Raw genomic sequence first — 57,671 nt, forward strand, 5'->3', positions numbered from 1 at the left:
CCGGGACTTCTTTCGCTTCGCTGCCCGGAAATCGCGACAGGCCCATCAGCAGGTTTTCCTCTACCGTCAGCCGACCGAAAATCTCCCGGCCCTGAGGCACGTAAGCGATCCCTGCATGCACCCGCTGGTGCGGTTTGAACGTGGTGATCGGTTTGCCTTCCCAGTTCACCGCGCCTTCTTTGGCCGGCAGCAAACCCATCAGGCATTTGAGCAGCGTGGTCTTGCCCACACCGTTGCGCCCGAGCAGGCAGGTGACTTCACCGACCTTCACGTCAAACGTCAGGCCGCGCAGGATGTGGCTACCGCCGTAGTACTGGTGCAGCTTGTCGACTTGCAGCATTTCTGAAATCTCCTCAATCCCTGTAGGAGCGAGGCTTGCCCGCGAAAAACGATGACGCGGTCTTCCAGTTGCACCGCGGCGCTCCCTTCGCGGGCAAGCCTCGCTCCTACAAAAGCAACATCATCTTCCGAGATAAACCTCGATCACCCGCTCGTTATCCTGCACCTGCTCCAGCGACCCTTCGGCCAGCACGCTGCCCTGGTGCAACACGGTGACGTGGTCGGCAATCGAGCCGACAAACCCCATGTCGTGTTCCACCACCATCAGCGAATGCTTGCCCGCCAGGCTTTTGAACAGCTCGGCGGTGAATTCGGTTTCGGCGTCCGTCATGCCTGCCACGGGTTCGTCGAGCAGCAGCAATTGCGGGTCTTGCATCAACAACATGCCGATCTCCAGGAACTGCTTCTGCCCGTGGGACAACAAGCCTGCCGGGCGATTGACCGAGGTGGTCAGGCGAATGGTTTCCAGCACTTCGCTGATGCGATCTTTCTGTTCGCCACTCAGGCGAGCCCGCAGGCTGGCCCACACCGACTTGTCGGTTTTCTGCGCCAGTTCGAGGTTTTCAAACACGCTCAACGCTTCAAACACCGTCGGCTTCTGAAACTTGCGACCGATGCCGGCCTGAGCAATTTGTACTTCACTCATCTGCGTCAGATCGAGGGTTTCACCGAACCAGGCTTTGCCATGGCTGGGGCGCGTCTTGCCGGTGATCACGTCCATCAGCGTGGTTTTGCCCGCGCCGTTGGGACCGATGATGCAGCGCAATTCGCCGACGCCGATGTACAGGTTCAAATCGTTCAGAGCCTTGAAACCATCGAAGCTGACGCTGATGTCTTCCAGGGTCAGGATGGTGCCGTGGCGGGTATTCAGGCCGGGGCCGACGCGTTGCCCGAGGCCGATGGCATCGCGGCTGGTGCCGGCGTCCTTGTTCGGCTGCGGTGGGTAGAAAGCCGGTTCAAGCATGAATTCAGCCGTCGCAGTCACTCTCATTGGTCACCCCTTTTCTTCAGCAGGCCGATCACGCCTTTGGGCAGGTACAAGGTCACGACGATGAACAGCGCGCCGAGGAAGAACAGCCAGTACTCGGGGAAGGCTACGGTGAACCAGCTTTTCATGCCGTTGACCACGCCGGCACCGAGCAACGGGCCGATCAGCGTGCCGCGACCGCCGAGTGCGACCCAGACGGCGGCCTCGATGGAGTTGGTTGGCGACATTTCGCTCGGGTTGATGATGCCGACTTGCGGCACGTACAACGCGCCCGCCAGACCGCACAGCACTGCGCTCAAGACCCAGACAAACAGCTTGAAACCCCGTGGATCGTAACCGCAGAACATCAGGCGGTTTTCGGCGTCGCGCAGCGCGGTCAGCACTCGACCGAATTTGCTTTGCGCCAGTCGCCAGCCGATAAACAGGCTCGCCACCAGCAACACCACCGTGGCGAAAAACAACACCGCGCGCGTCCCCGGTTCGGTAATGCCAAAGCCAAGAATGGTGCGGAAGTTGGTGAAGCCGTTATTGCCGCCAAACCCGGTTTCGTTGCGGAAGAACAGCAGCATCCCGGCGAAGGTCAGGGCCTGGGTCATGATCGAGAAATACACACCTTTGATCCGCGAGCGGAAGGCAAAGAAGCCGAACACCAACGCCAGCAATCCGGGCGCCAACACCACCAGACACATCGACCAGAGGAAGCTGCTGGTGCCGGTCCAGTACCACGGCAATTCGGTCCACGACAGGAAAGTCATGAACGCCGGCAAGGCATCGCCCGAGGCCTGGCGCATCAGGTACATGCCCATCGCGTAACCGCCGAGGGCGAAGAACAGACCGTGACCGAGGGACAGCAGGCCGGCGTAACCCCAGACCAGATCGAGGGCGAGGGCGACGATGGCGTAGCAAAGAATCTTGCCCACCAGGGTCAGCGTGTAGGCCGAGACATGGAAGGCGCTGTCTGGCGACAACAGCGACAGCAGCGGCAACGTCAACAGCAAAACAAGGATCACCGCACCGACGGCAATCGTGACTTTGGGGCCGGCCTTTTGGCTGGCCGTGAGCATCAGGGGCTGGTTCATCAGTCGATCACCCGTCCTTTCAGTGCGAAGAGGCCTTGCGGACGTTTCTGGATGAACAGAATGATCAGCGCGAGGATCAGGATCTTGCCGAGTACGGCGCCGATCTGCGGTTCGAGAATCTTGTTGGCGATGCCCAGCCCGAACGCGGCGAGCACGCTGCCGGCCAGTTGACCGACGCCGCCGAGCACCACCACCAGGAACGAGTCGATGATGTAGCTCTGACCGAGGTCCGGGCCGACGTTGCCGATCTGACTCAGCGCCACGCCGCCAAGGCCGGCGATGCCGGAGCCGAGGCCGAAGGCGAGCATGTCCACACGTCCGGTGGGCACCCCGCAGCAGGCGGCCATGTTGCGGTTCTGAGTGACGGCGCGCACGTTCAGACCCAGGCGTGTCTTGTTCAACAGCAGCCAGGTCAGCACCACCACGAACAGAGCGAAGGCGATGATCACGATGCGGTTGTACGGCAGCACCAGGTTCGGCAACACCTGAATCCCGCCCGACAACCACGCCGGGTTGGCCACTTCGACGTTCTGCGCGCCGAACACCAATCGGACAAGCTGGATCAGCATCAGGCTGATACCCCACGTGGCGAGCAGGGTCTCCAGTGGGCGGCCGTAGAGGTGACGAATCACCGTGCGTTCCAGCGCCATGCCAATCGCCGCCGTGACGAAAAACGCCACCGGCAACGCGATCAATGGATAGAACTCGATGGCTTGCGGGGCAAAGCGCTGGAACAGCAACTGCACAACGTAAGTCGAGTAGGCGCCGAGCATCAGCATCTCACCGTGGGCCATGTTGATCACGCCGAGCAGGCCGAACGTGATCGCCAGCCCGAGCGCCGCGAGCAGCAGGATCGAACCGAGGGACATGCCACTGAAGGCCTGGCCGAGCATCTCGCCGATCAGCAGTTTGCGTTTGACTTGGGCCAGACTGGTTTCGGCAGCCGTGCGCACATTGGCGTCGGCTTCGACACCCGGCTCCAGCAAACTCTCCAGTCGAGTGCGAGCCAGTGGATCGCCTGTTTCACCGAGCAGGCGCACAGCGGCAAGGCGTACGGCCGGGTCGGTGTCCACCAGTTGCAGGTTGGCCAGCGCGAGGCTGAGCGCGGCGTGAACGTTTTCGTCGTGTTCGCCAGCCAGTTGCTGGTCGAGGAATTTCAGCTGCGCCGGTTTTGCGCTTTTCTGCAATTGCTGCGCGGCGGCCAGACGGGTTTTGGCGTCGGTGGCGAGCAATTGATGGCTGGCCAGTGCGGTGTCGATCAGACCCCGCAGGCGATTGTTCAGGCGCAAGGTTTTAGGTTGGCCGTCGACCGTCAACTCGCCTTGTTGCAGGGCGTTGATCAGTTCGACACGAACCGGATCGGGCTGCGCGGCCCAGGCTTCCAGCAGTTTTGCTTGCTGCACAGGGTTGGCGGCGACGAAGTCTTCGGCGTCGCCGGCATGCGTGGCCATCGGCAACAACAGAGCGAGAGCGAAGATGAAACGGTAAAGGGCAGTGGGCATATCAAATGTCCTGGTGATACGCGGACCCTGTAGGAGCCGGCTTGCCGGCGATGGCGGTGCATCAGGCAAACCGTGTGATGCTGATCGCCAGCAAGCTGGCTCCTACAGGTGTTGTGTCGGGGGCGAACCCGACATCCAGTGGCTTAGTTGCTCTTCACCGCATACTCCGGCTTCTTGTCGTTGCCAGGAATGAACGGGCTCCACGGCTGGGCACGGATCGGCCCTTCGGTCTGCCACACAACGTTGAACTGACCGTCCGCCTGGATCTCGCCGATCATCACCGGCTTGTGCAGGTGGTGGTTGGTCTTGTCCATGGTCAAGGTGTAGCCGGACGGCGCGGCAAAGGTCTGGCCGGCGAGGGCTTCGCGGACTTTGTCGACGTCCGTGGACTTGGCTTTTTCCGCTGCTTGCGCCCACATGTGGATGCCGACGTAGGTGGCTTCCATCGGGTCGTTGGTCACCGCTTTGTCGGCGCCCGGCAGGTTGTGTTTCTTGGCGTAGGCTTTCCAGTCGGCGACGAATTTCTTGTTCGCAGGGTTCTCCACCGACTCAAAGTAGTTCCACGCCGCGAGGTTGCCCACCAGCGGTTTGGTGTCGATGCCGCGCAGTTCTTCTTCACCGACCGAGAACGCCACGACCGGAACATCGGTGGCTTTCAGGCCCTGGTTGGCCAGCTCTTTATAGAACGGCACGTTGGAGTCGCCGTTGACGGTGGAGATGACCGCAGTCTTGCCACCGGCCGAGAATTTTTTGATATTGGCGACGATGGTTTGATAGTCGCTGTGACCGAACGGGGTGTAGACCTCTTCGATGTCCTTGTCGGCCACACCTTTGGAGTGCAGGAACGAACGCAGGATCTTGTTGGTGGTGCGCGGGTAGACGTAGTCAGTGCCGAGCAGGAAGTAGCGCTTGGCGGCGCCGCCTTCTTCGCTCATCAAGTATTCCACGGCCGGGATCGCCTGTTGGTTCGGCGCGGCGCCGGTGTAGAACACGTTCGGCGACATCTCTTCGCCTTCGTACTGCACCGGGTAGAACAGCAGGCCATTGAGCTCTTCAAACACCGGCAATACTGATTTACGCGATACCGAAGTCCAGCAACCGAACACCACGGCGACCTTGTCCTGAGTTAGCAACTGACGACCCTTTTCTGCGAACAGCGGCCAGTTCGACGCCGGGTCGACCACCACCGGTTCCAGCATCTTGCCGTTCACGCCGCCCTTGGCGTTGATCTCGTCGATGGTCATCAACGCCATGTCTTTGAGGGACGTTTCGGAGATCGCCATGGTGCCGGACAACGAATGCAGAATACCGACCTTGATGGTCTCGGCGGCCTGGACAGTCCAGGTCATGCCCATCGCGGCAATGCTTGCCGTGAGTGTAAAAGCCTTGATCAAGCTGCGACGCTTCATTGTGCGATCTCCATGAACTTATGAGTTTTCTTGGTTGGCAGATGCGGACTACTGAAGGGTCTTTAGCAAGGGGTGTGCCTGTTCGGTAAAGGCCGGTAAATCTCGTGATAGAGCCATTGGCGGGCTGGAGCGCGCACCAGACTGGGGCCTGTTTGCAAGGCGGGTGCGCCTGAGTGCGCAGCATTGGTGCCGAGGGAGTTCAGTGCCAAAACCCGGCAGGCGATAACTATGTACCACCTGCTGTGCTGCGAAATCTTGATCATCGTGGTTTCGAAATCAAGTGAGTAGCGCATGGATAGCACCTCTGGCAACACACCTTCAATCCCCCAGGAACCGGCGAAATTTCCCGCACTGGGACCGACGTTCATAAGCGCCGATGATGCAGCCTATTGGGCACACCGACAGATCGGCGCGCGTCGTGACAGAGCCTACGGCGGCGTGATCGTGCAGCGTGGCGATGGAAAATTTCAGCCCACGTTGCCTGTGGCCGGGAGGATGGGGCATTTCGATTTTGACACCTTGCTGTCTACCGGCCGCGTCGGAGAGCTATTTGCCCCACCGGGCTACAGTGGTGCGGCGTATTACCTGTCCCATTCGGCCAGCCACGCTGAAGTTCTGCGTGCTCATCCGCAGTGGACAGCCGAGCAGATCAAGTTAGACCTCGGTTTTTTTTCGAGAGGGCATATCCTGACCCACATGCAGGACCCGGGCGCCTATGGCCAGCGCCACTATCTGTCGGGGCCGGATGACTCGTTGATCAAGTACGAGTCCACTCAGCCGGCAGAGGAGAAAAAACTCTTTGAACAGGGGTTCAAGTCTTTCGGGCCGTTCACCGATGTTGAACTTTTGATTCAGAAACTGGCCTCGATCGGCACGCTGAGCGTACTGGTGCCCAATGATCAGTGGGGTGGCGTACGAGGAAACGTGCCGGCGAACTGGACCCTTGGTACCGCCCTGGGACACAACCGGCCCGTCTCACAGCCTTTTTTTTGTGCCGTCTCCGATCAAGTGGACAAGGCTATCGAAGCCGCGGCAACGAGCGTATCCACAGTCTCCGGTAGTGTGTATCTGGGTTTTGTCGTCACGTCTGCCGGAAGTTCGGAATGCATGGCGACCTATCCGGTTCTCTCCAGCCAACTGAATGTGGCCATCGAGTTGTTCAATACCTTTCCGAGGAGACCCGATCACAAGCTGGAGAGGTTGCTCGATTTCGACCTGCATGGCGTTTACTTCCTGTCGCACAGTGATGGCGCGCAGAGTGCCAGCGACCCTTGGCTTTATGAGCACTTTATTTCACCGGATGAGTTGGCTGCGGGAATCAAATTTTCGCTTTGGGATGTTTATCGGCAGGAATACCCTGACTACCTGAATGTGTACACCAGAACCCGGGATGGTGCCGTGTTGCAATACCGCCCCTCGGGGCACATCCGTGAAGCTCCGTTGGATGACAGCGCGGATATCAACGCTCGACTGAAGGCGGGCACGCTCAAGCCTGCGGATTACGTGAAGCAGGTAGCAGCAGCCGGCGAGCTGACGGTGCTGAAGGACAGCGCGTTATGGGATGTTGTCGGGAACGTTGGTGCCGACTGGCAGCCCTATGCCAGGTCGAGGCGTTTGAGTCCCGCTTTTCTCATGGCGGACGATGCCGCACGTTTTGCGCACGAGTACATCGGCAGCCGGCGTGAACAAGGCTTCGCCGGGATGATTTTGCAGGATCAAAACAAACGTTTCGTTGCCACAGAACCGGTTTTTTCCGCAAAACCACGGTTTGTGTTGGACAGGCTGTGCCCCCTCGATGCCACCGGCGCACCGATCATGTTGCTCGAGGGGTACTCGTTTCATGGGCTGTACGCTTCGCGTTGGCAAGCTGACTCAAGCGCCATTGTGCGTGCCGACGAACAAGAGCAATTGACGCAGGCGCAGATGTTCACCACCGAAGACATTCGCTCGGTGCTCGACAAGAGCGCGCATGTTGTCGACTTTTACCTCTCCGGTTCGCCAGACAGCCTGCTGGTTTACAGTCCCGATCTATCGAAAGTGGCCGCCCGCAACAAAGTGCACGAGCGAGTTGCCCTGCTCGCCGATGGCTCCACCCTGATCGACCGGGCGCTGGCGTCTGGCACACTTGCACCCGATACCGTTGTCGACGAACTGGCCGAAACCGGCCGATTGCGTGTGGTAGCCGGCAATGATGTGTGGGGGCCGCGAGCAACGGTGCTGGGTAATGAGTCAACTCCCGCAGGCGTTTCCCCTCCGTTGCTCGGGGCGATTTTTACCAGCGCCGAAGAAGCCGTACTGAACGCCCGTCATCGCGCAAGGCTCGATTACCGCACGGCTGCGGCGGGTTGGGGATTCATTCTCAAACACAAGGATCGCGATGAGTATGTGGCGACCGAAACAGTGCCAGCCGGGCGCCTGGGGGCATTGAACCAGGCGAGTGACTTTGGTGCTCCCGTATTGGTCGACGAGTTTCGCACTCTCGCGCTTTATTACTCGGCAAGCTGGATTCTTGACGGGCTATCGACAGCGGATGCCTGGTTTGCCCGGCATTTTGCTTCCCTGACCGAACTGGCTGCAGCGATCTATGACGACGAGGGCACGCTACGTCTTACGCATTTTCAGGACCTGAGCGTTTTCGTCGCGACCCTGGATGGGGCCTTGTTGCGGTATCAATACCCGGCCACCTCAACACAGTTTGACGCTAAAGGTTTGCAGCAACTGAAGTCGCTATTGCTCAACGACACGCCGCCCTATGCCAACGTCATTCAATTGATCGCCAAGGCCGCAGAGCTGAAGGTGTTGCGCACCAGTGAACTGTGGGACGAGGCGGGCATTGTCGGTGCAGATTGGAAACCCTACGCGCAGATCCAGCGGCGAGCGCTCAGCCCGGTCTTTGTGTCGCAGGATGATGCAGTGCGCTATGCGCTGACGCAGTTGGACTCGCGGCGTGAGCGGATCTACGGTGGCCTGGTGCTGCGTCGGCTCGATGGTTTATTTGTTGCAACGTTACCAGTGGCCGTCGAGGTCGAAAACTTCCCTGCCAGCTGGGTTCGCCTGGACGAATTGACCGGACAGGGGTTGTTTCTGGCTGGAAGCACAGTCGTCGCTCGCTACCATTCGCGAATGCAGGTCGAACCGATTTTCGCGCTGTCGAACCGCGAACGGGACGTGTATCTCGGTATGTTTTCCACCGATTTTATGGCAGGCATCCTGCCCGTTTCAGGGCTTTCCCCATCGCTGTCGCCTGGCAAGGAATACCTGTTGGGGCTCGATGGCAGCCTGATCAGCTACACCCTCAGCGCCAGTGCTGCCGAAAAACAACTCGCGCGATCATTGGCACCCCCCAGTCAATTGCAGCGCAGGCACACCCCGATAGAACTGCAAATGCGCAATGGCACGCTGACCCCGAGTGACTACGTCAATCAGGTTGCAAGCGCCGGCAGATTGCAAGTAATCAAGGGTAGCCGGCTGTGGGGCAAGGTCAGGCAGTTGTCAGCATGGAGCGCTTATTTCGAGGGTGGTCCATCGCAAGTGCATCGGTCGGCCATCGCTGATCCGGCGCTCAGTCCGGTCTTCACGCAATTGAACGACGCCGTACGGCATGTCCACCGTGCGGTGGGCGCTCGAACCGGATTGAGGTTCGGGTTCGTGCTCAAGTCGCTGAACGCCGAGCGGTATATGACTACGATGCCGATTGACGGGCGGCAAGGAAGTCTCTCCGTCGAGAAGGTATTTCCCGATGGGCTATTACCTCTGGGATACAGCGTTGAGGGAATCTATCTGTGCCCGTCGACCGGGCCGGGGCGACTGCCGCACGACGTGAATCAGAGTTTCATATCGCCTCGGGATCTGATGTACGGGCTGGACGCTGTCCGTGTACGCACGGGGGCTGTGACTACTTTCCTCAACGTCTTTGTGTCCTGTGCCGATGGTGCCTTGTTGCGATACAAACCCAAGGCCGCTGCACCGGAGTGGACCCGGTTACAGGTCGCGCTCGCCTACGAAAAAGTACTGCAATCAGGGCACGAAACACTGTTCGAGTATCTGCGCAAGGTGATCGCGAACGGTGAGTTGCAGGCAGTGGTGCGCAGCACCTTCTGGTCGCCGTTCAGGGTGGATGCCAAGGGTGTCAAAACCGGCATCGGGCTGGTGAGATGGGCGCCGGATAACCGCTTTGCCCTCGGGCCGGTATTTGCGCATGCCGATGATGCGGCTCGTTCGGCCCAAAGACTGATTGGCGAGTACGTCGGCCAGCAATATCTTGGAGGCGTCCTGATACACCAGGCATCGTCTTCGTTCGTTGCGGTCGAGCCGCTTGAGGACGGCCTCGACAGTGGCGCTGACAGCGCACTGTTTTACTCAGGGCCGGGAGGGCCGATTGCCCCGGTCGCGGTACCAGGCGAGCAGCCGTTGCCATTGCCGGTTTTTCCGCGGGATTTCAAATGGGTGGCTGTTCATCAGTTCTACAAACGCTTCAACCTGTTCGTGAAGGACCCCAGTGCGTCTGATCAACTGCTACTGGACAACCTGGCCCTGGCGGACCTGTGGTTCAGCAGGGACGTGGTGAAAAAGAGCGGGGTCTCCGGCGGCAGCTGCTATTTCACCGGGCGAGGCGGGGCTCTGTTCAAATTCACCCCCAGCTTCTCGTCGCAGGAACGCGAATTTTTCAGCGAGGAGGCTAAGGACGGGGTCGCTGCATACCTCGCCAGACTCGCCAGCGTGGGACGGCTGGAAGTAGTGGACACCGATGGTTACTGGCGCCGTCGCGGGCTTGTGAGCGCCAACTGGAAACCTGCGTTGCCTGGTCATGACGAACTGTAGAGGATCGTATTTTCACTGATGGAAGCCTGAGAAACTGACGTCCTCAAGTGCTCAGCGACGTCGCATCAGGCCGATGAAAAACAACCCGCCAATCGCCGCCGTGGCCACGCCAATCGGTAAATCCTCGGGGGCGATCAGCGTGCGCGCAGCGACATCGACCCACACCAGAAATACGCTGCCCAACAATACGCACACCGGCAGCAATCGCCGGTGTTCGGCCCCGACCAGTCGCCGCGCAATGTGCGGCACCATCAGCCCGACAAAACCGATTGAGCCACTGATCGACACCAGCACGCCCGTCATCAGCGACGCAATCAAAAACACCCGCAACCGCACGGTGCGGGCATTGAGCCCAAGGGTCACGGCCGTTTGTTCGCCGGCCATCAACGCATTCAACGGCCGCGCCATGCCAAGCAACAAAACCAACCCGAGCAACACACTGGCGGCCGGCACCGCGAGCAATTCCCAGCGTGCCAACCCGAGCCCACCGAGCATCCAGAACATCACCGCCGAACTGGCGCGATGATCGCCGAGAAACAGCAGCAGATTGGCGATGGCCATCATCACGAACGATACCGCCACACCGCACAGCAGCAGCCGATCACTGTCCAGGCGACCGTTGCGGTTGGCGATCATCAGCACGATCAGCATGCTCAGCAGCGCGCCGATAAATGCAGCGATGGGCAAGGTCAGCAGGCCGACGATTTCACCGACATGCAGCACCACGATCACCGCACCGAGGGTGGCGCCGGAGGTCACGCCGAGCAGGTGCGGATCGGCCAGCGGATTGCGCGTCACCGCTTGCAGCACCGCACCGATCAGCGCCAGGCCGGCACCGACCAAGGCGCCAAGCAACATGCGCGGCACGCGGATCAGCCACACGATGTGTTCCTGCCCGGCCGTCCAGCTCACCCCGTCAAAACCGAACACCTTGTGCAGCAAAATGCGCCACACCACGTCCACCGGCACCCGCGCCGGGCCGAAGCCCAGCGACACCACGCACGACACCAGCAACAACGCGCCGAGGGCAATCAGCAACAGGGCGTAGCGACGATTGATCATTCGCCGTGGAAGCCTTTGGCCAGGGTTTCAACGGCCAGCACGTTGTCGATCCCCGGCGTGGCCTGCACATACGGAATGACGATGAAGCGCTGGTTCTTGATCGCGTCAACCGATTGCAGCGCCTTGTTATCGAGCAGGAATTGCGTCTTCTGCTCGGCAGTCACTTCACCGTAATCGACGATCACGATCACCTGCGGATTGCGCTCGACCACGTTCTCCCAATTCACGCGGGTCCAGCTCGCTTCGACGTCATCCAGAATGTTGCGCCCTCCCGCGGCGTCGATCAGCGCTTGCGGCATGCCCAGGCGACCTGAAGTCATGGCGCGATCTTCGCCACTGTCGTAGAGGAACACCCGGGGTTTGTCCGCCGGCAGATCCTTGCGCACCTCGGCGACTTGCGCCTGCATGTCGGCGATCAATGCATTGGCGCGATCCTGCACGTCGAAGATTTTGCCGAGGTTACGCAGGTCGTTGTAGGTGTCCTCCAGGCTGGCCGGTGGACGCTTCATCACGAAGGCGCAGGACTCGGTCAGCTCATAGACGTTGATGCCCAGCGGCTGCAAGGTTTGCGGCGTGAGATCACCGCCCACGCGCATGCCGTAATCCCAACCGGCGAAGAAGAAATCGACATTGGCGTTGAGCAGGGTTTCCACTGAAGGGTACTTGGCCGCCAGCTCAGGCAGGCCGTCGAGGATGGTCTGCATCTGGGGCGTGACCGACTTCCAGCCACTGACACCGCTGTAGCCGGCCATGCTCGGTTTGAGGCCGAGTGCGAGCATCATTTGCGTCATGTTGATGTCGTGGCTGACCGCGTGTTTCGGCGCTTGTGTGAAGGTCACATCGCGGTTGCAGCTCTGGATCGTCAGCGGATATTTCGTTGCTTCGGCAAACGCTTGGGCACTGCCCAGCAGCAGAGCGACGCACAGCAGGGAACGCAAAGTCATGGTTGGGTTATCCAGGTGATTCGTGGGTAGCCGTGCAAAGGGTGTTCATCGATCAGCGCTTCGACGCCGAACACATCACGCAGCAGCGGGGCGGTCAGGACTTCTTTTGGTGTGCCGCTGGCGACGATGCGGCCGTGATTGAGCACGTACAGCCGATCACAGAACGCGGCGGCGAGATTGAGGTCGTGGATGCTCGCCAGAGTGCCGATCTGCAGGCGTTTGACCAGTTGCAACAGTTCCAGCTGATAGCGCGGGTCGAGGTGGTTGGTCGGCTCGTCGAGGATCAGCACTTGCGGTTGCTGGGCCAGGGCGCGGGCGAGGATCACGCGTTGTTTTTCGCCGCCGGAGAGCGTGGCGAAAGCGTGGTCTTCGAAACCGTTGAGGCCGACGGATTCCAGTGCTTGCGTTGCGAGATTGCGGTCTTCGAGGGTGTCACCGTCGAACAGGCCTTTGTGCGGTGTGCGGCCCATGGCGACTACCTCATCGACGGTCAGGCCGAAGGCGTCGGGGAACTCCTGCAGCACCACGGCGATGCGTTGCGCGCACCAGCGCGAGGATTGTTTCCAGACGTTGTGGTGGTCGAGCCGGACCTCACCGTTTTCCGGTTTGCTGAAGCGATAGGCGCACCGCAGCAGGCTGGTCTTGCCGCTGCCGTTGGGGCCGATCAACCCGACAAACTCACCGGCGGCCACGTGCAACGAGGCATCACGCAGTTGGAACTGGTGATGACAGTGGCCGTGGCCCAGGGGTGTCCAGGCGAGGTTGGTGAGGTTCAGCGAGGTCATGCATTTACTCAGAGATATTTGGTGATGCTGATGACGCCTTCGCGGGCAAGCCTCGCTCCTACAGTTTATGTGTCGAACAAAAATTTTGTGATCGACGCGAATTCTGTAGGAGCGAGGCTTGCCCGCGAAGGGGCCCTGAGTCAAAAGGTGTAGTCAGCTGTGACGAAGAACGAACGCGGCTCCCCCAGGATCCACTGCTGCCCCTCATTGTATTGGCTTTGCGCATACTGGCGGTCAAACAGATTGTTCACCTGCAACCCCAGCGTCGTATTGCGCAGCGCTTTCCATGACAACGTGGCATCGACGACGGTGTAGCTCGGCAGCTCGTTCTGGTTGGCCATGTCGGCATAACGCGCGTCAACGTAACGCACGCCAGCCCCGGCCTTCAGGTCTTCGTTGAGCGCTTTGCTCAGCCACAGATTCGCCGTACGCCTAGGCACGTCCACCGGGCGATTACCGTTGCGCGACACTGGCACGCCACTGACCACTTCTTCGAAATCGTCGTACTTCGCTTTGACGATGGCCGCGTTGGCCTGCAGTTGCCAGGCGTATGGCAGTTGCACATCGAGGCTGGCTTCCAGGCCATTGGACGATTGTTGGCCGACCTGTTGTTTTAGCGTCGGGTTGCCCGGATCGTCGGTCAGCAGTTTCTTTTTGACGATGCGATAAGCCGCCAGCGTCCACTCGCCGCGTTGATCCCAGAACATCTGCTTCACGCCGATCTCGGTCTGTTTCGCCGTGGCCAGGTCATATTGCTGCTGGCTCGGGCTCAGGGAAATCAGGCCGCCGACACCGTCGGTGCTGGTGGCGTACTGACCGTAGAACGAAGTGTCCGGGGTCACGGCGAACACCAGCCCGGCCTTCCAGTTGTTGCCGGTCAGGGTCTTGTCGCTCTGGCTGCCATCGACCAGGTTGTCGCGATCGACGTGCACGTAGTCGCGACGCACACCGGTCACCAGCGACCAGCGCTCGCTCAACTGCGTGCGGTTTTCGGCAAAGGCCGACATCTGTTTGGTGGTGCTCTGGAACTGATCGCGATACGGATTGGCACTTTCAAAACTGCCACGTTGTGGATGATACAAATCGATCGGCTGGCCATCGGGCAACACGTCATTGAACGGCGAGTTGCTGTCGAGCTGGAAGCGGATGCGGTTGTAATCGACACCGGTCACGGTCTGGCTGTCGAGACCGAACAGTGAGTGCTTGAAGGTGAAGGTCTGACGGTCGCCGACCTGTTCCTGCCGGTGGCCGATGCCGAAATAGCCACTGCGGCTGAGCTGCTGTGCGTTGCGGTCGAAGTTGTAGTTTTCGGCGTTCTGCCAGCGGCGTTGGGCCTTGAGGTAATACAGCTCGTTGCTCGCGCTGACGTTATCGGAAATTTGCCAGTCGCTGGTCAGGCGCGTCCATTGATCGTTGTAGTGCTGCTTGTCGTTGCTGACGTTGTAGTTCTTGTCGCGCAGACCTTCGTGGAAGCGGCCGTTGATCAATGGCGTGCCGAAGTAGTTCATCGGGTTCTGGTCGCCGTAGTCGTGGGCGAGGGTGAATGCCAGATCGTCCGTGGCCTGCCAGCGCAGGGCCGCGCTGACGAAGTCGCTGGAGGAATCGCCGCGATCGACCCAACCGTTGCTGCGCAGGCGATTGAGGTTCAAGCGATAACTCAGGGTATCGCTCAGCGAACCGCCGCTGTCGAACGCTTGTTGCTGACTGTCGTAAGAGCCGTAACCGAGACGCACGTGGTTTTCGATCTCGCCTTCGAAGGGTTTTTTCGGGATCACATTGACCACCGCACCCGTCGCGCCTTCGCCGTACAACACCGAAGCCGGGCCGCGCAGCACATCGACACGCTCCACCGACCAGGTGTCGACCGGGAAGGTCACGGTGCCCATGCCGGTGTACATCCGGTTGCCGTCATACAACTGCATCACCGAGTTCTGCCCGGTAAAGCCTCGTGCAGACAACGAGGTCCCGCCGTCGCCCGGCGTGCCGGTGCGGCTGATCCCGGTGCTGCGCGAGGCTGCGTCCTGCACGCTGCGGTCACCGCGCGCGCGGATCTGTTCGCCAGTCAGGCTTTCCACACTGGCGGGTGTTTCCAGTGCCGTGAGGTTCAGGCGCGAACCGGCGGTGGTCGGCGTGTTGAGGTTGACGGTTTCGTCGTCAACGGCCGGTGCGGTGATGGTGCCGGCGGGCAGCGTCAAGGATTGTGCGTGGGTGCTGTTGTTCAGGGCGAGCAGGCAGAGGCCGGACAAGAGGTACTTGTTCATCGGGTGGGTGACACTTCTTCCAAAAGAAAACCCGCAGCAATGGCTGCGGGTTGGGCGGTGCATTTGCGTTATACAGTAACACTAAAAATGACCGTGCGATAAGCGCCCGAAGTCTACAGATCCCTCTAATACGCGCATCTCGCCTGTTTCATGATGAAGATGAGGCTGATTCAGTTTGTCGGGTGAATCGCGACAACAGCACTCGATCCAGCAACCAGACCACCACCAGCGAAACGCCCACCAACGGAAACGCCACTGCCAGCACCAGCATGATCGCTACCCCTGTTTTCCATTTCGGCAGGTCGTGGCGCAGCGGTGGAACACCGAACTTGCCTTGTGGCCGACGCTTCCACCAGATCACCACGCCGCTGACGGCACTGAGCAGAATCATCAGGCAGATCAGCAGCACGATGATCTGGTTGAGCACACCGAACATCTTGCCTTCGTGCAACATCACGCCGGTTTCCGTGGCGCGGGCCACGGGGCCGTAATGTTCCCAGCGCACGTCGGCGAGGACGTTGCCGGTGTACTGATCGACGTGCAGAGTGGCATCGTTGCGCGGGTCATCGGCAAACACGGCGATGGTGAATACGCCGGTGGCTGTGGTCGGGAAAGTAATGCTGTAACCCGGCTCGACCTTGCGTTGCACGGCGATGTTCTGCACGTCTTGCAGGCTGATGGTCGGGGCGGCGGGGCCGGGTTGCGCACTGTCGTGGGCCATGTGTTCGGCGTGGTCGCCGGACATCGGCATCGGCGTGTTTTCCATCGCCCATGGCACGGTCTGGCGCGTGGCGGTGTTGAGGCTGCGGGCCTCGACGTCGGACTTGGGCATGTCATTCCACATGGCATCCGGGAACACGTTCCAGACTCCGGCGTATTGCTTGCCCCAGAACCCGGTCCAGGTCATGCCGCTGAGCAGCATCACCAGCAGAAACGCGGCGCCCCAGAACCCGGTGACGGCATGCAGGTCGCGCCAAAGCACGCGACCGCGACTGCTCAGGCGCGGCCATAAAATGCCGGCCGCCTGACCTCGTGGCCACCACAGGAAGACCCCGGAAACCACCAGCACGATGCCCCAGCCAGCGGCCAGTTCGATCAGCCGGTCACCGACCGTGCCGATCATCAACTCGCCATGAATCGCTCGCGCTATCGCTTGCAGATTCTTCTTGGCGTCTTGCTCGCCGAGGATGTCGCCGTGGTACGGGTCGACGAAAACGTTCAGCTCATTGCCGCCATTGAGTACGACAAATTGCGCGCTGCGTTCGGCGTTGACCGGTGGCAGGTATTGCTTGATCGTCGCTTGTGGATACGCGTCTTTCACCCGCTTGAGCAAGTCGTCGGCCGGGACGCTGTGATGGCCGGCCGGGACGTTCATCAGGCTGTCGTACATCAACGAGTCGAGTTGCGGCTTGAACAGGTAAATGACACCGGTCAGGGCCAGCATCACCATGAATGGCGCGACGAACAGACCGGCATAGAAATGCCAGCGCCAGGCCAGGTTATAGAAATTCGGTTTGGGCTGTTTCATCGGTTGTGCTCCGCTTGGCTTGGTACTTTTGTTGTTGTCTGGTGACTGCTGCGCAGTCATTCGCGGGCGAGCCTCGCTCCTACAGGTCCAGTGGCGTTCGCACCGATTGTGATCGACGCGAATTTTGTAGGAGCGAGGCTTGCCCGCGAAGCTTTTAGAAGCTCATATCCACCTTGGTCCAGAGCGTTCGCCCCGGTTCTTTAATGGCCTGCGGGTCATTGGCCGGGTAGCCAAAACCGGCGTTGCCGGCCAGGTTCAAATGCTCGGCGTACGCCTTGCCGAACAGGTTGTCGACGCCGCTGCTGACCTTCCAGTTCTTGTTGATCCGATAGGCACCATTGAGCGAGAACACGCCGAACCCGGAGGACTTGTCGAAGTCCTTGCCGACCACGTTGCCCTTGTTCTGATCAATGCGGTTTTGCGCCGCGACCACTCGCCACAAGGCGCCGGCGCTCCAGTTGTCTTCGCTGTAGGTCAGGCCGAATCGCGCGTCCAGCGGCGGCATTTGCGGCAATGCCTTGCCGTCGCTGCTGTTCTTGCCCCAGGCGTAGGCCAGGGTTGCGTCGGCCTTCCAGTTCGACGTCAGCCTGTAGGCCGCCCCGAGTTCACCGCCCATGATCCGCGCGTCGATGTTCTCGGCTTGCGAGGTCGTGCCCATCATTCCCGGCTTGTAATTGAACAGGATGTAATCGCGCACCTGTCCGACGTAACCCGAGGCCCAGGCTTCGAGGTCTTCGGTCTTGTATTGCAGGCCGAAGTCGAGCTGGGTGGTTTTTTCGGGCTTGATCGAGTCGAAGGCGTTTACCGAGCCGGCAGGTCCCGAGTTGGGCGAAAACAGCTCCCAGTAATCCGGGAAACGCTGGGTGTGACCGAGGCCTGCGTACAGCGTGGTCGGGCTGTCTGCCAGATCATGCTCGTAACGGACGAAGCCGCTTGGCAGGGTATCGGCGCGGGTGTCGTCGGCGGTCGGGTTGGCGCGGGTCATCATCCCCGAGCCAGTGGTCTGCCGAAAATCCTTGGCCGAAGCACGGTCCAGTCGCGCGCCGGTAATCAGTCGATCACGGTCGGCGGCGTACCAGGTCAGTTCGCCGAACACGCCGTAGTTATGGAAATCGGCGTCCTTGTTGCGCGGCAGATCCTTGTAGGTGTCGATGCCCATGGCGGCGCGCTTGCGGTGTTCGCTGGTCTGCGCGTCGATACCGCTGATCAATTGCACATCGGCCCAGCGCCACGTGGCTTTGATCCGTGCGCCGAGGGTTCGGCGATCGACACTGGAAGCCATCGGGCCGGCCATCATCCCGGTGCCGGACGGCGTGCGCAGGGTGTAGTTGTCCATCACGTGGTCGGCGTAGTTGTAGTAGATCTGTGCTTCGACCTTGTCGAGCACGTCGCCGATATTGGACTTCTCGAAACGCAGTCCGAGGCTTTCGCGCTTGAACTGCGCGCCGTCCATGCCGCGTCCGGCGTAGCGGGCTTCGCCATCGCCCTTGCCGGCGGTCAGCTCCAGCAGGGTGTCGGCGTCCGGGGTCCAGCCGAGTGCCACGTCGCCATTCCACTTGTCGTAACGCGAGGCCACGGTGTCGTTGTTGCCGTCCCGATAGTCGTCGGAATGCGCGGTGTTGCCGATCACTCGCACGTAACCCAATGACCCGCCGGCAGCGGCGTCCACTACTTTGTCGAAACGGCCGTTGGAGCCGGCCAATATGCTGGCATTCACTCGGGTGCCGAGTTCGCCAAAGCTTTCCGGGTCACGGTCGAACAAGATGGTGCCGGCGGATGCGCCCGGCCCCCAAAGCACCGTTTGCGGGCCTTTGATGACGGTGAGTTTGTCGTAGGTTTCCGGTGAGATGTAGGAGGTCGGTGCGTCCATCCGGCCGGGGCAGGCGCCGAGCATCTGGCCGCCGTTGGTGAGGATGTTCAGGCGCGAGCCGAACATACCGCGCAGCACCGGGTCACCGTTGGTGCCGCCATTGCGCACCAGGGCGAAGCCGGGGATGGTCTTCAAGTAGTCACCACCGTCGCTGGCCGGTACCGGTTGGCGTGGGTCTTTGGGGTTGGTGACGATGGTCAGCGGTGAACTCGGTGCGATGGCGGTGATCACCGTCGGGCTCAGTTCTTCACTGTGGCCGGCATGATCATCGGCCAGCACCATCGGTGTCAGCAGTACGCCGCAAAGAACGGCGGTGGCGTGCCTGAAACGAACGCGCGTTTCGTTCAGGGCAAAAGAAGCTTGGGCGGCGCTCAAGCGTGTGTCAGCAGAAAACCTGGACATGACAATTTCCATCGAACAGTCGTAAACGACACGGCCGGCAGCCTGCGCAATGCCTGTGGGGGCGGGCGTGCTCGCGATGTGGGTGGGTCAGCCCCACCGCTTTCGCGAGCAAGCCCGCTCCCACAGGTTGCTTTGCTGTCTTCTAACCGTGTGAGATTGGGGAGATGTTTACGTGACGATGGGTGGTGCGCGGGTGCGGGCGCCGGGGAAGAAGGTTTGCCGGGCGTGGCCCAGGCGGGTGGCGGGTGTACTGAAGGTACTGGTTTTTGGGGCGTCGAATGCAACGAAAGACTGGCCGCCCGTCAGCGCCGGGCAGTTGAACAGCAGGCTGCAATAGCCGCACTTTTCCCAGATCGCATGATGGGAGGTTTTGGGTGGACAGTGCTCGGCGGCGGGTGTCGCGCCGTGCTCGCCGTGCGCCATCGCTGACATGTCCATGCTCATGTCCATCGACATGTCCATGCTCATGTCCATCGACATGTTCATGGACATCGAAGAGGCGCGCTGATCCATCGGCATCGACTGAGAAATCAGCGGGCCGATGAAGATCATCAACATGGCGAACAGGCTGATCCAGCTGCCGCGTGTCAGGCTCAATGGCTGACGACGGGGCGCGGATGGCCTGGCGCTAAGCGGGCGCATGGGCGTATTCAGCTCTGGCAGTTACGGATTGTGTGCGTGCACTTGCACGCCGCCCGGTGCGGTTTTCTGCACCGAGACTTCGACCGTCACATCACCGGACTTTTCGAAATGCATCGTCAGCGGGAACCGCTTGCCGTCGCTCAGCAGGCTGCGGTCTTTCAGTTCCAGCAGCATCACGTGGTACGCCATCGGTGCAAACGTGACGTCGCCGCCAGCCGGGATTTCGACGGTTGGCACCTGCTGCATTTTCATCAGATCGTTCTGCATCACGTGCTCGTGCAACTGGGCGATGCCCGCAATCGGCGAGTCGACGCTGAGCAGTTTGTCGGCGGTTTTGCCGGGGTTTTGAATCACGAAGTAAGCCGCAACGGTCGGCGCGTTCGGTGGCAATTCCTGTGACCACGGATGAGCGATTTGCAGTTCGCCAGCCTTGTATTCATGGGCATTGGCAAAGCAGGCAGGCAGCAGCAATGCAGCCAGAACGATGAGTTTGTTCAACATGGCAGTTCTCCAGAACGATTCAAAACGCAGGTCAATTGCGAGAAGGAATCACACCAGAGGGGATGCGCGGGGGTTGAGATTCGGCCATTGCTGGCGCGGAGTGGGAGTGTCGAGAGCGGTGGCGGGCAGGCTTCGATGGGACTCGAAACGCGCGAAATACAACTGCGGCACATGCCCGGGCAACGCCACCAACGGCGCAGAACCGGAACAGCACCAGCAATGCTGCATGTTGGAATGATCGTCGTTCTGCGGAGCTTTCTGATCAAGCGTCCCCAGAGAAATCGCCACCATCTTCGTGCCGGTGGACGAGCAGAAACTGCCCCACAACACCTGTTCGGCCGGCGATTTCGCCGTCTGCGCCATCGCTCCGGTCATCGGCATGGCGAGCATGTTGAACAGCACTGCGAAGCAGGCTATCCAGGCAATTGCGAGCCGTTGTCGGGACATGGGACAGATCCGGTTGGGTGGGAGATCAGGCGCGGCTATTTAGCCTGATCAGTGCCGATAAGTAAAAACGCGGCCTGCGGTTTGGTGTCGCAGCGCAATCAGATCGCAGAGGCATGCAGGCGCAGGCCCAAGGCTTTCATAACCTTCATGATAGTCGCGAATTCCGGATTGCCAGTGCCGCTCAATGCTTTGTACAAGCTTTCACGACCCAAACCTGCATCACGCGCAACCTGTGTCATGCCCTGTGCTCTGGCTATGTCGTTGAGTGCCGCGCGTATCAGAACGCCGTCGCCAGCATCTTCTTCAAAGCATGCATCCAGATAAGCCGCCATTTCTTCCGGCGACTTGAGGAATTCCGCGGCATCGAAACGAGTGAATTGTTCGGTCATGATTTACTCCTCATTACCGATGTTTTGCGCCATTTGGATAGCACGTTTGATATCTCGTTTTTGAGTCGACTTGTCGCCCCCCACCAAAAGCAAATAAACCACTTCGCCTCGGCGAGTGAAGTACATCCTGTAGCCGGGGCCGTGATGAACACGCATTTCATAGACAGATTCGCCTACAGGTTCGCAATCGCCAAAATTTCCATGTTCGGCAGCTCGGAGTCTGGCGATGATCCGAACCTTTCCAATGGTGTCTTTCAGTGAGTAGAGCCAATCTGCAAATGCTCTGGATTGTTCGAAGTCGATCATGGCTGATCGTATTCCTTGGGATACACATTGGCAAGCAACGCTTTCCTCTACTTGTGGTTGGTCGTTCCCCAAGAATCGAGTCGTTGTGCTTGATAGGATTTAAGGAATGCGAATATAGGATTAGGGCTATAGGAGGTACAGTCGGCTCTTTCCTAGAGTGTTGCGGGCAAAATGACAAGGCTATGCAGGTGTTAGGAAAGGTCTGACACAGATAAGGCACTTAGCACATCACCCACACTCCCAAACTCCCGCTCCACCCCAACCAACACCGGCCGCTTCAACACCAGCACCGGCACTCCACGCTCCCGCGCCACTTCGAGTTTCGGCTCGGTGGCGGTGCTGCCGCTGTTTTTGCTGATCAGCACATCGATCTGCCGGCGCTCGAACAACTCACGCTCATCCTCGATCAGAAACGGCCCGCGTGCGCCGATCACTTCGCAGCGCTCGTTGCCCGGATAAACGTCCAGGGCGCGCAACGTCCAGAATTGCTGCGCAGGGATTTCATGCAGGTGTTGCAAGGGTTCGCGGCCGAGGGTGAACAGTGGTCGGCGGAACGGTTTGAGTGCTTCGATCAGTTCGGCCCAGTCACTGACTTCGCGCCAGTCATCTCCGGCTTGTGGTTGCCAGGCCGGGCGGCGCAGTGCCCAGCAGGGAACGCCGGACATCCGCGCAGCGGTCGCGGCATTCTGGCTGATTTGCGCGGCGTAGGGATGAGTCGCGTCCAGCAGCAGATCGATCCCTTCGTCGCGGATGAATTGCGCCAGGCCGTCCGCGCCGCCATAACCGCCAACGCGAACCCGACAGGTCAGATCGGTCGGCACACGACCGACGCCGGCCAGGCTGTAGATGTGTTCCGGCCCCAACGTGCGGGCGATGGCCAGCGCTTCCGTCACACCGCCGAGCAGCAATAGGCGTTTCATTGAAAAGCTCCTGCGTGGCCGACAATCCCGCCTTGTCGATCGATGGCAAACACTTCGACCTGAACCTGTGCCGGCACCACACTGCGGGCAAAATCCAGTGCGTGCCGGCATACCGCGTCGCCGAGCGCGATGCCGGCGGCGCTGGCCATGGCCAAGGCCTGTTGACTGGTGTTGGCTTCACGTATTGCCTGCTGCAGCGCTTCGTCCGCGCCGACCGCCGCAGCCCATTCGGCCAGTTGCGGCAGGTCGATGCTCGAGTGCCGACTGTGCAGATCCATGTGCCCGGCCGCCAGTTTGCTGATCTTGCCGAAACCACCACAAATGCTGAGTCTGGCCACCGGCACTTTGCGCAGGTGTTTGAGCACCGCACCGACGAAGTCGCCCATTTCGATCAGGGCGATTTCCGGCAGGTCGTAGACTCGGCGCATGGTGTCTTCGCTGGCGTTGCCGGTGCACGCGGCGATGTGCAGGTAACCGTTGGTTTTCGCCACGTCGATGCCCTGATGGATCGAGGCAATGTACGCCGCACAGGAAAACGGCCGGACGATGCCGCTGGTGCCGAGAATCGACAGGCCGCCGAGAATGCCCAGCCGTGGGTTCATGGTTTTCAACGCCAGCGCCTCGCCGCCCTCGACATTCACCGTGACCTCAAAGCCGCCGGGGTAATCGAGCTCTTGCGCGAGTGAGGTCAAATGATCGCTGATCATCTTGCGCGGCACCGGGTTGATCGCCGGCTCGCCGACACCCAGCACCAGGCCCGGTCGGGTGACGGTGCCGACACCACGACCGGCACAGAAACGAATGCCCGGTTCTGCGCTCAGTCGCACTCGGGAATAGAGCAGCGCGCCGTGGGTCACGTCCGGATCGTCCCCCGCATCCTTGATCGTTCCTGCTTCGGCGCCGTCATCCAGCAACCGGCAGAATTCCAGGCGCATCTGCACGCGCTTGCCTTTGGGCAGGACGATGTCCACGGCGTCTGCACTCGTTCCGCCGAGCAGCAATCGAGCGGCCGCCAGGCTGGTGGCGGTGGCGCAGCTGCCGGTGGTCAGGCCGCTACGCAGCGGTGCGGGTTGTTCGGCGGTTTCGTCACGCATCGAAAGGTTTGACCACGTCCAGCAAAGTAATCGGCAAGGCCTGGCGCCAGGTATCGAAGTCGCCCAGCGGTTGCGCCTGGGCGATATGAATACGCGTCAGCTCGCCGCCGTGTTGCTCGCGCCAGGCCATCAGGGTCATTTCACTTTGTAGCGTGACCGCGTTGGCGATCAGTCGGCCACCGGGTTTGAGCCCTGCCCAGCAAGTGTCCAGCACGCCTTCGCGGGTGACGCCGCCACCGATGAAGATCGCGTCCGGGCGTTCAAGACCTGTGAGGGCTTGCGGCGCACTGCCGCGAACCAATTGCAGGCCGGGCACGCCGAGCGCGTCACGGTTGTGCTCGATCAACAGTTGCCGACCTTCATCGGCCTCGATCGCCAGCGCCCGGCAACCCGGATGGGCGCGCATCCATTCGATGCCGATCGAACCGCTGCCGGCGCCGACGTCCCACAACAGTTCACCGGGAACCGGGGCCAGGCGCGCGAGGGTGATTGCACGCACATCGCGCTTGGTCAGTTGACCGTCGTGCCTGAACGCCGAATCCGGCAGGCCGGCCAGTCGCGAAAGGCGCGGCGTGTCGGGGTCGGCGATGCACTCGATGGCGATCAGGTTGAGGTCGGCGATTGCCGGGTCGGCCCAGTCGTTGGCGACACCGTCGATGCGTCGCTCAGCCTCGCCACCCAAATGTTCCAGCACGCTCAGGCGGCTCGGCCCGAAACCACGTTCGCGCAACAACGCCGCTATTGCGGCGGGGCTTTGCCCGTCGTTGCTGAGCACCAACAAGCGAACACCGCTGAACAACTGCGCGTTAAGCGCCGCGACCGGGCGAGCGACCACCGACAGCGTGACCACATCCTGCAACGGCCAGCCCATTCGCGCGGCCGCCAGAGAGCAGGAAGAGGGTGCAGGCAGGATCAGCATTTCCGCGCTGGGCAATTGCCGGGCGAGGCTGGCGCCGACACCGAAGAACATCGGATCGCCGCTGGCCAGCACGCACACCGGCTCACCCCGCAAGGCCAACAACGCATCGAGGGAGAACGGCGTCGGCCAGAGTTTGCGTTCGCCACGGATGCAGGGCGGCAGCAGGTCCAGTTGCCGCTGACTGCCGAAGATCTTCGAGGCAGCCAGCAACGCATGCCGGGCATTCCTGCCCAAACCCTTGAAGCCGTCTTCACCAATGCCTGTCACGGTCAGCCAGCGTGCCATGTGTGATCTCTATTCATCTGCATAAAGCGGCACATGATAACGCGGCAGACGCGGAGGCGAGTAATAGAATGTTTTAAGTTGGTTTGATTAGTCTGTAGCTGGTCGTAGTTAAGTTATGTAGTTTGAATATTCATGCACTCATTTGATAATGGTTGAAAGGAATTGACTATGGTTATTGATAAAACAGGGAGCCTGGACTTGATGGCTTATTCCGATGCGTTCAACCGAGACTTCGCGCCACGGCAAACAAAGAACTCTCGACTTTACGCCTCTCAGGATCAGCAAGGCGCTGCCGGGTCGCTATTGGGCGGCAACCTGGTCAGCACGGCCAGAGGCGTGTCGCGTCAGGACAAGCGTGACGTCAACTCCAGCGTGCGTTATGCGCAGTGGTATGCGAGTCAGCAGCGCAATAGGGACACAGATCCGCAAGGCTGGTTTTCCTTGTTTGCCGTGGTGTTATGGGACTTGGGTTGGGAAATTGACGAACGCAGGGTTGTCGAGAAAAGTTACAGTCACTTTGCTGGAAAAGTAACTCAGATTTATTTGAACAGAATTGCCGCTGTTAATAGTCAGATGGCGATAGTTGCAAAAGACATGTTTGATTCATTGTTGGCTAATTCGTCGGCGCTTTGGTCATTGGCCACCGAAAGTCTGCGTGGCAGGGAGTTTTCCATTGCCCCCGCTGAATACGACAAACAAGGGAAATTATCACTGGACCTGAATGACTTTTCGCTTCGGGCGCTGGCGCAGCGGGAAGATTTCCTGTTTTGGGACTGGAAGGAGGGCAACGTGACGCTCACGCATCGAGCCGCCCCTTTCACCCTGAACAGGGCACGCTTCGATAAAGTCCGCCCGGAGTTGAACGATCGGCTCGACCGGATCGCTGACGCCATTTTCGAGTTTTATTCAGAGCGCCTGTGAGGGAGACCGCCTGATGGATTCAAGGTCGGAGCAAATGCGACACGTGGTCTTATGATGCTGCGCGGCAAAGCAGGCATAATACCGCTCGCCTCCGACGGGGGGCGCTCCCACTTCAGATCCGGTCATCCCTTTGAACGAACTCCCTATGTCCCGCGCTTTACGCCCCTCGGCCTGTCCGGGGCTGCTGCGTATCGTCCAGGCCAGAGACGGCGGTATCTGCCGGATAAAACTGGCGGGCGGCACCCTCACTTCCGAGCAGGCCAATGCTGTCGCCGAAGGTGCGCAGCGTTATGCCGGCTCAGTGATCGAGGCCACTAACCGGGCCAACCTGCAGATTCGCGGCATCGTCAAAGAGCAGGAAGCGTTGATCGAAAGTCTGCTCGCCGCAGGCCTTGGCCCTTCGCATGCGGCGGGCGACGATGTACGTAATCTGATGCTGAGCCCGAGCGCGGGTATCGATCGGCAGATGCTGTTCGACACGCGTGAATTGGCCGCACAGATCCTCGCCACCCTGCAAGGGCAAGAACGCTTTCACGACCTCAGCGCCAAATTCGCCGTGCAACTGGATGGCGGTGAACGCCTGGCGATGCTCGAACACCCCCACGATCTGTGGTTGTCCGCGGTCGAGCGAGAGGGCGAGCGATGGCTGGCTTTCGGTCTGGCGGGATGCCCCACCGATCAACCGGCCGGTCGTGTTCCACTGGAAGATGGCCACGCGCTGGTGGTCGCCGTGCTGGAGCTTTTCCTGGAACTGGCGGGACCTGAACACACGCGGATGCGCCACTTGCTGGTCGACGTCCCTCAAGCCGAATTTCTCGCTCGCCTCGCCGAGCGACTGCCTTTCCAGCCCGTTAGCATCTGGCAACGTTCAGTCAGTAACGAGGTGCTGCACATTGGCGCGCACCCGCAGGCGCAAGCCGGTCATGTCTATGTCGGGGGCGTGCCGCCTCTCGGACGACTCGATAGCACCATGCTTCGGGGCGCCGCTCGACTGGCGCAGGAATACGGCGATGCAACGCTGCGGTTCACGCCATGGCAAAGCCTGTTGTTGCCGAACATTCACCACGACAACGCCGATGAAGTCATCCGCCGCCTGCACGAGTTGGGCCTGGTCTGCGATGCCGGTCAGGCCTTGTCGCGGTTGATTGCCTGCACTGGCTCGACGGGCTGCGCCAAGGGCCTGGCCGATACCAAGCAGGACGCTCTGCAACTGGCCGCATTGCTGCAACGCCATGGTCAGCTGCTGAGCGTGCATCTGAGCGGTTGCCCGCGTTCCTGTGCCGCCGCGCACAGTGCGCCGGTCACTTTGCTGGCCGTCACCCCCGGTCATTACGACCTCTATTTTCGCGAAGCGGGGCAGCCGGGTTTCGGCGCCCTGCACGCACGCAACCTTACTATTGAAGCGGTCGACGCCTTGCTCGACGCCCGCTCACGGAGCCCCCTTGATGCTTGATTACATCCGCGACGGTCAGGAGATCTATCGCAACTCCTTCGCGATCATTCGTGCCGAGGCCAACCTCGAGCGAATCCCGGCCGATCTGGAAAAACTCGCGGTGCGGGTGATACACGCCTGCGGCATGGTCGATGCGATTGACGGCCTGCAATTTTCGGAAGGCGCGGGCAAGGCCGGGCGCGATGCTTTGGCCGCCGGTGCACCGATCCTGTGTGATGCGCGGATGGTCTCCGAAGGCGTGACCCGCACGCGTTTGCCGGCGAACAATGAAGTCATCTGCACCCTGCGCGATGAAAGCGTTCCGGAGCTTGCCCGTGAACTGGGCAACACCCGTTCCGCCGCCGCGCTGGAACTGTGGCGCCCGCACCTGGAAGGCAGCGTGGTGGTGATCGGCAACGCGCCGACCGCACTGTTTTATCTGCTGGAAATGCTCGACGCCGGCGCGCCGAAACCGGCGCTGATCCTTGGCTTCCCGGTAGGCTTCGTCGGTGCCGCCGAATCCAAGGCCGCACTCGCCGCCGACAGTCGCGGTGTGCCGTTTGTCATCATGCAAGGCCGGCTGGGCGGTAGCGCCATGGCAGCCGCCGCCGTCAATGCCCTCGCCACGGAGATCGAATGATGCAGCAACCTGGACGTTTGATCGGCCTCGGCGTCGGCCCCGGTGATCCGGAACTGATTACAGTCAAGGCCCTGCGCCTGCTGCGCGAATCGCCGGTGGTGGCGTACTTCGTTGCCAAGGGCAAAAAGGGCAACGCCTTCGGCATCATCGAAGCGCATTTGCAGGACGCTCAGACCCTGCTGCCGCTGGTGTATCCGGTGACCACCGAAGCCTTGCCGGCACCGCTTTCCTATGAACAGGTGATCAGCGATTTCTACGATGCGGCCGGCGAAGAACTCGCCGCGCACATGGATGCAGGCCGAGACGTGGCGGTGATCTGCGAAGGCGACCCGTTCTTCTACGGTTCCTACATGTACCTGCACGATCGCCTGGCCGAGCGATATGAGGCCGAAGTCGTGCCCGGTGTCTGTTCGATGCTCGGCGGCGCTTCGGTACTTGGCGCGCCGTTGGTGTATCGCAATCAAAGCCTGTCGGTGCTGTCCGGCGTGTTGCCGCACGACGACCTCAAGCGGCGTCTCGCCGATGCTGATGCGGCGGTGATTATGAAGCTGGGGCGCAACTTTCCCAAAGTCCGTCAGGTGCTGGAAGAACTCGGGTTGGCAGAACGTGCGTTGTACGTAGAGCGCGCGACCATGGTCAATCAGAAAATCGTGCCGCTGGATCAGGTCGAGCCAATGTCCTCGCCGTACTTCTCGCTGATCATCGTTCCGGGTGAAAGGTGGCAAGGCTGATGACTCGTCCAGTTCCGGCGATTGTCATTCTCGGCAATGGCAGCCTCGCGACCGCACGTAAAATTCAGCAGGTGTACCCGGGCGCCTTGATCCACGGTCTGGCCGAGCGGGTCGAGGGCGCGGACCGCATCTATCACGAGTTCGGCGCGACCCTGCGTGAGCTCTATCAGCAGGACACGCCGATCATTGCCCTGTGCGCCGCTGGCATTGTGATTCGCACTCTGGCGCCGTTGCTGCTGGAAAAGGGCGCCGAACCACCGGTGCTGGCCGTTGCTGAAGACGGCAGCGCAGTGGTGCCGTTGCTGGGCGGTCTGGGCGGCGTGAACGTGTTGGCGCGAGAAATTGCGGCTGCACTGGACGTGGCGGCGGCGATCACCACCAGTGGCGAATTGCGCTTCGGCACCTGCCTGCTCAATCCTCCCAGCGGTTATGCCCTGGGCGATCTCGAACTGGGCAAGCGCTTCGTTTCCGATTTGCTGGCCGGTGAAACGGTGCGCATCGAAGGCGCGGCCCCGTGGTTGGCGCAGGCGCAGTTGCCCGAGGACCCGCAGGCGCGGCTGGCCGTTCACGTCGGTCATACCGAGCGTACGCCGGCGGCCAACGAGCTGTTGATCTATCCGCGCAACGTGTTGGTGGCCGTCGGTACCGGCGTGGCCGATTTGCCGAGTGCGATTCGCGAGGCGTTGCATCAGGCAAAAATCGCCCTGCAATCGGTGGCCTGTCTGCTGGCCGCCGATAGCGAAATGTCGAGTGCGGCGCTGCGTGAAGCGGCGCTTGAGCTGGGTGTGCCGCTGCGTTTTGGCAACGATGTCGGCGCAGTCAGTGAGCTGGCACGCAACGCCCTCGGTCAGTCTGTGAAGATCTTCGGCGACGACACCCTTGCTATCGCAGTGGCCGAGCAACCTCTGGACCCATTGTCGATCGGGCGTCCTCGCGGTCGTCTGGCGGTGATCGGTCTTGGCCCTGGCGCTGCCGAGCTGATGGTGCCGGCGGTCAAGGCCGAACTGGCGCGCGCCAATGATGTGCTCGGTTATGAAACCTATGTGCGCATGGCCGGCCCGTTCCGTGCCGATCAAGTCATGCATTGCACCGACAACCGCGAAGAGATGCAGCGCGCACGTCATGCATTCGAACTGGCGGCACAAGGACGGTCTGTGGTGGTGGTTTCTTCTGGTGATCCGGGAGTGTTCGCCATGGCGGCTGCGGTGCTCGAAGCCCTTCACGAGTCCAGCGATGCCACGTGGCACAACGTCGATCTGGAAATTCTGCCGGGGGTTTCTGCTTCACTAGCGACGGCTGCTCAGGCCGGTGCGCCGCTGGGACATGACTTCTGTGTGTTGTCGCTGTCGGACAACCTCAAGCCCTGGGAGATCATCGAGAAGCGTCTGGACCTTGCATCACAGGCCGACCTCGCCCTGGCGTTCTACAACCCGATTTCACGGTCCCGTCCATGGCAACTTGGCCGGGCGCTGGAGATCGTCGCGCGATACCGCACACCTGCGACGCCGGTGGTGTTGGGGCGTGACATCGGTCGCCCAGGACAGACACTGCGAGTGACGACGCTTGGCCAGTTGACCCCGGACCAGGTGGATATGCGCACCATGGTCCTGGTGGGTTCGTCTACGACCTGCGTGTTTTCGCGTATGGGTGGTGGTGACTGGGTGTACACGCCGCGTTGGTATGGAGAAAAGCCTGCCACCTGAAGCGTTGCGCTTCGCTAAAAAAAGCCACGGCCGGGTTTGCACTCGATTTGCCGTGGCTTTTTCTTTGCGCTGTCGTAAAAAACATTCGCCGTAGGGTGTAGGTTAATTCCTGAATGAATAGAGGGTATTTATCTTCTAGCGCTTTTGGTGAGTCGGATTATTTACCTTTCTGTGTAAGTTTGGTTCTTGTTTTTTAATGGGGCGTGCAGGCGTGTGCGGATCTATTGGGGTTTGCCGTTGTTTGGTTTTTATTGATTTGTTGTAATTAATCATGGGTTGTTACATCTCGGTATTTATAGATTGTTTTGTGGCTTTTTTATAAGTTCTGGTGCTGTTGAATCTATTCGGTGGGTGCGATAGTTTTTCGACGGAGCCAGTTCGGCTTTTATATATATTTGAATTTAAGGTTTATAAGATGAATAAAATGAATGAAGCAGAAGCCAGTCTTTATTTCGATCAATGTCTTGAGCAGTGTCGAGCCAAGCTTGAACTTGCCGGTCCGAAAATCCAGGCGCGCTCTGCAGTAAAGTTGCCGATTGATCGGGATGAATTGAATGCCGCCATCATGGGCAGTGGCATCGTTGGTTTTCTGGAGGGGATGTCGAGGCGTAACAAACGCATTGTAAAAAACACCTACGCCTATGCCGATATTGCCTCAAAACTTCTATTTCCGGGGAAGGCAGAGAAGGTTGCTCGCTACGAGTGCTTTAAAAAATTGCTGTTTGCCACGGGCTGGACTGAGTATCACAGTGCGTTCACTCAGTACAAGTCAAGTACTGCCAAGTTGACGATGGATAATGTTGCGCTGGATATTGTTTATTCTGTCGCCGGTGGCGTTGCGGGTTCTGCTGGGGGCGCGTTGAAAGTTGTAGCGGAAAAAACCATTGAGGCGCTGAAAAAGCAACCTGATGCGGTCAAGCTATTTGAACGTCATGCTGTCGAATCCAGTGGTGCGAACTTCGGTGTGTCTGTGTGCAAACAAGACGAAGACGCTGAAGTTACGATGGCCGTAGGCACAGTGCGTTACGACTTATCGGTCAACAATACCAAAGTTATTTTTGTCGAATGGAACAGCTCTGACGTTGAGATGTATCAAGGTAAAGCGCTCTTTACCATTCATGAGGAGGACTTGCGCAAAGAGGCTGAGTGTATCAAATACCTCGACGATCTTCGCGAGGCTGTGTTCATGGAGTTTTCGCCTGTTTAAAAGAACCGGGTTGCCAGAGGCATCAAGCCTCTGGCATTCCATCGTCCTACGGCACCAGATACCCTTTCACACCGGTGAAAATGATCTGCGCCGCCAGTGCACACACAAACAACCCCATCAGGCGACTGACAATCTGCAAGCCCTGGTCGCCGAGAATGCGTTCGATGCGGTTCGACAGGTAAAGCACCACACCAACGGTAAAGCTGGCCAGGGCAATGCTGAGGATGGCGGTGAGCTTGTCATCCCAGTGGGGCTGGCTCACGCCCATCACCAGCAAGGCGCCGATGGTGCCGGGGCCTACGGTCAGCGGGATGGTCAGCGGGACGATGGTGACGTCCTGCTGCACGTTATCGGTCTGGACCGCCGACTTGCCTTGGGCCATGCCCAGTGCCGAGATAAACAGCACGCTGCCGGCACCGATGCGGAACGCATCCACGGTAATGCCGAAAACACTGAAAATGTACCGTCCGAACAAGTACAGCAAGACACTGGAAATCAGTGTGGCCGTTGCCACTTTCCAGGCCAGCCGCCGTTGTTCCTTGCGCGAATAACCGCGGGTCAGGCTGATGAAACAGGACAACACGAAGAACGGGCTGTAGAGCACCAGCATCTTCAGGTAAACGCTGAACAACACGTGGAGCATGATGCAGGCTCACTGGCGAGAGAAGTCGTGAGGGAGTCTATCAGGCGTTGCAGGGTCTGTCGGCTCAGGACGGTTGTGTTGCCGTCCGTTGCTGCTGATCGCGCTGGGCAACCCAATGTTCGATCAGCTCGCGCAACTGCGACAGCTCGACCGGTTTGGCCATGTGGCCGTCCATGCCGGCCTGACGTGCGCGCTCTTTATGCTCGGCGAGGATGTGTGCGGTCAATGCCACCACGGGGGTGCGAATCCGCTGGTTGCCAACTTCCCAGGCACGCAATTGCTGGGTGGCCGAGAAACCGTCGAGGATCGGCATTTCACAATCCATCAGCACCAGGTCGTAACGTTGGGCTTTCATTGCTTGCAAGGCTTCTTCGCCATTGCTGGCGGTGTCCGGTTGCAGGTTGAGTTTGCCCAGCATGCCGCGAATCACCTTGGTCGAGATGCTGTTGTCTTCGGCCACCAGAATGCGGAAGTCGCTGGGAACCTTGACCGGCAGGGTCGGGCCGGTGGATGGGAACTGTGATACCGCGAGGCCCTTGTTGCGCTGATTCAGCTCATCCGCCAGCGTGGTCTTCAGGGTGTAGCCGGCCACCGGTTTGGCGAGGATGCGTTTGATCCCGGAGTTGCGCGCGATGATCTTGCTCGGCGCATTGCTGATGCCCGTGAGCATGATCAGCAGGATGTCGTGGTTCAGGCTCGGGTCTTCCTTGATCTTGGCCGCCAGTTGCATGCCGGTCATGCCGGGCATGTTCTGGTCCAGCAGGACCACGTCGAAGTAATCGCGCAGGTGAGCCTTGGTGCGCAGCAGCGCCAGGGCTTCCTTGCCGGACGGCACCGCACTGACATTCAGGCCCCAGGCACTGCACTGCTGCACCAGCACCTTGCGGCAAGTGTCGTTGTCGTCCACCACCAATACCCGTGCGCCTTGCAGCGGGCCATCGAGGTCGGACGTCGGGTGTTCGAGGCGGTCGGGGTCCAGCGGCAAGGTCAGCCATAAGGTGCTGCCCTGGCTGGCGCCGCTCTTGATGCCGAATTCCCCTTGCATCAGGCGAATCAACTGACGGGCGATCACCAGCCCCAGGTTGCCGCCCAGGCGGGTGGTCGAGAGGAAGTTCTTGCTGTGCAGTTCGGCGTGCATCAACGCGTCGCGTTCTTCGGCATCCATCGGCTCGCCGCTGTCTTGTACGGCAATGCGCAAACGCGGTTTGGCCGTGCGCTCGTCGAGGGCGACGACAATCAGGATCTCGCCTTCGTCGGTTTTCTTCAGGGCGTTTTCCAGCAGGCTCAGCAGCGTCTGGCGCAGGCGTGTCGGGTCACCGCTGATGACCCGCGGCACCTGTGGCTGGATAAAGCTGATCAGCTCGACGTTCTGCTGTTCGGCCTTGGCGCGGAAGATGCTCAGGCAGTCTTCAATCAGTGCATTGAGATCGAACTGCACATCGTCGAGCTCGATCTGCCCGGATTCGAGCTTGGAGATGTCGAGAATCTCGTTGATCAGGGTCAGCAGTTCGTTGCCGGCGCTGTGAATGGTTTGCACGTAATCGCGCTGCTTGACCGAGAGTGGCGTGCCCAACAACAGTTCGGTCATGCCCAGCACGCCATTCATCGGGGTACGGATTTCATGACTGATCTTCGCCAGGAATTCGGCCTTGGCATTGATCTCGGCGTTGCTGGCGGCCAGATCGCGGCTGACGCTGAAACGGTCTTCGGTGATGCTGCGCTGGCGTTCGCTCAGGGCAATGCTCATCAACAGGCCGCTGATGCAAATGAACACCAGCAGGGCAATGATCAGGCCTTGCGGTTCTACCAGCGTCAGGCCCAGCAGCGCCGGCAGGATAATCAGCGTGCCGACGTTGAACACCACCATGGCGGCCACGAACAGTCGGGCCGGGCGATAGCCTTTTTGCCAGTGCCAGGCGCTGACGAACAACATCGTGAGGCCCGCGAGGGCGACCAGCGCGTAGGTGATGATGTTCAGCGGTAGCGTGTTGACGAACAACAGCAGCAGACCGCAAGCCACAATGAACAGGATGTCGCCCAGCAGCAGCTTGTTCAGCGGGTGCGGGCCGAGCGGGGCGAAGAAACGGTAGGCGAACATCAGCCCGCACGGTGCGGTCAGCAGCAGGGCGAGGTAAGCGCCCGGTGTTTGCACCGCATGCCAGTCCGACAGCCATGGGCCCGCGAGATTCAGCAGTAGCGCCAGGCTGATCATCAGCAGCGCTTCACAACCTGCCAGCCACAGGCTGCTGCGCGACCGGGTGTAAGCGTAACGGATCAGGTTGTGCAGGATCAGCATCCCGATGCAGCCGAACAGCAGACCGTAAATCAGCGTCTGGCTCTGATTGGCTGCGGTCATGATTGCCGATTGCAGGGTGATGTAAGGCCGCATCTGGTGGTCGGACACCAGGCGCAGGTAGACGTCGAGGGGTTTGTCGCTTTGCGGCAACGGCAACATGAAGTCGCTGTTGGGTAGTGGCCGTTCTGCCTGAGGCTGTTCGGTGCCGGTGTTCAATTGCTCGATCAGCTTGTCGCCGTCCAGCACATAAAGATTGAGGTGCGACAGGTCGGGAGCGAACACCCGCAGCAACTGCTCATGCTTGCCGGGTGCGAGCCTGAAGCGTAGCCAGAGTGCGCCACCGGGCTCGGCCGCGGTGAGGCGTTCGAGTTCGATGGGGCTGAATTGATTGGTGAAACGAGCGGAACGGATGTCGCTGAGTTGCAGGTCGCCCTGTTCGTCAAGCAATAGCGCCCAGCCACTGCCTTGCGCGGCCTGGGCCGAAAGCATGCAGAGCAGCGTCAGCAGCGTGACTGTGAAACCTATGGCAATCCTGAGCCAGCGCACGGCGAAATCCCTTCGTAGGTTGATGCCAGAATATAACTATGCGCGGCGCCGGAATAGTCCGGCAAGGGCCTGAATCCCAAGCCCTGCCGAATGGATCGCTTATTCCTGATTTTCGCCACGCTCACGGGCAATGGCACGGTAGCCAATGTCCTTGCGATAGAAGCAGCCTTCCCAGTCAATCTTCGCGGCCAGCTTGTAAGCCTGCTGCTGGGCAGCATCGACGCTGGCACCCATGGCAGTGGCGCAAAGCACCCGACCGCCGGCCGTCACCACTTGACCGTCCTTGAGCGCAGTACCGGCGTGGAAGACTTTGCCTTCCAGCGCTGCGGCTGCATCCAGACCGTTAATGGCGACGCCTTTAGCGTAGTCGCCAGGATAGCCGCCTGCCGCCAAAACAATACCGACGCTCGGACGTGGATCCCATTGGGCTTCGACCTTGTCCAGCGCTTGCGCCAGGGCCGCCTCGACCAGCAACACCAGGCTCGACTGCAAGCGCAGCATAACCGGTTGGGTCTCAGGGTCGCCGAAACGGCAGTTGAATTCGATGACTTTTGGGTTACCAGCCTTGTCGATCATCAGGCCAGCGTAGAGGAAGCCCGTGTAAACATTGCCTTCCTCGGCCATGCCGCGCACGGTCGGCCAGATCACCAGGTCCATGACGCGCTTGTGCACTTCGCTGGTAACGACTGGCGCAGGGGAGTAAGCACCCATGCCGCCGGTGTTCGGACCGGTGTCGCCGTCGCCGACGCGTTTGTGGTCCTGGCTGGTGGCCATCGGCAGTACGTTCTTGCCGTCGACCATGACGATGAAGCTGGCTTCTTCGCCGTCCAGGAATTCTTCGATGACCACGCGCGAACCGGCTTCGCCAAACGCGTTACCCGCGAGCATGTCGCGCACGGCGTCTTCGGCTTCGGCCAGTGTCATGGCAACGATCACGCCTTTACCGGCGGCCAGGCCATCGGCCTTGATCACGATCGGTGCGCCTTTTTCACGCAGATAAGCCAGGGCTGGCTCGATCTCGGTGAAGTTCTGGTAGTCGGCGGTCGGGATCTTGTGGCGTGCCAGGAAATCCTTGGTGAAGGCTTTCGAACCTTCCAGCTGCGCGGCGCCAGCGGTCGGACCGAAGCAGTCCAGGCCACGGGAGCGGAACAGGTCGACGACGCCGGCAACCAGCGGCACTTCCGGACCGACGATGGTCAGGGAAACGTTTTTCTCGGCGAAGTCGGCGAGTTGCTCCAGTGCGAGCACATCGATAGCGACGTTTTCGCACTTGGCTTCAATGGCGGTACCGGCGTTGCCCGGAGCCACGAAAACTTTCTGCACGCGCGGATCCTGAGCCACTTTCCAGGCCAGGGCGTGTTCACGGCCACCGCTGCCAATGATCAAAACATTCATTTCAAAAACCTCGGATGACGCTAATTCTGTTGAGTAGCCTGAGCTGTCTGGCTAACGGTGCGCGGCATTAGCTGCTGCGCTGACCCTGTAGGAGCGAGGCTTGCCCGCGAAGGCATCACCTCGGTATTGCAGTTGCACCGCGGCGTTCTCTTCGCGGGCAAACCTCGCTCCAACAAGAGCTGGATCAGTGACGGAAGTGGCGCATGCCGGTGAAGACCATGGCGATGCCGGCTTCATCAGCTGCTGCAATCACTTCGTTGTCACGCATCGAGCCGCCTGGCTGGATCACCGCAGTGATGCCGACCTTGGCCGCGTTGTCCAGGCCGTCGCGGAACGGGAAGAACGCGTCGGATGCCATGACCGAACCCGCCACCTGCAAGCCGGCATGTTCAGCCTTGATTGCGGCAATGCGCGCGGAGTTCACGCGGCTCATCTGGCCTGCGCCGACACCGATGGTCTGACGGTTCTTGGCGTAGACGATGGCGTTGGACTTGACGTACTTGGCGACTTTCCAGGCGAAGATCAGGTCGTGGATTTCCTGTTCGGTCGGTGCACGCTTGGTCACGACTTTCAGGTCATCGGCGCTGATCATGCCGATGTCGCGGCTCTGCACCAGCAGGCCACCGTTGACGCGTTTGTAGTCCCAGGCAGCAGCGCGGTCAGCCGACCACTCGCCGCAGGCCAGCAGGCGCACGTTGGCTTTTGCCGCGACGATGGCGCGGGCTTCTTCGCTGACGCTCGGGGCGATGATCACTTCGACGAACTGACGCTCGACGATCGCCTTGGCGGTCTCGGCATCCAGCTCGCGGTTGAAGGCGATGATGCCGCCGAACGCGGATTCAGTGTCGGTGGCGTAGGCCAGTTCGTAGGCCTGACGGATGCCGCCTTCGGCGTCCGGGCTCACGGCAACACCACACGGGTTGGCGTGCTTGACGATCACGCAGGCCGGCTTGACGAAGCTCTTCACACATTCCAGCGCGGCGTCGGTGTCGGCCACGTTGTTGTAGGACAGCTCCTTGCCTTGCAGTTGGGTCGCGGTGGCGATACCGACTTCGGCAGGCTTGGCTTCAACGTAGAACGCCGCGCTCTGGTGCGGGTTCTCGCCGTAGCGCATTTCCTGAGCCTTGATGAACTGGCTGTTGAAGGTGCGCGGGAACTCGCTGCGACCTTCGGTGCTGAGGGTGTCAGCGGCCTGGTTCACGGTGCCCATGTAGTTGGCGATCATGCCGTCGTAGGCGGCGGTGTGTTCGAAGGCCTTGAGCATCAGGTCGAAACGCTGAGCGTAGGTCAGGCCGCCGGCCTTCAGGCTTTCCAGCACGTTGGCGTAGTCGCTGGCATTCACCACGATGGCCACGTCTTTATGGTTTTTTGCCGCCGAACGGACCATGGTCGGGCCGCCGATGTCGATGTTCTCGATGGCGGTCGGCAGGTCACAGCCTGGCTTGTTGATGGTGGCTTCGAACGGGTACAGGTTGACGGCCACCAGATCGATCGGCTTGATGCCGTGTTCGTTCATGATCGCGTCGTCGATACCACGACGACCGAGGATACCGCCGTGGATTTTCGGGTGCAGGGTTTTCACCCGACCGTCCATCATTTCTGCGAAACCGGTGTAATCCGCGACTTCCACTGCGGCAACGCCGTTGTCACGCAGCAGCTTGAACGTTCCGCCGGTGGAGAGGATCTCGACGCCCAGGGCTTCAAGCTCTTTGGCGAATTCGAGGATCCCGGTCTTGTCGGAAACGCTGATCAAGGCGCGGCGGATCGGCAGGCGGGTAGTCTGGTCGGTCATTTCAATTTCCATCAAAAGCAAAGGAGTCAGCAAAAAAGGCGACCGTTTTTACGCGGGCGCCTTTCTGGTTTGATTGAATGCTTACAGCAAATCGTACTGCTTGAGTTTCTTGCGCAGGGTGCCTCGGTTCAGCCCGAGCAACTCGCTGGCCTTGGTCTGGTTACCCTTGACGTAGTTCATCACGCACTCGAGCAGGGGCGCCTCGACTTCGGAGAGCACCAGGTTGTACACATCCGTGACGGCAGCGCCCTCAAGGTGGGCGAAATAATTGTGCAGCGCCTTCTCGACACTCCCGCGAAGGGTCTGGCCTTCTTCGCTCGGCGTATTGAGGTGCTGTTTCAAATTCACGTTGTCGCTCACGGGTGTTGTTCCACTCACTAAAGTCTCGGTCATCATCGTCATGCGGCCACCTCTTCTCCGTCCCCTGTCAGGCTCTTGTAACGTTCGGCGAAGAAGCCCTGAACGTTGGCGCATTGTGCTTCCGTATCTTCCAAACGATTGAAGTGGGCGCGAAACTCCCTGGCGCCCGGCAAGGTTGCGAGATACCAGCCCACATGCTTCCGAGCGATCCGGACACCCATGACGTCTCCATAGAAGACGTGCAGTGCGGCCAGATGCTCTAGCAGAATGCGTTCCACCTCGATCAGGTCCAGCGCCGGGAGTTTCTCGCCGGTACGCAGGAAATGGTCGATCTCGCGAAAAATCCATGGCCGCCCCTGGGCAGCCCGTCCAACCAACAGTCCATCGGCACCGGTCGCGTCGAGCACGTAGCGGGCCTTTTCCGGCGAATCGATGTCGCCATTGGCGAAGACCGGCATCGACACCGCCTGCTTGATCGCGGCAATGGTGTCGTACTCGGCTTCACCGGTGTACAGATCGGCACGGGTGCGGCCATGGACCGCCAACGCCGTAATGCCTGCCTGTTCGGCGATCTTCGCCACCGTCAGACCGTTCTTGTTGTCCCGGTCCCAGCCGGTACGGATCTTCAAGGTAACCGGCACATCAACCGCAGCCACCACGGCCTGCAGGATCTCGGTCACCAGTGCTTCATCCTTCAACAATGCGGAACCGGCGGCCTTGTTGCAGACCTTCTTTGCCGGACAGCCCATGTTGATATCAATAATCTGTGCGCCCAGTTCGACGTTGGCCCTGGCCGCATCCGCCAGCATCTGTGCATCACCACCGGCGATCTGCACCGAGCGTGGCTCGGGATCACCTTCGTGGATCATGCGCATGCGCGATTTGCGGGTGTTCCACAAACTCATGTCGCTGGTGACCATTTCCGAGACTACAAGTCCTGCGCCCAGTCGCTTGCACAGCTGACGAAAGGGTTGGTCGGTGACACCCGCCATAGGGGCGAGAATCAAGCCGTTGTGCAATGTGTATGGACCGATGCGTACCGCCGACATAGGACTTTCCAGTTGTGGGGCCGGATCATGAGAGTTCGAAAAAGGGTTGGCATGATACCCGCTCTCGATGACTGGATAAAGGCTGAATTGAACAAAATCTGAACAGTTATTCTGTTATTGCCAGCAGTTTGGTATGAGCGGTCTCTGCCAGAAATGTGCCGTCAAACCCGTAACACTGAAGCGTTTCACTCGGGTGAGTGAAAGCTCAGGCTGTAGTTCACGGCTTTGGCGCCTGGGTCGAGGATGTCCAGGGCGATGTGGATCGGCGTTTGCGGCGGCATTTCCGCCATGCCTTCGAGATCGCCGTTGAGGTACTCGCCAGGCTTGAAGCGGCGGCTGGCGATCAGGTGACCGTTGAGGTCGGCAAAGCGCAGCTCCAGCAACGGGAACGGCTGGGAGAAGGGCGCGCGGTTGTAGATGATCGCGTCGACCACCAGCGCGCCATTGAATTCCGGATGGCTGCGTACCACCAGGTTGCTGCTCTTGATTTTCGCGATGTCGACTTTTGACGGCACGGTGCAGCCGATTTGCGGGCAGAACTGCTGGAACCACGGACGGTACTGATCCTGACGAGCCAGTTCGTCAAAATGGTAAGCGATGTATTGACCCGCGAGTGCGCCAGCGCCGAGCAGGATCAGCAGCAACCAGAAAAACCGTCGGCCCCAGGGCGAGCGGCGTTTTTGCCAGTCAAGTTGCAGCGGGTCATCGGTCAGCTCTTGCAGCACCTCGGCACGTACGCCCGGTTCGCTGCGTTCACGGCGTTTGCGCAGCGGCTCGATCGAAGGCAGGTCGTCGTCGATATCGTCACTGGCGTCGGTCGCTGACAGGCGTTCGTGATGGAGCGGGGCGTCGAGTGGATCGTTCAGGCGCAGTTGCGGCGGCAGAGTCTCGTCGTCCAGCTCCACGGGTTCCAGGGACAGCGAGGGTTCGGTGCGCGAAGGTTTGCTCGGCTCGATCGCCGGCTCGGGCGTGAGGGGGGCTTCGGCAGCTTCCGCCGCTTCGGCGCGATCGGCGGCGGACTCGCTGAACAGGCTGTCGGACCACGGCTCTTCGTCGTGCTCGGCGCTATCGCGGCGGGCGCTCAGGCTGTCTTCGCGGTGGCGGCCGAATTCGGTGGTCGGCTGGATTTCCCGCTGTTCCAGTCGAGCGAGTTCTTCATCCAGGTCCAGGCTGTCCAGGTCCAGTTCGGCGGCAGTCCACTGCTTCTGGCTGATGGCCCGAGGTTCTGGCTCGGCTGTCTCGACGATGGCCGGAGCCGCCGGGGGGATCACTTCCTTGCCTGCCTGCTCAAGCAGTTGCTTGGCGGCGTTGAACACCTGCAGGCACGAGCCGCAACGAACCACTCCACGGGCCACGCTCAACTGAGCATGGCTGACGCGGAAGCTGGTTTGGCAATGCGGGCACTGGGTGACGAAGCTGTCGGTCATGCGGCGATCCGGATTATGCAGGCGCTCATTCTAGCGCCGACGGCCAGTGATGCGCACCCAGCCATCGCGATTGGCGATCGGGTCCAGATCGAAGTCCTGCGCGTAGGCGGCGGCTACTTCATCACCTTGCTCGGCGAGGATGCCCGACAGCGCCAGGCGACCACCCGGCTTGACCAGGCTCGACAGTTGCGGTGCGAGGGAGACCAGCGGGCCGGCGAGGATGTTGGCCACCAGCACGTCGGCCTTAACCTGTGGCAGATCTTCCGGCAGATACAGCGGGAAGAGCGCATCGGCGATGTTGTTGCGACCGGCGTTGTCGCGCGAGGCTTCCAGCGCCTGCACGTCGATGTCAGTGCCGACGGCTTCCTTGGCGCCGAGCAGCAGGGCGGCAATCGCCAGGATCCCCGAGCCGCAACCGAAGTCCAGCACGTTGCAGCCTTTCAGGTCCTGACCGTCGAGCCATTCCAGGCACAGCGCGGTGGTCGGGTGCGTGCCGGTGCCGAACGCGAGGCCCGGATCCAGCAGAATGTTCACGGCGTCGGGTTCAGGCGCGGCGTGCCAGCTCGGCACGATCCACAGGCGTTGGCCGAAGCGCATTGGCTGGAAATCGTCCATCCAGCTGCGTTCCCAGTCCTGGTCTTCGATGACTTCGCTGTGATGCTCGGGCAGCGGGCTGCCGGTCAGCAGCTCCAGATGTGCCAGGACCGAAGCGGCTTCGGTGCCGCCTTCGAACAGGGCCAGCAGGTGAGTGTGCGACCACAGCGGGGTGGTGTTGAGTTCCGGCTCGAAGATCGGCTGGTCTTCGGCGTCCATGAAAGTCACCGACACGGCGCCCACTTCAAGGAAAGCGTCTTCGTAGGTTTCGGCTTGTTCTGGGCTGATGGCGAGACGGACTTGCAGCCAAGGCATGGCGGGCACCTTTGAAAAATATTGATTGCAGCCTAGCGGGCTGCGAGAAGCGCGCAAGTTTACGCGAGCGCGAAGGGTTTGTGGGAGTGGCTTGCCCCTGCAGTTCACTGTGGGAGTGAGCCTGCTCGCGATAGCGGTGTGTCAGCTACATGAATGTTGAAAGGGGCGCCGCCATCGCGAGCAGGCTCGCTCCCACAGGTATTAAGTGCTGCCCAGCATCGGATGAAACCTTCAGAAACAACAAAGCCGCCCGAAGGCGGCTTTGTTGATCAGGCTAAAAGCTTAGTGCTTTTCGCCAGCCAGCTTGTGTTCCAGGTAGTGAATGTTCACACCACCTTTGCAGAAGCCTTCATCGCGGGTCAGGTCGCGGTGCAACGGGATGTTGGTCTTGATCCCGTCGACAACGATTTCGTCCAGCGCATTGCGCATGCGCGCCATGGCTTCGTCACGGGTTGCGCCGTAGGTGATCAGCTTGCCGATCAACGAATCGTAGTTCGGCGGAACGGCATAGCCGCTGTACAGGTGCGAATCGACGCGAACGCCGTTGCCGCCTGGAGCGTGGAAATGCTTGACCGTGCCTGGGCTTGGCATGAAGGTTTTCGGGTCTTCGGCGTTGATCCGGCATTCCAGCGCGTGACCGCGGATGACCACGTCATCCTGGGTGAACGACAGCTTGTTGCCGGCGGCGATGCTGAGCATCTCCTTGACGATGTCGATACCAGTGACCATTTCCGAAACCGGGTGCTCTACCTGGACACGAGTGTTCATCTCGATGAAGTAGAAGTGACCGTTTTCGTAAAGGAACTCAAAGGTGCCGGCGCCGCGGTAGCCGATGTCGATGCACGCCTTGACGCAGCGAGCGAGGACTTCCTGGCGTGCTTTCTCGTCGATGCCCGGTGCCGGCGCTTCTTCGAGAACCTTCTGGTGACGACGTTGCAGCGAGCAATCGCGGTCGCCCAGATGAATGGCGTGGCCCTGGCCGTCGGAAAGCACCTGAACTTCCACGTGACGTGGGTTGGTCAGGAATTTTTCCAGATAGACCATCGGGTTGCCGAACGCCGCGCCTGCTTCGGAGCGGGTCAGTTTCGCCGAGGAGATCAGGTCTTCTTCGCTATGCACAACGCGCATGCCGCGACCACCACCGCCGCCAGCGGCTTTGATGATCACCGGGTAACCGACTTCGCGACCGATGCGCAGAGCGGTTTCTTCGTCTTCCGGCAGCGGGCCGTCAGAACCCGGAACGGTTGGAACGCCAGCAGCGATCATCGCGTGCTTGGCCGATACCTTGTCGCCCATCAGGCGAATGGTCTCGGCTTTCGGACCAATGAAAGCGAAGCCGGAGTTCTCGACCTGCTCAGCGAAATCAGCGTTTTCCGCAAGGAAACCGTAGCCTGGGTGAATGGCGGTGGCGCCGGTCACTTCAGCCGCGGCGATGATTGCCGGGATGTGCAGGTAAGAGTGGGCGGCCGATGCCGGACCGATGCAGACGGACTCGTCTGCCAGGCCCAGGTGCATCAGCTCTTTGTCGGCCTTGGAGTAAACGGCGACGGTCTTGATGCCCATCTCTTTGCAGGCACGCAGAATCCGCAGTGCGATCTCACCGCGGTTGGCGATCAGAACTTTTTCCAACTTCGCAGTCATCAAAGTTTCTCCGCGGTTCAAACGATGGTGAACAGCGGTTGGTCGTACTCAACCGGCTGGCCGTCTTCGACGAGGATGGATTCGATCACACCGCTGGTTTCAGCTTCGATGTGGTTCATCATCTTCATGGCTTCGACGATGCACAGGGTGTCGCCTTTCTTCACGGTCTGGCCGACTTCAACGAAGGACGGCGAGCTTGGCGAAGATTTGCGATAGAAGGTGCCGACCATTGGCGAACGGGCAACGGCGCCGTTCAGGGCAGGGGCGGACGGTGCAGCAGGAGCGGCAGCGGCGGCAACCGGGGCAGCAGCGGCAGGCGCTGGAGCCGGAGCGTGCATTGGCGCCGGAGCGTAGTATTGCTGAGCCGGGGTTTTGCTATGACGGCTGATGCGAACGGACTCTTCGCCTTCCTTGATCTCGAGCTCGTCGATGCCGGACTCTTCCAGCAGTTCGATCAGTTTCTTAACTTTACGGATATCCATGAATCATCAACTCCCAAGGGTCGGTCAGGGGCGTATAGCTTGTTGTTCAAGCTGCTCTAGTGCAGCCTCCAGGGCCAGTCGATAACCGCTGGCGCCAAGGCCGCAGATCACTCCCACCGCTACGTCGGAGAAGTAAGAGTGATGGCGGAAAGGTTCGCGTTTGTGCACGTTAGACAAATGCACTTCGATGAATGGGATGCTCACCGCCAGCAGCGCGTCACGTAATGCGACACTTGTGTGTGTAAAAGCTGCTGGATTGATCAGAATGAAGTCCACACCTTCGCTGCGGGCAGCGTGGATGCGGTCGATCAATTCGTACTCGGCGTTGCTTTGCAGGTGCAGCAAATGATGGCCGGCTTCACGAGCGCGGCGTTCCAGGTCCTGATTGATCTGCGCCAGTGTCGTAGCGCCATAGGTGCCCGGTTCACGGGTGCCGAGCATGTTCAGGTTGGGGCCGTGCAGAACCAATAGGGTCGCCATCTGCTGTTCCTCGTTATCCGTGTGCATTTGTCAGAACCCGGCGACTATGCCGCAAAGCCTTTGTGACTGTCCAGTTCTATGCAATAGCCAGCACGATGGCCGATGTTTGCGCGAAATATGTGACCGGGTGATTAAATCCGGTCATTTGCTTTCGATACACGTTCGGCGAAGTCCGTGGCGCTGATTTCGCCGATCACTCGTACATCGGTGCGTTCGACACCGTCCTTGCCAAAAAACATCAGCGCCGGTGGGCCGAATAGTGTGTAGCGGTCGAGGAGGGCGCGTTGCTCGGCGTTGCTGGCGGTGATGTCGAAGCGAATCAGCCGATACCCCTTGAGGCGTTCGACGACCTGCGCGTCGTTAAGCACTTTGTGTTCGATGACTTTGCAGCTGATGCACCAGTCGGCGTACCAGTCGAGCAGCAGCGGGGTGCCGGAGGATTTGGCTTCGGCGAGGACGCGATCGAGTTCGGCCGGAGTCGTGACGGTTTGCCAGTCGCTGGTGTTCTGCGATTGCTCGTTGCTGCTGACGACACGCGGCTGGCCGATCGGGTTGAACGGATCGGTCTGGCCACTGAAGGCGCCATACCAGCAGGCCAGTGCATAAAACAGCAGGAACATCCCGAGCAACTGGCCCAGGCGTTTTCGCGGAGGTTTGTAGACGAACTCCAGCGCGCCCATGAACAAACCGACACCGCCGGCCAGCAAGCCGATCAGCAACAAAGTGATCTGCCCCGGCAGCACGCGACTGAGCAGGCCGATCGCCAGACCCAGCAACAACACGCCAATCGCGTTTTTCACGTAGACCAGCCATGGTCCGCTTTTCGGCAGCCAGGCGGCGCCGCCAGTGGCCACCAGCAACAGCGGTGCGCCCATGCCGAGGCCGAGCATGAACAGTTTCAAGCTGCCGCCCAACGCATCGCCACTGGCGCTGATGTACAGCAGCGCGCCGGCCAGCGGTGCCGAGACGCAGGGTGAAACCAACAGACTGGAAACCACGCCCAGCACCGCCGCGCCCCACAACGAACCGCCTTCGGTGCGCCCGGCAATTCGGTCCAGCCGACTGCTGATCGCGTGCGGCAACTTGAGTTCGAAGACACCGAACATCGCCAGGGCAAACAGCGCAAAAAACATTGCGAACGGCACCAGTACCCACGCCGATTGCAGCCGCGCCTGAAGGTTGAGCTGCGCGCCGAACATCCCCATCAACGCACCGAGCAGGGCGAAGCAGGCGGCCATCGGCAGCACGTAAGCGAGCGAAAGGTTGAAGCCGCGCAAGCCACCCACCTGGCCGCGCAACACCACGCCGGAGAGGATCGGCAGCATCGGCAGCACGCAAGGGGTGAAGGTCAGGCCAAGGCCCGCAAGGAAGAACAATGCCAGCTCCCGCCAGCTCCAACTCGTGGTGGCGCCGCCACTGCCGTCGATACTCAGGCGTTCGGTCTCGGGCGGATAGCACAGGCCTTTGTCGGCACACCCTTGATAGGTCACCGCCAGCGTGAAGGCGCGTTGATCGCTGCGCGGCAGTTCGACATCGAGAATCCCGTGGTAAACCTCGACGTCGCCGAAGTATTCATCGTGTTTCTGCTCGCCTTTGGGCAGCTGTGCCGGGCCGACTACGATCTCGGCAGGGTCGGCGCGAAACTGAAAGCGATGGCGGTAGAGGTAATAACCTTCGGTGGCGACGAAACGCAGCTTGATCGATTGTGGCGTGCTGTCTATCAGGCTCAGTTGAAAGGCTTCGCGCACCGGCAGGAAGTCGGCGCTGTTGTTGATCGAGCCCAGGGTGGAACTGGGTCGACTCTCCAGCAAACCGGCGGCGGTGGCCGGCAGGGCGAGCACTAAAAGCAGCAGGCAGAGCAAACGGCGCATGACGATCTCGCGTATCGGAATTGGGGGCATGATAGCGGACAGTTGCACGGATTGCCCCGCCCCTGTAGGAGCGAGCGGTGCGGCGATCCGACTTGCCCGCGAAGAACGATGACACGGTTCGCCCGATAAACCGTGTCGTCTGGTTCGCGGGCAAGCCTCGCTCCTACAGGTATGTGGTGGTCTGTCAGACGCGGAATGCCTGAACGGCCGTATGCAACCGCCCGCCCAACACCAACAAATGCTCGCCTTGCTCACGCCCCTCACCGATACGCAGCAAGTTATCCCCGCCCAATTGGTGAATCCGCTCACTGTGATCGCGGATTTCGCTGACAGCTCCGCTCTGCTGAGCCGTGACATCGGCAATGCGAACGGCGGTGTCTGAAATCGTCTGGATCGCCCCGACGATTTTATCCAGCGCGCCATCAGCCGCCTGGGCCTGGTTGGCCGTCGCCTCCGCGTGTTCAACCTGCGCGCGCATGCCTTCCACCGACTCTCGGGCCGCTGTCTGCAGCCCGGCGATCAAGTTCTGGATCTCCGCCGTAGCGCCTGCGGTGCGCTGCGCCAATGACCGAACCTCTTCCGCCACGACGGCAAACCCGCGTCCCATTTCCCCGGCGCGGGCTGCTTCAATGGCGGCGTTCAGGGCCAGCAGGTTGGTCTGGTCGGCAATCGAGCGGATCACCGTCAGCACGCCGCCGATGGTGGCGGACTCCTCGGCCAGGTGTTCGATCATCTGTGCATTGCTTTGTACTTCGCCCACCAGCGCATGCAGCCCGGTGAGGCTCAAACCGATGACTTTCTGTCCATGTTCCACCGCCAATCCAGCATGGCGGCTGGCGTCGGCAGCCTGGCTGGCATCGCCGGCGACTTGTTGAATGGTCGCTTCCAGTTCACCGAGGGAGTCGCGGATCAGCGCGGTGTCACCCGCCTGATGTTCGGCGCCGCTGTGCAAATCATTGCTCAACTCGGCCAGGGTGCGGCTGCTGCCGGCAACCTGCTCGGCGTTGAGGCGAATGGTTCCGACCAGATCGACGAGGTAGGCGCGCAGTCGATTGAGCGAGGCCTGGATGTCATGCAGTTCGCGATTGGTCTTGCCCAATTCGATGTCGCGGCTGAAGTCGCCTTCGGCCCAGGTCGAGAGTGCCGGCGCGAGGTTGGTCAGCGTCCGGGCCAGGCGCCGCTGCAGGGTGTCGATGAGTAATGCGATCAGCAGAATCAGGCCGATCATCACCCCTTGCATCAGCCGCACTTCGCTCTGGATCTGCCCGTGCTGGGCACGGACCACCGGTTCCAGCCCGGCGATGGACTGTTGCACGGCAGCGATTTTCTGGTGAGTCGCGGCGCTGAGGTCGGCGCGTTTCTGGATCTGCTCGCGGGTTCGCGCAAGCTCTGCGGGATAGCGCGTGAGCAGGCTGTTGAGCTCGCGTTTGAGGCCGACGCCGGCATCTTCCGCAACGGTTTTTTCGGTGTTCTCCAGGCCCATCATTGCAGCGAAATCGTCGGTGCCCGATTCACTTTTACTGGTCACGCCCAAGAGCGGCAAGGCGTTCAGAAGCTCGGCTTGCGTGCGGATGTTGGTGACTTCGCGCTCGACATCGGCGGCCAGTTCGCTGCGGCCGCTGCTGACCAGTTTGTCCCGCGCCAAAGAGAGTTTGCCCAGGTGTTGGGAGGCCGCGAGCAATGGCGTCAGATAGTTCGCGTTGCTGCTGGCGTATTGACTCAACTGGTCGAGGCTGGCGCCGAGTTCGCGTTCGGCTTGCAGCAACAGCGCCTGAGGATCGCCTGCGAGTTTGCCAGCGGCCAACAGGTCGGTTTTGCTGAATTCATCCAGGTTCGACAGGCTCGGGCGCAAGCTGTCGGCCAGCGTCGGCGGTAGCTCGGCGAGTTCCTTTTGCAGGCCGTCGATGGCTTGGCTGGCGCTGCTCAGGCGCAAGGCATCGCCGCTGGCCAGGTAATCCTCGATGTTACGCGCCACTTCATTCTGGAATTGCTGGGACAACCCGAGGTAGCGCTCCATCAACAGATAGGGGCGCTCCAGGGCTTTTTGCGACCACCAAAGCGTGGCGCCGAGGGCCACGCACACGGCGACTAGAAGGAGGGTATTGAGATTGGTCAGCAGCTTCAGACGCATCAAGGGACTACCAACGGCGAAATGGTAAGTGCCTGAAGTTATTGCGTTTCTGTTACAGGGTTATGACTGAATGGGTCGATTCCGATGAAAAAGTGGCACTTTGCTTTGACGTCCGTGCGGCTTGTACACGGTTGCGTCCGGCATGCTTGGCACGGTACAGCGCCTCGTCCGCCTGACTGGCCATCATCAGGCCGTCGGAGTCTTCGCACAGCTCGACCACCCCGGCGCTGAACGTGCACCAGAGGTCCTGGGGCTGAGCGGGGTAATGGATTTCGGCGAAGCGCTGACGGATTTCGTCGAGGACTTTACAGGCCGCTTCGATATCGGTGTCCGGCATGACGATGGCAAACTCTTCACCGCCGTAGCGGCCGATGAAATCGGTCTTGCGCAATCGTTGCTTGAGAAACAGCGCCAGGCTCTTGATCACACGGTCGCCCATGGGGTGCCCGTGGCTGTCGTTGACCCGTTTGAAGTGGTCGATGTCGAGCATCGCAAAGCTCAGCGGCTTGCTCTCGCGGCGGGCGCGGAAGCTGCAGTCTTCGAGCAATTGCAGAATGTGGGTGTGGTTGTACAGCCCGGTGAGACTGTCGCGGACCATCCGCGCTTTCAGATTGCGCGCCCGCGCCGCGCGGTTGCGCACGGTGGTGATCAGGTGCCGGGGCTTGATCGGTTTGGTCAGGAAGTCGTCGCCGCCCTCACTCATGGCGTCGAGCTGCTTGTCCAGGTCGTCTTCGGCCGACAGGTAAATGATCGGCACGCTGACATAGCGGTCATTGTGGCGGATCACTTTGGCCAGTTCCGTACCGGTGCAGGCCGGCATGTACATGTCGAGAATGATCAGGTCGGGCTGGAAATCCGCCAGTTCGGCCATGGCCTGGATCGGCTCGATCAAGGTGCGCGTGACGATCCCGGCGCTGTTGAGCAGGCGCTCGGTGTGCAAGGCCTGGGCGCGGGAATCGTCGATGATCAGCACTTTATAAGGTTCGTACTGCGCGACGCAGGTCAGGACTTCGATTTTCTCCAGCAGGCTCGAGGCTTCGAGGGTGCCGGTGAGAAACTCCTGGCCACCGGCACGCACGGCGGCGAGGCGGGTCGGGGTGTCGGTTTCGAGCAGGCTGAAAAACAGCAACGGCAACGGTTCATCCAGGCCGACCTGGGCTTCGGCGGCCAGTTTCAGGCCGACACCGGGGCCGCTGAAGTCCACGTCCATGACAATCGCGGCAGGCAAACGCTCGACCATCGAGGAGCGAAACGCCGACACGCTGTCGAGGGACTGGGCGCTGAGGCCGAAAAATTCCAGTTGTTTGGCCAGTCGCTCGGCACGGTCGTGATCCTGCAGCATCACGTAGATCGGCTTGCGCAACGGCGGCAGGAAGGTTTGTTCGAGCTGATCGCCATGGCGCAGGCCGGTACGCGACAGGCGCTGCATCAAGCGATTGAGGTCAGTGATCAGGCCGCTGCTGAGGCGTCCGCGATTGGCGTCGACAGCCTCCAGCGACTGGCCGATGTGGCGTGCCAATTGCGTGTGTTCCGGTTGTTCGAAGCGCTCGGCGAAACGCAGCAGGCGCAGGTTGGCTTCACTCAATTCCGATAAGTCGGTGGTGGACCACTCACTGCGTTGCAGGCGCTGCCAGATCTCAAGAATTTGACGTGCCTGATGAATTACCCGCTGGGCAAAGTGGTGCTTGAGGCGCTCACGGCTGGGGTCTTCTGGCTCGGTCATATCCTGACTACTAGTTAGGGTGCATGCTGAGATCGACTGGTGGCTCTATGCTAGCACCTCTTTTCAGTCGCATGAGTGTCGTATGTCAATAATCTGCAATGCGACGTCATTCAGTTTCTGACTGGCGGGTCTGAAAATGTGTGTCGGTGATCTGACATTACCCATGATCAGGGCCTCTCCTGCCTGTTTTCGCGAATCGTCTGTCATCCCGGCGAGCGTTACTTGTCAGGGAGTTCTGATTTTTCGCCGGCAGACTTGAACCGGATTTTCGGCTGGTAGGGTGTCAGGGAAACCCTTAGATGCCATCGGCCCATCATGACCCAGTGTTTCAAAGAACATCCCAGCGACGAGCAGCGCCTGAATCACAACAGCACCCCCGTTGCTGATTGTGAATGCAAAGAGGAACTGCTCTATGGGAGCAAGACTTTTGTTACCGACGTCCCGATTCTGACGTGCGCGTGCCTATGGCGACACTACCAGCGGGAGGCGGAGGACATCGTCGCACCTGGAGGGGTATTGATTGCCGACCCTGTCGAGCGCAACCGCGTTATCAACGCTGCGTACGCTCGACTCTGGTTGCACGATTCCAGGTTTCAATGGGCCGGGCTGGCGGCGTTTGCCTCCAAGCAGGTGGGCTGCGGGTTGCTTCACGCGGCGGACAGCATCGAACTGATCCGTGAAGAGCATGAGTCGCGGGAGCGTATGCGTGACAGTCGTCGAGAGCACGGTTTGCTGACGCCGGACAGGATGGCCGGGCAGGCGCAAGAGTTGCGTGACTATAAGGAAGCGGATGCGCGCAATCCGGTGCCCTCTGTGGATTTTCGTTCTGCGGATGAGGATTTGTCGTTGGTGCAACAACAGTTCCGGCATGTGCACGACATGATGGCGCTGGGGAATACCACGCTGTTTCTGGATGTTTTTCCGTTGCATGAGTTTTATGCGAAACGGGGTTTGAGGGAGTTGAAGAAGTGCCTGGACGCCCGGAAGAGAATTTACGGGCATCCGAAGTTCCCGGTGTTGTGGCCAGCGGGGGAGGAAACGCTGAAGTTCGGGGTGGCTCACTTCGAAATTTTGCTGGGCTTTGAGGCGATAGAGGACGGAGACATCGCCGCAAGTGTTGAGCATTTGGCGCGGCATGAGCAGAACAATATCCTCCAACCGACGATTTACCAGAACCGTCAATTGGTGGCGTTGCTGCGTGCCAACCACGCTTCCTACGTCACGGGGTTTCCTTCAGGCGTTGCGCAGGCAATTGAGTTGACGCTTACCAGTCAATGCCAACGTGTCGAGGATGGGCGCACCATCGATTTTGGCGACAACCCGTTGGCGGACTTGTCCGACATCACGCAGCGAATGGCATTCGTTCTCCAGGCTGCAGCGCGTTTTGATCAGATGCTCGGTGACCACAACCGTTATGCGTTAGAACGGTCGATCAACGAAATCGCATTGAGCAGTCTCGGGCTATGACTCTGCAACCACGGTTATTCGGCTGGCGCTGCTGTGCCTGCCTTCTACTTCTGAGTGCCTTGATATGGGCTGCCATACATCAGTTGAGGCAACCGTTGTGGGATGAACCCGAAATCGTCCTGGAAATAGGCGGGACGTATGAAGATCTACGCAGAAATTCTTCAGCCCCCTTTAGTCCGGAGATACGCGGACATATCTGGTCCGGTATCCCCATGACCGATGCGAAATTGCGGTTCGTCGACCCGAAATTTGGGTTCACCACTCCCGCCGCGCGCTTCTTTAGTGTCGGATTTGACGACAACATCATTTTCGGTATCCGCATGTCCCCGCAGATCGAGCCACTACTGCTCGATGGTGCCCTGGAAGTAGCGCTGGATTTACAAGACCAGTGGCGCGGAGGGGGATGGAGGGTGGCCGGTAGGACACGCTATCCACCCTTTGCCGACACGCCTGAATGGCGAGCGCAGCTGCGAGACAAAGGAGGCTCGGTTTACTGGAAGGCCGGCAAAAAATATCAAGTCTTGATGTACGTCCACCGTTTCAAATACGACCAACGGCCTGATGAAGAGCGCTACCTCATCACACTGTCGATCAGCAAACCGTGGACGCCTTTCGCAGAAGATGGGGATGAAGACGCTCTAATCGAATTGGATCAATCCATCCCGCTCACCCCCTTGTTTCCCAAAAAAACCAAAGGAGCCCCACCATGCCAACCCCCGCCTTCATGACCCTCCACGGCGAACACCAAGGCCTGATCAGCGCTGGTGCTTTTACTGAGGCATCGGTGGGTAACACTTATCAAAAGGGGCGTGAGGACCAAATCATGATCCAGGCCCTGAGCCACGGGATCTTCGTACCGAAAGGGTCGGGCGCAGGTCGTCGGATGCACAAACCCTTGATCGTCACCAAGGCCATCGACAAAGCGACTCCGCTGATCAACAACGCTTTATGTTCTGGAGAATTGCTAAAAATATGCCGCGTCGAGTGGTATCGCTCCTCGGCTCAGGGAATCCAGGAACACTTTTATACGATGGAACTGGAAGACGCGGTGATCATCGGCGCTGAAGTGCTCATGCCGCATTGCCAGGATCCCGGTACCGCTCACCTCACTCAAGTGGAGAAAGTCCATTTCAGTTACCGGCGCATCTACTGGCGGCATGAAGTCAGTCGAACCATGGGTTCCGATGAGTGGAGCACTGAGGTGTCGGGATGAGGTTGGTCAACGAGCTCGATCTGTCCGAATGGGAGCGTCAACATGCCTGGCCCAGTGAGCAAGCGCTGGAGCTTGTGCGCCAGGCGCTGCAAGATCGGCAGCTTATCGATGGAATGGACGAGTTGCGTGCCGGCCTGTTGATCGATATCGAGAGCGAGGTGCTCGACCCGATCGAGCGGGGAGAATGGCGGTTGGTCGGGCCTGAAGCCGATTACGCTGACTGGGTAATGCCGGAGAGGACCTTTGATCCAAAGGTAATGGAGCTGATGCTAAATCCGCCTGTTCAGCCGTCGAGAACGCCAAGGGTCTTTCGCCTCGTAGACAGCGTAACGGGTGAGCCGCTGGCGCTTCATCACTACATCGCGACGGTGGATGGGGACACGGCGCCACGCAGGACCGACGGCAAGGGCATTGCGCATCTTTTTATTTCGGCTGAAGTCCAGCAAATTTCAATGAAGGTCGCTGGCGTTTAACCCTGGCAGGGCGACTAGAATTCATCGGCGTACGGTTGTCACAGACCTGACGCTAATTTCTGCGGATAACCCGACGACGGGTGCCGGGCAAAGGCACGTTGTTGTATGGTTGTGGTCGAACCGATGAACTCAAGTGATTGAAAGGATATCGCCATGCTGGACTGGAAGAACCGCGCGGGCAGCGCGCCTGAACGTGCCGCTGAACCGAAATCGGCTACCCGCAGTTACATCGGTGGCCTTTTGTTCAGTCGGGCGCTGGCCACGCTGATCGGCCTCTATCTGATTGTGGCCTTTGTGCTTGGCTGGTACTGGAGCCAGGAGCCGGCGCTGTTCCCGGTACAACAGAATGCTCAAGTGGCGGCCGAGAAAGAAGGCAAGCAAATGGTCATCGGCTACACCACGGTCGAAACGCTCAAGACCGTCGCCGATACCTTGCTGACCAAACCGGGCGGCTATATCTCCAACGACCGTTTCCCGCCGGGCCTGTGGATGGACAACACGCCGAGCTGGGAATATGGCGTGCTGGTCCAGGTCCGCGATCTGACGCGGGCGCTGCGCAAAGACTTCGCCCGTTCGCAGTCGCAATCGGCCGAAGACGCCGATCTGGCGAAAGCCGAGCCGCGTTTCAACTTTGACAATAAAAGCTGGGTGCTGCCCTCCAGCGAGTCCGAGTATCAGGAAGGCATCAATTCCCTGAGCCGCTATCAGGCGCGCCTGTCCGATCCTTTGCAGAAAAACGCGCTGTTCTATGCCCGTGCCGACAACCTGAACAACTGGCTGGGCGATGTGGGCACTCGTTTGGGTTCGCTGTCGCAACGCCTGTCGGCCAGCGTTGGCCGGGTCAAACTGAACACCGCGCTGAAGACCGAAGTGGTCGCGCCGGGCCAGGTGCCACAGGTTGACGAGGAAATCGTCGAAACCCCGTGGATGCAGATCGACAACGTGTTCTATGAGGCTCGCGGTCAGGCCTGGGCCTTGTCCCACTTGCTGCGTGCCATCGAAGTCGACTTCGCCGATGTGCTGGCGAAGAAGAACGCGACCGTCAGCGTTCGCCAGATCATTCGTGAACTGGAAGCGTCGCAGGAACCGGTCTGGAGCCCGATGATTCTCAATGGTAGCGGCTTCGGCGTACTGGCCAACCACTCGCTGGTCATGGCCAATTACATTTCCCGGGCCAACGCCGCAGTGATCGATTTGCGTCAACTGCTCAATCAGGGCTGAGTCATGGTCGATAACGCGAGAGAGGCCGCCCACCGCGCGGCCTCGGATGCCGAACAGATCGCCTGGGTCGACGAGCAGGACAACCTGCTCGGTGCACTGGTCCGCTCGGACCTGCGCGAGCGCGGGCTGATCGGACGCGGTACCTACATCATGCTGTTCAATTCGGCTGGTGAACTCTGCGTTCACCGGCGCACCCTGAGCAAAGCGATTTATCCGGGGTACTGGGACGTGGCGGCGGGGGGCATGGTGCTCGCCAGCGAAACCTACGCCGAATCGGCCGCCCGCGAGCTTGAAGAAGAGTTGGGTGTGAGCGGGGTGGAACTCACTGCCCATGATCATTTTTTCTTCGAAGACACCGGCAATCGTTTGTGGTGTTCGGCGTTTTCGGCGGTGTGGGACGGCCCGTTGATCCTGCAACCGGAAGAGGTGCTCGAAGCGCGCTTTTTGCCAATCGATGAAGTGCTTCGGGAAATCGACGAAAAGCCTTACTGCCCGGACTCTCTGGCCGCGTTGAAGCGCTATCTCCGGGCTCGTGGCGGGGACGTCGCAAAAGAGGCATAAATTGGCGCCGATTGGCTCTTAGCAAGTCGGCTTTTTGCCGTTACACTGCGCGACCTTTTCAAGCTGAACCGTATTGCTCTTTGTAGGAGCGAAGCTTGCTCGCGATGGACGTTAACGATAACGCGTGCATCCAGATTGTACGCATCGTCCTTGCGTTCTTCGCGAGCAAGCTTCGCTCCTACAGGGTTGTTTCGGTTCAGTAGCGCTGCCCCTGCCTGAGTGGGGCTTCGCGGTCGATGGCACCTGCCCAGGTTGCCGCGACCAGTCTTTGTCCTCCCAAGAGGATTGCCGGTGGCCAAAAAAGCCGCATCCTTCGCCGCCCTTGGTGGCCTGGTATTTTCCACCGACGCAGGTCGTCATTGCCCGGATTGCAGTAAGCCGGTGGACGCCTGTATCTGCAAACAGACCGTTATCCCGGCCGGCGACGGCATCGCTCGCGTGCGTCGCGAAAGCAAGGGCCGTGGCGGCAAGACGGTGACCACCATCACCGGCGTGCCGTTGGCTGAAGACGCGCTCAAGGACCTGGCCACCACGTTGAAGAAACGCTGTGGCACCGGTGGGGCGTTGAAAGACGGAATCATTGAGATCCAGGGCGATCATGTCGAGCTGTTGTTGGGCGAGCTGATCAAACTCGGTTTCAAGGCAAAGAAGTCCGGCGGCTAGCAGCCTCTGTGAAAACCACCCTCGGCTTGACCCGGTCCTGACTTCTTCTGGCCTGGCGTCGCCTACATGGTTTTCACAGAGCCTGTTCTGACCGGTTTCTAAACTCACTGCGGTCAGCGAGGTCTATCCCCTCGTTGACGAACCGTCATTTTCATCCTTTAGACTGCGCCGGCCTGAACCCAGGCGACGCTCTATGACTTCTTTATAGGGGACTTCAATGTCCGTACGACGCACACGCAAAGACGATGGCAGCCAATGGACAGTTGCGGACAGCCGCAGTGTTTACGGGATTCGCCATTGGGGGGCCGGGTATTTCGCGATCAATGACGCCGGTCGCGTCGAGGTTCGTCCGAACGGTCCGGCCAGTTCGCCTATCGACCTGTTCGAGCAAGTCGACCAGCTGCGTAAAAGTGGCTTGTCCTTGCCTCTGCTGGTGCGTTTCCCGGACATTCTGCAAGACCGCGTGCGTCAGCTGACCGGCGCCTTCGATGCCAACATCGAGCGCCTGGAATACCAGAGCAAGTACACCGCGCTGTACCCGATCAAGGTTAACCAGCAAGAAGCGGTGATCGAAAACATCATCGCCACGCAGAACGTGTCCATCGGCCTGGAAGCTGGCTCCAAGCCTGAGCTGCTGGCCGTGCTGGCACTGGCGCCGAAGGGCGGCACCATCGTGTGCAACGGTTACAAGGACCGCGAGTTCATTCGGCTGGCGCTGATGGGCCAGAAGCTTGGCCACAACGTGTTCATCGTGATCGAGAAAGAATCCGAAGTCGGCCTGGTGATCGAAGAAGCCGCCTCGCTGAAGGTCAAGCCGCAGGTCGGCTTGCGCGTGCGCCTGTCGTCCCTGGCTTCGAGCAAGTGGGCGGACACCGGTGGCGAGAAATCCAAGTTCGGTCTGTCGGCGGCGCAACTGCTGTCGGTGGTCGAGCGTTTCCGCGCGGCGGGTCTGGACCAGGGCATTCGTCTGCTGCACTTCCACATGGGCTCGCAGATCGCCAACCTGGCGGACTACCAGCACGGTTTCAAGGAAGCGATTCGTTACTACGGCGAACTGCGCAACCTCGGCCTGCCGGTTGACCACATCGACGTCGGTGGCGGTCTGGGCGTCGACTACGACGGCACGCACTCGCGTAACGCCAGCTCGATCAACTACGACATGGACGATTACGCCGGTGTCGTGGTCGGGATGCTCAAGGAGTTCTGCGACGCGCAGAGCCTGCCGCACCCGAACATTTTCTCCGAAAGCGGCCGTTCCCTGACCGCCCACCACGCGATGCTGGTGGTGCAAGTCACCGACGTTGAAAAACACAACGACGACGTGCCGAAGATCGACAACAAGGAAGAGCTGCCGGAAACCGTGCAGTGGCTGGTTGACCTGCTCGGCCCGACCGATATCGAAATGGTCACCGAAACCTACTGGCGCGCCACCCACTACATGAGCGACGTGGCCACCCAGTACGCCGACGGCAAGCTGACCCTGGCGCAAAAAGCCCTGGCCGAGCAATGCTACTTCGCCGTGTGCCGTCGCCTGCACAACTCGTTGAAGGCGCGTCAGCGTTCGCATCGTCAAGTGCTCGACGAACTCAACGACAAGCTGGCCGACAAGTACATCTGCAACTTCTCGGTATTCCAGAGCCTGCCGGATACCTGGGCCATCGGCCAGGTCCTGCCGATCTTGCCGCTGCACCGTCTCGACGAAGAGCCGCTGCGCCGCGCGGTGCTGCAAGACCTGACCTGCGACTCCGACGGCAAGATCAAGCAATACGTCGACGAGCAGAGCATCGAGACCAGCCTGCCCGTGCACGCTCTGAATGAGGGTGAAGACTACCTGCTGGGGATCTTCCTGGTCGGCGCCTACCAGGAAATTCTTGGCGACATGCACAACCTGTTCGGTGACACCGACTCGGTGAATATCTACCAGAATGCCGACGGCAGTGTGTACCACGCGGGTATCGAAACCCACGACACCATCGAAGACATGCTGCGTTACGTGCATTTGTCGCCGGAAGAGCTGATGACCCACTACCGCGACAAGTGCGCCAGTGCGCGCATCAGCGCGGCCGAGCGCACCCAGTTCCTCGACGCCCTGCGTCTGGGTCTGACCCGTTCGTCTTACCTGTCTTCCTGAGGTAAGTCGCCGTTCTCGCCAGGTTGTCTGAAAATGTTCCGCGCGCTGCGGAAATTTCAGATGACCTGGT

Annotated in this window: 48 protein-coding genes (1 of these 48 only partly in view); 15 read left to right on the plus strand and 33 right to left on the minus strand. The window is 60.2% G+C overall.

Features of this window, described 5'->3' with window-relative positions:
• The 5 genes from urtE to urtA form a co-directional block, all read right to left on the minus strand.
• On the minus strand, positions 1 to 340 hold the beginning of the coding sequence (gene urtE / locus KGB27_RS03845) for an urea ABC transporter ATP-binding subunit UrtE (protein ID WP_008031204.1). Its footprint begins 359 nt before the window's first position; only the first 340 of its 699 coding nucleotides appear in the window; the start codon lies at positions 338 to 340; the stop codon falls past the left edge of the window.
• A 120-nt stretch (positions 341 to 460) separates the two neighbouring features.
• On the minus strand, positions 461 to 1,330 hold the full coding sequence (urtD, locus tag KGB27_RS03850; RefSeq protein ID WP_008038696.1) for an urea ABC transporter ATP-binding protein UrtD: 870 nt from the start codon (positions 1,328 to 1,330) through the stop codon (positions 461 to 463).
• Positions 1,327 to 2,406 carry an urea ABC transporter permease subunit UrtC gene (gene urtC, locus KGB27_RS03855; RefSeq protein ID WP_008038697.1) on the minus strand — a complete coding sequence of 360 codons (1,080 nt, stop codon included), beginning with the start codon at positions 2,404 to 2,406 and terminating at the stop codon, positions 1,327 to 1,329. The genes urtD and urtC overlap by 4 nt, the downstream gene beginning before the upstream one ends.
• A complete protein-coding gene (gene urtB / locus KGB27_RS03860) occupies positions 2,406 to 3,908 on the minus strand; it encodes an urea ABC transporter permease subunit UrtB (RefSeq protein WP_223553249.1) in 1,503 nt (500 codons plus the stop codon). The genes urtC and urtB overlap by 1 nt, the downstream gene beginning before the upstream one ends.
• 143 nt (positions 3,909 to 4,051) lie before the next feature.
• Positions 4,052 to 5,317 (minus strand): urea ABC transporter substrate-binding protein, encoded by a 1,266-nt coding sequence (gene urtA / locus KGB27_RS03865; RefSeq protein WP_008031211.1) that lies wholly within the window; start codon positions 5,315 to 5,317, stop codon positions 4,052 to 4,054.
• 291 nt (positions 5,318 to 5,608) lie between these two features.
• Between urtA and KGB27_RS03870 the strand changes: the two genes are divergently transcribed.
• The gene (locus KGB27_RS03870) at positions 5,609 to 10,138 is read left to right on the plus strand and encodes a DUF4329 domain-containing protein (protein WP_223553250.1); all 4,530 of its coding nucleotides are present in this window, start codon (positions 5,609 to 5,611) and stop codon (positions 10,136 to 10,138) included.
• Positions 10,139 to 10,189: 51 nt separating this feature from the next.
• Here the strand turns inward: KGB27_RS03870 and KGB27_RS03875 are convergent, their stop codons facing one another.
• From KGB27_RS03875 to KGB27_RS03940, 14 genes are all read right to left on the minus strand, one after another.
• Positions 10,190 to 11,200, minus strand: a complete 1,011-nt coding sequence (locus KGB27_RS03875) for a FecCD family ABC transporter permease (protein WP_223435102.1) — start codon at positions 11,198 to 11,200, stop codon at positions 10,190 to 10,192.
• On the minus strand, positions 11,197 to 12,144 hold the full coding sequence (locus KGB27_RS03880; protein ID WP_223553251.1) for an ABC transporter substrate-binding protein: 948 nt from the start codon (positions 12,142 to 12,144) through the stop codon (positions 11,197 to 11,199). Before KGB27_RS03880 ends, KGB27_RS03875 begins: the two co-directional genes overlap by 4 nt.
• Entirely contained in the window at positions 12,141 to 12,929 is a 789-nt protein-coding gene (locus KGB27_RS03885; protein WP_223553253.1) for an ABC transporter ATP-binding protein, read from the minus strand. The genes KGB27_RS03880 and KGB27_RS03885 overlap by 4 nt, the downstream gene beginning before the upstream one ends.
• A gap of 140 nt (positions 12,930 to 13,069) precedes the next feature.
• Positions 13,070 to 15,190 carry a TonB-dependent receptor gene (locus KGB27_RS03890; protein WP_223553254.1) on the minus strand — a complete coding sequence of 707 codons (2,121 nt, stop codon included), beginning with the start codon at positions 15,188 to 15,190 and terminating at the stop codon, positions 13,070 to 13,072.
• A 148-nt stretch (positions 15,191 to 15,338) separates the two neighbouring features.
• A complete protein-coding gene (locus KGB27_RS03895; protein WP_223435106.1) occupies positions 15,339 to 16,718 on the minus strand; it encodes a PepSY-associated TM helix domain-containing protein in 1,380 nt (459 codons plus the stop codon).
• Positions 16,719 to 16,872: 154 nt separating this feature from the next.
• On the minus strand, positions 16,873 to 18,990 hold the full coding sequence (locus KGB27_RS03900) for a TonB-dependent copper receptor (RefSeq protein ID WP_223553255.1): 2,118 nt from the start codon (positions 18,988 to 18,990) through the stop codon (positions 16,873 to 16,875).
• A gap of 168 nt (positions 18,991 to 19,158) precedes the next feature.
• The gene (locus tag KGB27_RS03905; RefSeq protein ID WP_223553256.1) at positions 19,159 to 19,632 is read right to left on the minus strand and encodes a DUF2946 domain-containing protein; all 474 of its coding nucleotides are present in this window, start codon (positions 19,630 to 19,632) and stop codon (positions 19,159 to 19,161) included.
• A 21-nt stretch (positions 19,633 to 19,653) separates the two neighbouring features.
• Entirely contained in the window at positions 19,654 to 20,133 is a 480-nt protein-coding gene (locus KGB27_RS03910) for a copper chaperone PCu(A)C (RefSeq protein ID WP_192226962.1), read from the minus strand.
• A gap of 48 nt (positions 20,134 to 20,181) precedes the next feature.
• On the minus strand, positions 20,182 to 20,580 hold the full coding sequence (locus KGB27_RS03915; RefSeq protein ID WP_223553257.1) for a DUF2946 domain-containing protein: 399 nt from the start codon (positions 20,578 to 20,580) through the stop codon (positions 20,182 to 20,184).
• 98 nt (positions 20,581 to 20,678) lie between these two features.
• The gene (locus tag KGB27_RS03920; RefSeq protein ID WP_008038711.1) at positions 20,679 to 20,969 is read right to left on the minus strand and encodes an addiction module antidote protein; all 291 of its coding nucleotides are present in this window, start codon (positions 20,967 to 20,969) and stop codon (positions 20,679 to 20,681) included.
• Between the two features lie 3 nt (positions 20,970 to 20,972).
• Positions 20,973 to 21,275, minus strand: a complete 303-nt coding sequence (locus tag KGB27_RS03925) for a type II toxin-antitoxin system RelE/ParE family toxin (RefSeq protein ID WP_008038712.1) — start codon at positions 21,273 to 21,275, stop codon at positions 20,973 to 20,975.
• A 191-nt stretch (positions 21,276 to 21,466) separates the two neighbouring features.
• Complete coding sequence (locus KGB27_RS03930; RefSeq protein ID WP_223553258.1) at positions 21,467 to 22,195, minus strand: cobalt-precorrin-6A reductase; 729 nt, start codon at positions 22,193 to 22,195, stop codon at positions 21,467 to 21,469.
• Complete coding sequence (locus tag KGB27_RS03935; protein ID WP_223553260.1) at positions 22,192 to 23,289, minus strand: cobalt-precorrin-5B (C(1))-methyltransferase; 1,098 nt, start codon at positions 23,287 to 23,289, stop codon at positions 22,192 to 22,194. Before KGB27_RS03935 ends, KGB27_RS03930 begins: the two co-directional genes overlap by 4 nt.
• Positions 23,282 to 24,493, minus strand: a complete 1,212-nt coding sequence (locus KGB27_RS03940) for a bifunctional cobalt-precorrin-7 (C(5))-methyltransferase/cobalt-precorrin-6B (C(15))-methyltransferase (RefSeq protein WP_008038715.1) — start codon at positions 24,491 to 24,493, stop codon at positions 23,282 to 23,284. The genes KGB27_RS03935 and KGB27_RS03940 overlap by 8 nt, the downstream gene beginning before the upstream one ends.
• A gap of 168 nt (positions 24,494 to 24,661) precedes the next feature.
• On the opposite strand from KGB27_RS03940, the gene KGB27_RS03945 reads away from it, so the two are divergent.
• The 6 genes from KGB27_RS03945 (at position 24,662) to KGB27_RS03970 (ending at position 31,127) form a co-directional block, all read left to right on the plus strand.
• Complete coding sequence (locus tag KGB27_RS03945; protein WP_223480361.1) at positions 24,662 to 25,414, plus strand: hypothetical protein; 753 nt, start codon at positions 24,662 to 24,664, stop codon at positions 25,412 to 25,414.
• A 145-nt stretch (positions 25,415 to 25,559) separates the two neighbouring features.
• The gene (gene cobG, locus KGB27_RS03950; RefSeq protein WP_223553261.1) at positions 25,560 to 26,867 is read left to right on the plus strand and encodes a precorrin-3B synthase; all 1,308 of its coding nucleotides are present in this window, start codon (positions 25,560 to 25,562) and stop codon (positions 26,865 to 26,867) included.
• The gene (locus tag KGB27_RS03955) at positions 26,860 to 27,486 is read left to right on the plus strand and encodes a precorrin-8X methylmutase (RefSeq protein WP_008038718.1); all 627 of its coding nucleotides are present in this window, start codon (positions 26,860 to 26,862) and stop codon (positions 27,484 to 27,486) included. Before cobG ends, KGB27_RS03955 begins: the two co-directional genes overlap by 8 nt.
• Positions 27,486 to 28,217, plus strand: coding sequence for a precorrin-2 C(20)-methyltransferase (locus KGB27_RS03960; protein ID WP_223553278.1), 732 nt, complete (start codon positions 27,486 to 27,488; stop codon positions 28,215 to 28,217). The genes KGB27_RS03955 and KGB27_RS03960 overlap by 1 nt, the downstream gene beginning before the upstream one ends.
• A complete protein-coding gene (gene cobJ, locus KGB27_RS03965; protein ID WP_223553262.1) occupies positions 28,217 to 29,920 on the plus strand; it encodes a precorrin-3B C(17)-methyltransferase in 1,704 nt (567 codons plus the stop codon). The genes KGB27_RS03960 and cobJ overlap by 1 nt, the downstream gene beginning before the upstream one ends.
• Positions 29,921 to 30,335: 415 nt before the next feature.
• A complete protein-coding gene (locus tag KGB27_RS03970) occupies positions 30,336 to 31,127 on the plus strand; it encodes a hypothetical protein (RefSeq protein WP_223553265.1) in 792 nt (263 codons plus the stop codon).
• Between the two features lie 46 nt (positions 31,128 to 31,173).
• On the opposite strand, the gene KGB27_RS03975 is transcribed toward KGB27_RS03970, so the two are convergent.
• From KGB27_RS03975 to gcbA, 14 genes are all read right to left on the minus strand, one after another.
• Positions 31,174 to 31,770, minus strand: a complete 597-nt coding sequence (locus tag KGB27_RS03975; RefSeq protein WP_008031249.1) for a MarC family protein — start codon at positions 31,768 to 31,770, stop codon at positions 31,174 to 31,176.
• Between the two features lie 64 nt (positions 31,771 to 31,834).
• Positions 31,835 to 34,612: a hybrid sensor histidine kinase/response regulator gene (locus KGB27_RS03980; RefSeq protein ID WP_207284765.1), complete on the minus strand. Its 2,778-nt coding sequence runs from the start codon at positions 34,610 to 34,612 to the stop codon at positions 31,835 to 31,837.
• A 99-nt stretch (positions 34,613 to 34,711) separates the two neighbouring features.
• On the minus strand, positions 34,712 to 36,007 hold the full coding sequence (gene purD, locus KGB27_RS03985) for a phosphoribosylamine--glycine ligase (protein ID WP_008038723.1): 1,296 nt from the start codon (positions 36,005 to 36,007) through the stop codon (positions 34,712 to 34,714).
• Between the two features lie 184 nt (positions 36,008 to 36,191).
• Positions 36,192 to 37,799, minus strand: coding sequence for a bifunctional phosphoribosylaminoimidazolecarboxamide formyltransferase/IMP cyclohydrolase (gene purH, locus KGB27_RS03990; RefSeq protein WP_008038724.1), 1,608 nt, complete (start codon positions 37,797 to 37,799; stop codon positions 36,192 to 36,194).
• A gap of 81 nt (positions 37,800 to 37,880) precedes the next feature.
• A complete protein-coding gene (gene fis / locus KGB27_RS03995) occupies positions 37,881 to 38,201 on the minus strand; it encodes a DNA-binding transcriptional regulator Fis (protein ID WP_007907419.1) in 321 nt (106 codons plus the stop codon).
• Positions 38,198 to 39,208, minus strand: a complete 1,011-nt coding sequence (gene dusB, locus KGB27_RS04000) for a tRNA dihydrouridine synthase DusB (RefSeq protein ID WP_008031257.1) — start codon at positions 39,206 to 39,208, stop codon at positions 38,198 to 38,200. Before dusB ends, fis begins: the two co-directional genes overlap by 4 nt.
• Before the next feature lie 185 nt (positions 39,209 to 39,393).
• Complete coding sequence (locus KGB27_RS04005) at positions 39,394 to 40,635, minus strand: DUF3426 domain-containing protein (protein ID WP_223553268.1); 1,242 nt, start codon at positions 40,633 to 40,635, stop codon at positions 39,394 to 39,396.
• A 30-nt stretch (positions 40,636 to 40,665) separates the two neighbouring features.
• Positions 40,666 to 41,544, minus strand: a complete 879-nt coding sequence (prmA, locus tag KGB27_RS04010; protein WP_223449964.1) for a 50S ribosomal protein L11 methyltransferase — start codon at positions 41,542 to 41,544, stop codon at positions 40,666 to 40,668.
• 282 nt (positions 41,545 to 41,826) lie between these two features.
• On the minus strand, positions 41,827 to 43,185 hold the full coding sequence (accC, locus tag KGB27_RS04015) for an acetyl-CoA carboxylase biotin carboxylase subunit (RefSeq protein WP_008038726.1): 1,359 nt from the start codon (positions 43,183 to 43,185) through the stop codon (positions 41,827 to 41,829).
• A gap of 17 nt (positions 43,186 to 43,202) precedes the next feature.
• Entirely contained in the window at positions 43,203 to 43,667 is a 465-nt protein-coding gene (accB, locus tag KGB27_RS04020) for an acetyl-CoA carboxylase biotin carboxyl carrier protein (protein WP_008038728.1), read from the minus strand.
• A 24-nt stretch (positions 43,668 to 43,691) separates the two neighbouring features.
• Positions 43,692 to 44,147 carry a type II 3-dehydroquinate dehydratase gene (aroQ, locus tag KGB27_RS04025; protein ID WP_008031265.1) on the minus strand — a complete coding sequence of 152 codons (456 nt, stop codon included), beginning with the start codon at positions 44,145 to 44,147 and terminating at the stop codon, positions 43,692 to 43,694.
• Between the two features lie 131 nt (positions 44,148 to 44,278).
• Positions 44,279 to 46,018: a protein-disulfide reductase DsbD gene (locus tag KGB27_RS04030; RefSeq protein ID WP_223553271.1), complete on the minus strand. Its 1,740-nt coding sequence runs from the start codon at positions 46,016 to 46,018 to the stop codon at positions 44,279 to 44,281.
• A 184-nt stretch (positions 46,019 to 46,202) separates the two neighbouring features.
• A complete protein-coding gene (locus tag KGB27_RS04035; RefSeq protein WP_207284768.1) occupies positions 46,203 to 48,149 on the minus strand; it encodes a methyl-accepting chemotaxis protein in 1,947 nt (648 codons plus the stop codon).
• Positions 48,150 to 48,201: 52 nt separating this feature from the next.
• Complete coding sequence (gene gcbA, locus KGB27_RS04040; protein WP_008031270.1) at positions 48,202 to 49,872, minus strand: diguanylate cyclase GcbA; 1,671 nt, start codon at positions 49,870 to 49,872, stop codon at positions 48,202 to 48,204.
• Between the two features lie 315 nt (positions 49,873 to 50,187).
• On the opposite strand from gcbA, the gene KGB27_RS04045 reads away from it, so the two are divergent.
• The 8 genes from KGB27_RS04045 (at position 50,188) to speA (ending at position 57,601) form a co-directional block, all read left to right on the plus strand.
• Positions 50,188 to 51,339 (plus strand): DUF2515 family protein, encoded by a 1,152-nt coding sequence (locus KGB27_RS04045; protein ID WP_207284769.1) that lies wholly within the window; start codon positions 50,188 to 50,190, stop codon positions 51,337 to 51,339.
• A 212-nt stretch (positions 51,340 to 51,551) separates the two neighbouring features.
• The gene (locus KGB27_RS04050) at positions 51,552 to 52,067 is read left to right on the plus strand and encodes a hypothetical protein (RefSeq protein WP_310650439.1); all 516 of its coding nucleotides are present in this window, start codon (positions 51,552 to 51,554) and stop codon (positions 52,065 to 52,067) included.
• Positions 52,046 to 52,552 carry an Hcp family type VI secretion system effector gene (locus KGB27_RS04055; RefSeq protein ID WP_207284770.1) on the plus strand — a complete coding sequence of 169 codons (507 nt, stop codon included), beginning with the start codon at positions 52,046 to 52,048 and terminating at the stop codon, positions 52,550 to 52,552. Before KGB27_RS04050 ends, KGB27_RS04055 begins: the two co-directional genes overlap by 22 nt.
• Positions 52,549 to 53,025, plus strand: a complete 477-nt coding sequence (locus tag KGB27_RS04060) for a hypothetical protein (RefSeq protein WP_207284771.1) — start codon at positions 52,549 to 52,551, stop codon at positions 53,023 to 53,025. The genes KGB27_RS04055 and KGB27_RS04060 overlap by 4 nt, the downstream gene beginning before the upstream one ends.
• Before the next feature lie 153 nt (positions 53,026 to 53,178).
• A complete protein-coding gene (locus KGB27_RS04065) occupies positions 53,179 to 54,246 on the plus strand; it encodes a DUF2333 family protein (RefSeq protein WP_008031276.1) in 1,068 nt (355 codons plus the stop codon).
• A gap of 3 nt (positions 54,247 to 54,249) precedes the next feature.
• Positions 54,250 to 54,807 (plus strand): NUDIX hydrolase, encoded by a 558-nt coding sequence (locus KGB27_RS04070; protein WP_223553274.1) that lies wholly within the window; start codon positions 54,250 to 54,252, stop codon positions 54,805 to 54,807.
• A 291-nt stretch (positions 54,808 to 55,098) separates the two neighbouring features.
• Positions 55,099 to 55,470 carry a translation initiation factor Sui1 gene (locus tag KGB27_RS04075; protein ID WP_008031278.1) on the plus strand — a complete coding sequence of 124 codons (372 nt, stop codon included), beginning with the start codon at positions 55,099 to 55,101 and terminating at the stop codon, positions 55,468 to 55,470.
• 217 nt (positions 55,471 to 55,687) lie between these two features.
• Entirely contained in the window at positions 55,688 to 57,601 is a 1,914-nt protein-coding gene (speA, locus tag KGB27_RS04080; RefSeq protein ID WP_008031279.1) for an arginine decarboxylase, read from the plus strand.
• Positions 57,602 to 57,671: the final 70 nt, after the last annotated feature.

The sequence above is a fragment of the Pseudomonas sp. BF-R-01 genome, from assembly GCF_019946615.1.
In the GTDB taxonomy this organism is placed as follows: Bacteria; Pseudomonadota; Gammaproteobacteria; order Pseudomonadales; family Pseudomonadaceae; genus Aquipseudomonas; species Aquipseudomonas migulae.

What these genes read in the sequence shown, in the direction of transcription:
- KGB27_RS03930 (WP_223553258.1), bottom strand. Translation starts at nt 22,195, where the DNA reads ATGAAACGCCTATTGCTGCTCGGCGGTGTGACGGAAGCGCTGGCCATC.
- KGB27_RS03900 (WP_223553255.1), bottom strand. Translation starts at nt 18,990, where the DNA reads ATGTCCAGGTTTTCTGCTGACACACGCTTGAGCGCCGCCCAAGCTTCT.
- KGB27_RS04050 (WP_310650439.1), top strand. Translation starts at nt 51,552, where the DNA reads ATGACCGATGCGAAATTGCGGTTCGTCGACCCGAAATTTGGGTTCACC.
- dusB (WP_008031257.1), bottom strand. Translation starts at nt 39,208, where the DNA reads ATGTCGGCGGTACGCATCGGTCCATACACATTGCACAACGGCTTGATT.
- KGB27_RS04035 (WP_207284768.1), bottom strand. Translation starts at nt 48,149, where the DNA reads ATGCGTCTGAAGCTGCTGACCAATCTCAATACCCTCCTTCTAGTCGCC.
- KGB27_RS03890 (WP_223553254.1), bottom strand. Translation starts at nt 15,190, where the DNA reads ATGAACAAGTACCTCTTGTCCGGCCTCTGCCTGCTCGCCCTGAACAAC.
- KGB27_RS03960 (WP_223553278.1), top strand. Translation starts at nt 27,486, where the DNA reads ATGCAGCAACCTGGACGTTTGATCGGCCTCGGCGTCGGCCCCGGTGAT.
- urtA (WP_008031211.1), bottom strand. Translation starts at nt 5,317, where the DNA reads ATGAAGCGTCGCAGCTTGATCAAGGCTTTTACACTCACGGCAAGCATT.
- KGB27_RS03970 (WP_223553265.1), top strand. Translation starts at nt 30,336, where the DNA reads ATGAATAAAATGAATGAAGCAGAAGCCAGTCTTTATTTCGATCAATGT.
- KGB27_RS04070 (WP_223553274.1), top strand. Translation starts at nt 54,250, where the DNA reads ATGGTCGATAACGCGAGAGAGGCCGCCCACCGCGCGGCCTCGGATGCC.
- KGB27_RS03955 (WP_008038718.1), top strand. Translation starts at nt 26,860, where the DNA reads ATGCTTGATTACATCCGCGACGGTCAGGAGATCTATCGCAACTCCTTC.
- urtB (WP_223553249.1), bottom strand. Translation starts at nt 3,908, where the DNA reads ATGCCCACTGCCCTTTACCGTTTCATCTTCGCTCTCGCTCTGTTGTTG.
- cobG (WP_223553261.1), top strand. Translation starts at nt 25,560, where the DNA reads ATGTCCCGCGCTTTACGCCCCTCGGCCTGTCCGGGGCTGCTGCGTATC.
- urtD (WP_008038696.1), bottom strand. Translation starts at nt 1,330, where the DNA reads ATGAGAGTGACTGCGACGGCTGAATTCATGCTTGAACCGGCTTTCTAC.
- KGB27_RS03870 (WP_223553250.1), top strand. Translation starts at nt 5,609, where the DNA reads ATGGATAGCACCTCTGGCAACACACCTTCAATCCCCCAGGAACCGGCG.
- KGB27_RS04055 (WP_207284770.1), top strand. Translation starts at nt 52,046, where the DNA reads ATGCCAACCCCCGCCTTCATGACCCTCCACGGCGAACACCAAGGCCTG.
- KGB27_RS03885 (WP_223553253.1), bottom strand. Translation starts at nt 12,929, where the DNA reads ATGACCTCGCTGAACCTCACCAACCTCGCCTGGACACCCCTGGGCCAC.
- fis (WP_007907419.1), bottom strand. Translation starts at nt 38,201, where the DNA reads ATGACGATGATGACCGAGACTTTAGTGAGTGGAACAACACCCGTGAGC.
- KGB27_RS03945 (WP_223480361.1), top strand. Translation starts at nt 24,662, where the DNA reads ATGGTTATTGATAAAACAGGGAGCCTGGACTTGATGGCTTATTCCGAT.
- accC (WP_008038726.1), bottom strand. Translation starts at nt 43,185, where the DNA reads ATGACTGCGAAGTTGGAAAAAGTTCTGATCGCCAACCGCGGTGAGATC.
- KGB27_RS04030 (WP_223553271.1), bottom strand. Translation starts at nt 46,018, where the DNA reads ATGCGCCGTTTGCTCTGCCTGCTGCTTTTAGTGCTCGCCCTGCCGGCC.
- purD (WP_008038723.1), bottom strand. Translation starts at nt 36,007, where the DNA reads ATGAATGTTTTGATCATTGGCAGCGGTGGCCGTGAACACGCCCTGGCC.
- KGB27_RS03905 (WP_223553256.1), bottom strand. Translation starts at nt 19,632, where the DNA reads ATGCGCCCGCTTAGCGCCAGGCCATCCGCGCCCCGTCGTCAGCCATTG.
- KGB27_RS03975 (WP_008031249.1), bottom strand. Translation starts at nt 31,770, where the DNA reads ATGCTCCACGTGTTGTTCAGCGTTTACCTGAAGATGCTGGTGCTCTAC.
- KGB27_RS04005 (WP_223553268.1), bottom strand. Translation starts at nt 40,635, where the DNA reads ATGACCGACAGCTTCGTCACCCAGTGCCCGCATTGCCAAACCAGCTTC.
- urtC (WP_008038697.1), bottom strand. Translation starts at nt 2,406, where the DNA reads ATGAACCAGCCCCTGATGCTCACGGCCAGCCAAAAGGCCGGCCCCAAA.
- KGB27_RS03920 (WP_008038711.1), bottom strand. Translation starts at nt 20,969, where the DNA reads ATGACCGAACAATTCACTCGTTTCGATGCCGCGGAATTCCTCAAGTCG.
- KGB27_RS03925 (WP_008038712.1), bottom strand. Translation starts at nt 21,275, where the DNA reads ATGATCGACTTCGAACAATCCAGAGCATTTGCAGATTGGCTCTACTCA.
- speA (WP_008031279.1), top strand. Translation starts at nt 55,688, where the DNA reads ATGTCCGTACGACGCACACGCAAAGACGATGGCAGCCAATGGACAGTT.
- KGB27_RS03880 (WP_223553251.1), bottom strand. Translation starts at nt 12,144, where the DNA reads ATGACTTTGCGTTCCCTGCTGTGCGTCGCTCTGCTGCTGGGCAGTGCC.
- cobJ (WP_223553262.1), top strand. Translation starts at nt 28,217, where the DNA reads ATGACTCGTCCAGTTCCGGCGATTGTCATTCTCGGCAATGGCAGCCTC.
- accB (WP_008038728.1), bottom strand. Translation starts at nt 43,667, where the DNA reads ATGGATATCCGTAAAGTTAAGAAACTGATCGAACTGCTGGAAGAGTCC.
- KGB27_RS03895 (WP_223435106.1), bottom strand. Translation starts at nt 16,718, where the DNA reads ATGAAACAGCCCAAACCGAATTTCTATAACCTGGCCTGGCGCTGGCAT.
- KGB27_RS03935 (WP_223553260.1), bottom strand. Translation starts at nt 23,289, where the DNA reads ATGCGTGACGAAACCGCCGAACAACCCGCACCGCTGCGTAGCGGCCTG.
- prmA (WP_223449964.1), bottom strand. Translation starts at nt 41,544, where the DNA reads ATGCCTTGGCTGCAAGTCCGTCTCGCCATCAGCCCAGAACAAGCCGAA.
- KGB27_RS04065 (WP_008031276.1), top strand. Translation starts at nt 53,179, where the DNA reads ATGCTGGACTGGAAGAACCGCGCGGGCAGCGCGCCTGAACGTGCCGCT.
- KGB27_RS04045 (WP_207284769.1), top strand. Translation starts at nt 50,188, where the DNA reads ATGACCCAGTGTTTCAAAGAACATCCCAGCGACGAGCAGCGCCTGAAT.
- KGB27_RS04060 (WP_207284771.1), top strand. Translation starts at nt 52,549, where the DNA reads ATGAGGTTGGTCAACGAGCTCGATCTGTCCGAATGGGAGCGTCAACAT.
- aroQ (WP_008031265.1), bottom strand. Translation starts at nt 44,147, where the DNA reads ATGGCGACCCTATTGGTTCTGCACGGCCCCAACCTGAACATGCTCGGC.
- KGB27_RS03940 (WP_008038715.1), bottom strand. Translation starts at nt 24,493, where the DNA reads ATGGCACGCTGGCTGACCGTGACAGGCATTGGTGAAGACGGCTTCAAG.
- KGB27_RS03875 (WP_223435102.1), bottom strand. Translation starts at nt 11,200, where the DNA reads ATGATCAATCGTCGCTACGCCCTGTTGCTGATTGCCCTCGGCGCGTTG.
- purH (WP_008038724.1), bottom strand. Translation starts at nt 37,799, where the DNA reads ATGACCGACCAGACTACCCGCCTGCCGATCCGCCGCGCCTTGATCAGC.
- KGB27_RS03910 (WP_192226962.1), bottom strand. Translation starts at nt 20,133, where the DNA reads ATGTTGAACAAACTCATCGTTCTGGCTGCATTGCTGCTGCCTGCCTGC.
- KGB27_RS03915 (WP_223553257.1), bottom strand. Translation starts at nt 20,580, where the DNA reads ATGTCCCGACAACGGCTCGCAATTGCCTGGATAGCCTGCTTCGCAGTG.
- gcbA (WP_008031270.1), bottom strand. Translation starts at nt 49,872, where the DNA reads ATGACCGAGCCAGAAGACCCCAGCCGTGAGCGCCTCAAGCACCACTTT.